A 57,671-nucleotide genomic window follows, 5' to 3' on the forward strand; every position below is an offset into this window, starting at 1 on the left:
TGGTTGGTTGGTTGGTTGGTTGGTTGGTTGGTTGGTTGGTTGGTTGGTTGGTTGGTTGGTTGGTTGGTTGGTTGGTTCCTCAAACTACCTCTCCAGCCGACCACCGAGCTACGTTGCACTTTGTACACTCTAATCGGCTTTTAACTAATCATGCCCTTGCTACGCTGCAGTTTCTGCAACAGAAGAGAGCTTCGCAGCCCAAATCTCGCCCACACGCGTGATTCTGTTGTACTTTTTGCAACGTAGCCCGGCAAATCACCTTTTGTATGAGGTTTTATTGCAAAAAGTGCAGCATAACCCACTTTTATATGCTAGCAGCCACTTATATATTCGTTTAACGTAAGCGACACGAGAGAGGAGCGGCATTCCATGTCCAAAACAATTCTGGTTTTTGCTGAAAGCCGGGACGGCGCGCTGCGCCGAGTCGCATTCGAGGCGCTCGGCGCAGCGCGGCTGCTCGCAGGCAAGGACGGCGCCGTGCATGCCGTCCTTGCCTGCTCTGGCAGCGCGGCGGATGAAGCCGCCGCGCTAATTGCGCGGGGAGCGGACGTCGTGCATATCGCCGACGATCCTGCCCTCCGCGCCTTCGCGCCCGAGGCGTACATCGCCGCCCTCGGCGCAGCCATAGCTGCGGTGCAGCCGGACGCGCTATTGCTCGGCCACACCGCTATGGGGCGCGAGCTCGCGCCCCGTGTGGCCGCAGCAGTCGGCGCCGGCCACATTGCTGACGTCACCGCCATCGAAGCATCTATCGATGGCGGTGACGCCTTATTCATTCGCCCGCTCTACGCCGGCAAGGCGTTCGAGCGGCGCAGCTTTGTGCCGGGCCAGCCGTGGGTCATCACGGTGCGCCCGAATAACTTGCCGGCGGCGGAACCGCTCGACGCCGGTAACATCACCGGCACCGTGGCGGAGCTTCCGTTCACGGTGCCTAAGCTCTACACCGCCGTGCGCAGCCTTGTGCGCCGCGCTGGCGGACAGCTCGACCTCGCCGAAGCCGACATCGTCGTTTCCGGCGGTAGAGGTGTTCGCAGCGCGGACGGCTTCGCCCCGCTGCACGCGATGGCAACAGCGCTCGGCGGCGCTGTCGGCGCGTCGCGCGGTGCCTGCGACGCCGGATATTGCGATTATGCGCTGCAAATCGGCCAGACGGGTAAAGTTGTTACACCACAGCTTTACATTGCCTGCGGCATAAGCGGCGCTATCCAGCATTTAGCTGGCATGAGCCAGTCCCGCGTAATAGTTGCCATTAACAAAGACGCCGACGCGCCTATTTTCGGCGTCGCTGATTATGGCATCGTCGGTGATTTATTCGAGGTTGTACCCCTTTTGACTACCGAGCTTCAGCTAGCACGTTCCTAGATCCAGCCTTACTTATTTCACAAATCGCAGCTTTCCGGGATAATCAAAGCTAAGCTAAATTAACCAATCTAAAATACCTTTCCCCTCCTATCCTGCACAGCTGTATTAACTTGGCTCATTTTGACCCGTCGCAACAAGCTATCCTGTACGCTTGCACTAACTTCGCCCTTTTTCAGACGCCAAAACGCCAAAAATAGAGGCTATCCTGCGCCTGTGCAGGATAGCCTCCATTTCATGCCGATTATGTGCTCCTATCCTGCAAGCGTGCAGGATAAGCCAACCCACCCAGCAATACTCAAAATCCCCCCAAACAATTTCCCCTCAAAAAAACTCAAGCAAAATCAGGTCGAATTTCCCGAATGCAATCCGGTGATTCAAACAGGTCATCATGCACCGCGTTCGTAACCGGATACGCTCGCATCAAATACGAATCCATCGCCTCCAGATGCTTACGAAGCCCGCTAAACTCGGTAATACGAGGATTCAACCAATCCTCTATGCCTTCCTCATCGAGTATAATCGGTACGCGCGGCTGCCATACCGACATCGACCCAGTCGAGGCTGCGGTAATCATCGTAAACGCACGAACCTCTTTGCCGCTCACATTCGTCCAGCAGTCGTAAATGCCCGCAATACCAAGCAGCGATTGGCTCGGAACGACGATATGCATCGCTCTTGGGTCACGCTCATTGCCCACCTGCTTCTGCCCAAAAAAACCGCTGCAAGGCAGCACACATCTTTGCCTCCGAAGCATGCGCCCGAGAAAAGGCTTCTCGGACAGCGTCTGATGATCAGCATTCACAGCATCCTTGGCCCAAAAAGGGAACAAGCCCCACCTTGACTCCTGCATCGTCCTTTGATCGAATCGGTCATTCATGACGATCGACACCGTCTGAGTCGGCGCTACATTAAACCGGTTCGTATGCCCCTTGATCACCTTCCCCACCTGAAACCGATCTACTATTTCACTCAAATCTGCTGTTAGCGAAAACCGTTCAATCATCACAACCACCCTTTTCACATTGTTTGAATCCAGTTTTTGTTAAAGGGTATGTAATTATGCAACCATTGCATGAAATAATAAAAGGACAGGAAACGGTTGACCAGCAACCGTTTCCTGTCCTCGACTTTACTATCCTATTTTACCCATATCTATTGTTACTGTAGCTGAGAAACATCCGAATTCCCTACATTGTAAACCGCTTGCGGAACTTCAGCGGCGGCATCCCTGTATGCGTTGCGAACAGCCTTGAGAAGTGAGGCGTCTGCCGGAAACCCGTTTCCTCGGCTACCCGGGCGATGGTCCAATCGGTTTTGATCAGAAGCAGCTTGGCTTGATCCAGCCTATAATAGAGCAAATATTGCTGCGGCGTGCAGTCGAATACCTCGGTCATGCAGCGCGTGATGTAATTTGTATGCAGCTGAAGCACATCGCTAAGCATCGTGTTGCTGATTGGACTGCGATAATTGAGCTTGAGATAAGCCGCTGCCCGCTCCGCAACCGATACCGCCGCTTTGGCGGCATCCGAACGCCAGCCCTCATCGAGCATTTGCAGCAAATGCAGGAAACGCTGCTGCCGATCCCAGAACGCGCCATGAGACGAACTTTTGGCCGCTTCATGCAGCTGGGAGAAGATGAGCTTCGCTTCGTCTGGATAGGTCAGCTTCATTTTTTTGGGCAAACGGATCGCATAGGTGTAATAATCGCCGCGCAGCGAGCCGCTTTGATTGCCGACCGTCTCCTCCCAAGCTCCAACGGTCTGGAAATGAATCCAGTCGAACACAGTTTCCTCTTCGCAAGGGCGAGTGGAATAATGCCAGCGGTCTGGTCTAAGGATGAGAACATCACCGGGGCCAAGTGTCCACTCACGGTTGTCCTCAGCTACATGCAGCGCACCCTGATTAACGAACAACAAATCAAACACGCCAAGATTCGTCCGATTCGGATGCTCTTCTCCAGCGTGATAGGTTAAACGGTTGGATTCTATGAAAAATGGCAATGGCGGCGAACGAAATGTGAGTAATAGCTCATCTGACAACCTAATCTCTCCTTATAAAAGCTTCACACAGCAAGTAATACCCCTGTGCAAATGTGCAAAAAACGACTACTGCCCATGTTACTTGAAAACCGTTTCATTTGTCTACAACAAAACAAAACCTCCAGCCCTTCTGATTAGAAAAGGGATCGAGGTTGATCTGTCATACTATGTTTGCCGCACATTTGCTACATAACGAATTGAAACGATGAGCCTGGATTGACCTTGAAGACGTCAGCCTCCGGCAGCAGGCTTTTGATCAAATACATATAATCGTAGGAACCCTCTAGTGACTCCTCATCGGGAACATAGACCACTTTTTTGCCGCTAAGTAAAGATAACACCTCAATACGGGTCGGGAGCTTCTCGAACGCACTCATGCAAAATACCGAAGTCATATGGAACAACAAGCCCAGCGCATCCTCATCAACATCCACAGCCAGCTTCTGAACGATATAGTCGTCTGCCCCGCCATCCGGATCTGCAGCAACCAAATGAAAGATCTGTGAGAGCTCAAGGTCAAGCTCTTCCACATAGGCAGTCAATTGTTCATAAAAGATAATCGGCGTACGCGGGCATGCTCCGCCAAGCAGAAAGCTTGACAGCTGCTCCTTAACCGTCTGCTTCATTTGCAAAAAATGCTCATCCGAATGAAATTTATAATTTCGATTCGTCCACCAATGCTCAACAGAAGCTTCTATCGCATCCTGCGTACGTCCACCTTCAGGCAGTCCATAGAAATCATTTACGCAGTGGCTTGCCGCGAATTGAACCATCTGCCTCCAATTCACGTCACTCTTTTGTTTGCGGCCCGATTTGCTTTTGGCGAAATGCTCGGGGCAACGCAGCAGCTCTTCCAGCTTATAATCTTCAACTCTTAATACAACCGGTATTTGATCCATCATCACTGCTGCCCCTCTCGCCTTATTATCCTGCTACCGCTACAAGTCCGGCGATTTGGCGCCCTAAGCTCCGGCCAAGCTCCTTCTCGTCCTCTGATGCATTATATTCAAACTTAATAGATTCTGCCGATATCTTTGCGCCAAGCTCCTTAAGCTTAGCCTCAATCATATCAACAGCAGCGCAATAGATCGGATACGAAGTATCTCCTGATCCGAATGCAGCTGCGATTTTACCACTCAAATCAAGTGAATTCATCTCTTCGTAGAAATCAATAAATTCATCCGGCAATTCGCCGTCACCCCATGTATAGGCTCCCATTATGATAGCATCATAATCGTTAAGCTCTGCTGGACTAGCGTCGAAAGCTTCTTTCAGCACGACCTCCGCGCCTGCTTCCTTAACGCCCTCTGCAATGGCCTCTGCCATTTCTTCCGTATTTCCTGTCATGCTTGCATAAACGACCAGTACTTTCGACATCCGTCATTCCTCCTCTAAACTTCTATGTGATTTACTTATTCAATGTCTGGATGCCCTGAAAAAGAGTAGCCATATATAAGTTGCCGTCCTGCATATCAATGTCCGTAACCGGGCATCCGAGCTTGATAGACAGCAGCGTTACTTGATTGCAAATGTAAGCAAGCTGGAATAATCCGCGGTCTGTGCAGGCGTATACCTCGTTGCCTTTGGAGAGCACTGAGAATACAAACGGCTTGCCGAACTTGATCCGGTCGAATCTTCCCTTCTTGTCACCAACAAGAAGCTCGCCTTTATCGCTCGTTCCGATTAGATGGCCTTTGAATACAGCCAAACTCGTCACACTGGTTCCCAACTCGAAATGTGCCCAGTCGTCCATGAAACGATCATAGAGGGAAACGCCGCTTTCATGCGCGATAATTAAATATTGCGGCAAATTTATGAAGTCAAAAACTTTCTTATTCTCGCATGCAATCTGCTCCCAGCGATTGCTGGCTTTGGACCATAATCCATATTCAGTAGCTGCATAGCTGCTTCCGCCGATTTTGCGATATTGATAGCATGGAATGGTTAAGCCGTCGTTCTCCCACGCTTCGCCGTTCCATTCATACAAGCCGCTGCTTGTGCATGCATGCAGTAGTTCATGCTGCAGCTGAAGCCGATTCACATGTGCACTGCTATCCATGCCATGCTCAAGCTTCTCGTAGCTTCCTTCTGCATCAATCTGATATATACCGTGCCCGACTGAAGCCGCAAACAAGCAATCAGAGCCTGCTTTAACCGATGAGAAAGGAAAGAGCAGCCAATTCCAAGGTCTGCTTGTTTCTGTTTGCATGTATTTCGCTCCTTTGATCCATTTGGATTTCATATGTCGATTGCTGTATACGCTGCTCTATGTGTGTGCTCGTGTGCTCGAGCCTATTTGGACTTATATGGTGCGTTGAATGCTGTCTCCTTATGGTGATAATGATTATCACTTTCGTATACATGATAACTATTCTCAGTGTCGATGTCAATGAAATTATTCATGTAAGCTTCATCTCATACCTATCCATTCTCATACGATGAAGCCGGGCTAATCTCTAGCAGACATTCGTACAATTCCGCAAATATAGTTGAAGGTCTATGTCTCTACCTGATACTTACCCAATCAATAGGTAGAGTATGAACGTAGGATAAGGCATCAAACAAGGAGGTGCTTTCAACTGAGTTATTATAATCACAAGAGACGCTGTGTCAGAAAGCCGGCATCAGGTTGTAGTCCAAGAAGAAAACATCATGGAGATAAAGTAATCGTCGTTAAGAAAAAGCTTGTCGTCAATGCCCCGTCTGGCCGCAGAGGTCCTCAAGGTCCTGCCGGCCCAGCGGGAGCGGCAGGTGCAGCAGGTGCAGCGGGCGCTGCCGGTGCTACCGGCGCTACAGGCTTTGGCAGCACTGGCGCAACAGGCGCTACGGGTGCAGTTGGACCTACTGGTCCGGGCGTTGGCACGACTGGGGCTACAGGAGCGACCGGAGCTACAGGTGCTACTGGCGAAACCGGAACTACGGGCGGTACTGGCGCTACTGGAGGCACTGGAGCTACGGGCGGCACTGGAGCTACAGGCGGCACTGGAGCTACAGGCGGTACTGGGGCTACAGGTTGGACGGGATGGACCGGAGAAACTGGAGCTACGGGTTGGACCGGATGGACAGGTGCAACAGGTTGGACGGGCGACACGGGAGCCACTGGCGCAACTGGCTTGACAGGTGCTACCGGTTTCGGTTTGACGGGCGTAACAGGGCCTACTGGAGCAACAGGCTCGGGAGCTATCATTCCATTTGCTTCAGGACTTCCGGTAGCCCTAACTACAATATTAGGCGGCTTAGTCGGAACATCCAGCATGGTTGGGTTTGGCTCTTCGGCTACTGGTGTCAGCATTGTCGGTGGAATTATTGACCTTACAGGTGCAGCAGGAACCCTTCTCAACTTTGCGTTCTCTGTACCACGCGATGGTACCATCACTTCCATTGCCGCATTCTTCAGTACTACTGTGGCACTTTCGCTTGTAGGCTCTACTATTGAAATTACTGCTCAGTTGTACAGCTCGCCGACACCTAACAACTCCTTTACCGCGGTTCCTGGCGCAGTCGTAACACTGGCACCGCCACTTACTAATATCCTGGCGATCGGCGAAATAAGCAACGGCATTTCGTCAGGTCTCGCTATTCCTGTAACAGCCGGTACCCGCCTTCTACTTCTATTCTCCGCTACAGCAACGGGGATCAGTCTTATAAATACCGTTGCCGGTTATGCAAGCGCAGGCTTAACGATCGACTAACTTTAATGATTTCGAATCCAGCGGTACAGGAGCATTTCCTGTACCGCTATTTTTCTATTGCCTTCCTTCTCACTCCAAATCGACATGCTAAAGTGAAAACTGCAGCTTGAATCCGATTCGAATTCGTTCCTGTTCGAACTGAACATCACCTATAGTGACAACATCATAAGCAGGCAGGTCTAGTGGAATTATAATCGTATCCAGCATGGACAACGGCAAACGGCTCTTTTTCAAAAACAATGATTGAGGTCGAAGCACAATATTCGGCGGTTGCCATTCCAGTGCGTATACCGCTTCTAATGCAGCTGGCAGCCGTTCTTTATAAGTGACATTCAAATGTGCCACAAGCCTATTTTCTTCCAGCTCGAAGCGCGCTCCGTCCAAGCGTACATCCTCCCTCAGCATGATTGCTGATGAATTTGCATCTCCGATTCCATAATCGTTCTTCAAGTTCTGTTTGATTAGATGATCAAGATCTGTTTCCGTAAGTACGAGCTCCGGCTTTAAGTTTTTGACCATATCCAGCGCTTTTCCCTTAACGTCGATCGGAGCGTAGCTGAGATCCAGCTGTTCGTCCGGTGCGACATAGGATACAAGCCACCAAAGCGCTCCGCCCAGCAGCAGTAGGATAACGACAAGAAGGAGCATCAGCCTTTTCAATATTTTACCCAATAAACTTCCCTCCCTCTCACAAAAAATAGCGACCCCTCTTCCATTTAGCTATGCTGGTAGTGCTATAATGAATCCAATCATTTATGCTGTTGAGCTAATAGAGCTGAGAGGATGGTCAAATATGAACACGAATAATGCCCCACTGTACCGCATCGGGCTTGAAGAAATCGTTCAAGCACAAATGCATCTGAAGGATGTTATTACGCGTACGCCGCTTCAATATAACCGTGTGTTATCCGAGCGTTTCAACTGTCATGTGCTCTTGAAGCGAGAGGATTTGCAAATCGTTCGCTCGTTCAAGATCCGCGGCGCTTACCATTTGATGCGTTCACTAAGCCAGGAGACGCTATCCAAAGGCGTTGTATGCGCCAGCGCAGGCAACCATGCTCAAGGTGTGGCTTACTCCTGTCAAACACTCGGCATTCCAGGAAAAATTTATATGCCTAGCACGACGCCACGCCAGAAGGTATCACAGGTCAGTTTCTTCGGCGGTGCTCAGGTCGAGGTCATTCTAACAGGCGATACCTTTGACGATGCCTATGCAGAAGCACTCGCCGAGAGCAATCGCAGCGGCATGGCCTTTATCCACCCGTTCGATGATGCTAAGATCATTGCAGGCAATGGAACCGTCGGTCAAGAGCTGATGGAAGCTGCTGAATCCGTACCTGATTTCATATTCCTCACCGTTGGGGGCGGCGGACTTGCAGCAGGTGTTTCCTCCTATGTCAAAATCATCTCACCAGAAACGAAAATTATCGGCGTCGAGCCCGAAGGCGCACAATCGCTGAGAGCCTCTCTCGATGCAGGCATAGTGACGCCGCTTGACCAAATCGATAAATTTGTCGACGGCGCTGCCGTTAAGCGAATCGGCGATTTGACATTCGAGATTTGCCGAGAGCTGCTAGATGATGTCATTGCTGTGCCAGAAGGCAAGGTGTGTACAACGATGCTGGATTTGTACAATGAGAACGCGATCGTTGCGGAGCCCGCAGGCGCGCTTCCCATTGCCGCGCTTGAAGCCTACCGCGAGCAAATCGCGGGCAAGACCGTTGTCTGTATCGTAAGTGGAGGCAACAATGATGTCGATCGTATGCAGGAGATCAAGGAGCGCTCCCTCATCTACGAGGGCTACAAGCACTATTTCATGGTCAGCTTTCCACAGCGCGCAGGAGCGCTTAGGGAATTTCTAGACCGAGTACTCGGACCTAATGATGACATCACACGCTTCGAATATACTAAAAAATCAAACAAGGACAATGGTCCGGCTCTCGTTGGCATCGAGCTCAAGCACAGAGAGGACTATGAACCGCTTGTTGAACGGATGACCTCGAAGGGTTTCCAGTTTCTTGAGCTGAACAAGGACCCGGTTTTATTCAACCTTTTAATTTGACAATATGAGAATACGCCTAACCACATAGAGAGATGAATTTCTCTACTCGCAGGATTACATACTCCCGCGCGAGACTGATCGCTAAGCAAACACGCCCCGATTCCATTAACGGAATCGGGGCGCTTGTATTACCAGGCGTAAGCGCGCGGTGCATCCCCGCCAGGGCCGGGAAATATTTCATCAATCCGTTTCAGTGATGATTCGTCCAGTGAAATTTCCACAGCTCGGAGTGAACGCTCGAACTGATCCAATGTACGCACTCCGATAATCGGTGCCGATACAGCTGGATTGGCAAGCAGCCACGCTAGTGATACGAGATCCTCTGGCTCACCAAGCTCATCACAGAATGCTGCATAAGCATCCAATTGCTCCCGGTGCTGCTCCAGTCGCTTCGAGTCGCCGCTGCGGCGTCCGCCATCCTTGCGGCGATGGTTGCCTGCAAGCAGCCCGCCGTCAAGCGGACTCCACGGAATAACGCCAAGGCCAAGCTCCTTAGAAGCTGGCAGCACTTCCAGTTCTGGCAATCGGCAGAGCAAATTGTACTTATGCTGCTCGGACACGAGACCAATCGAGCCTCTTGCCTTTGCTTCGCCTTGTGCCACTGCAATATCCCAGCCTGCAAAGTTGCTCGAGCCTATGTAACCCGCTTTGCCTTGCGAGATTGCGGTTTCGAAAGCTCCCCACAGCTCGCTCCAATGGACACTGCGGTCAACGTGATGCATCTGATACAGCTCGATATGATCGGTTTGCAGACGTTTCAGCGATGCATCTAGATGTCTGCGTATTTTGTAGGCCGACAGACCGGCTTCCCGGTTCGGACCATCATGGTTATCATGCATATCGCCATATACTTTCGTAGCGAGTACGGTGCGCTCGCGACGTCCACCGCCCTGAGCGAACCATTTGCCAATAATTTCTTCCGTTCGACCAGCATTCTCACCCCAGCCATAAATATTGGCGGTGTCGATAAAGTTAATGCCCGCATCCAGCGCTGCATCAAGAATACGAAATGATTCCTTCTCGTCGGTATCTACTCCGAAATTCATCGTCCCTAGACATAACCGGCTTACCCTAAGACCTGATTTTCCTAATTTCGTATACTGCACTCTAATCATCGCTCCTTCAAATGTGAAATAGGATGGATTGCTTATTCATTATACAAAAATGATACAAACTAACCAAATCTCGTTCACATCTTCGTTATTTGTAAACGAACCGTCTGAGACAGAAAAAGACACAATTGCTCCTTAGAACAATTGTGCCTTTTGGATACTAGAACGGTATCTTTACATTTTAGAAAGAAACCTGAGACAGAATGTAATTACTGCTGCCATAGGCATTTGCCGAGAATTTGAAGTAGAGGTAGATTGCGCTAAAAGCATCCCAACCTTGAGGCTGATAGCTGTAACTAAACGTTTGATCATATTCATCTTTTGTAGTCACATTAAAAACTTTAATATCAGACACTGTCACTTTAGCAATAGCACTACTAAAACTATCCATCGTTTCCTTGGAGTTAGCCTCTATATTTGAAGCTAAATACGACCCATATTGTTCCTTATAGTACTCTTTTGCAAGACCCATGGGTGAACCAGCGATCGCACCTGATACGTAATTATCGAAGTAAGCATTCATAACTGTCGGCTTACCCGATTTCAAATCTGCACTTAGCGCTTTAATGACTGCAACAGCCTCTTTTTTCATTTTTTCAGTCATTTGAGCTTCTGTTCCCGTTAGCTTAATAATACCAACAGCAGTAGCAGGCGTTGAGGTATTCCCAGAATTGCTGTTATTGTTAGTGTTAGTAGATGGTGTTGTTACATCATTGAACGGTATGCCTGAATTATTACCACTATTCAAAGTAATCAACTGTTTAGCATTGTCGTAGTTGACGCTGGCTCCCAAATCCTCAGCAGTCGCTCTGAGCGGCAAATAGGTAGAACCATTATATACAATGGCGGACATCTTATTTCCGCTCTGATCTTTTGGAGTCCAAGCTGAGCCATCTACCTTAAACCCGATATTGTGATTTAATGCCGCTTGAATTTTTTGGATACCCGTTGCTGCACCAACGCCTACAACTCCGAAAACTAAACTACTAGCTAAAAGTGAGCCAACAAAAACCGATTTCTTGATTTGCATGAAAGAAACCCTACAATAATGTGTTTTATGAGCAAAATTATGTAATATTAATACCCATGATATCCCAAACAAGCAGCTTGTGTAAATAGTTATTATTGCATTCAAAAATCAAAAAATTACAACTTTTATTGTTTTTCTCATCTTTTCACTTCACTATAATTACTCGTAATTTTTCTATTTTATTTTCCCACTGATATAATTTGAATATTTTAACGAATAAATGTTTAATAGAGAGATCTTATCGCACATAAATGGACCCCTGTTAATAAAATCGAGGTGCGTGGATTTGCTAGTTGAATGCTGGATTCGAGTTCTGCATTCTGGTATTGTTTACATTATCGGCCATTCTGCATGGCCTGACCTATTTTACTATTACATCGAAGCAAGGCATTTCTTGTAACCGTTGTAACCTATATCAGCATTAAACATGTAGAACGGAGTTAACGATATGGATGATTGGCGTAATTGGCTGGAATACCTAAAGCATTTGGATCTGGATTCGATACAGTGGACGTTAGAGAGCTATTCGCAGTGGGGCCCCTTTCCAGGAATTCTGCTGCCCATGATTGAATCCTTTCTCCCCTTCCTCCCGCTTATTCTTATTATTGCGGCTAATGCCAACATTTATGGTCTAGGGTTTGGATTTCTGTTCTCATGGATCGGCGTGACTGCCGGTGCTGTAACGGTATTTTGGATTAGTCGCAAGCTCGGCCGCAATGTAAAAGGACGGCTTCAAAAGCGTTTCCCAAAGTCGGAGCGATTTTTCAACTGGGTTGAGCGCAGAGGCTTCACGCCTTTGTTTCTACTGGCTTGCTTTCCATTTACGCCATCTGTCATTATTACGGTCGTTTCTGGTCTCAGCAAGGTTCCGTTCCACACGTTCCTGCTTGCGACACTGCTTGGTAAAGCAGTAATGATCTTCTGCATCTCCTTAATCAGCTTCGATATCGGCAATCTAGTGGACGAACCTTGGCGTATATTTGTCTCCATTACAGCCGTACTGGTCATGTGGTTCGGGGGCAAACGACTCGAATCCCGTTATCAGGTGAATGGATGAGGTGATCTGATTGCAAGCTTCCCTTCCCCCGCTGCTGTTCTCTTTACTCGATGTAGGGATGACGACAGTGGTCATCCTCATTGCCGGCGGGTTTCTCACCGGCATGTTCATGTTTGTGCGAATGGCATCGGATGATTCTGATCGGTATAAGAATCTGAAAGAGATGGTTGAGACCATCTTCGGCACACCTGCACACCTTAGGCCATCCACAGACAGCTCCAGCACAGGCACTGGAGACAAGGACAAGGATAAACCTAACGTAGCCGAACTATCGCCCTTCTCCGAGCCATGTCCCGCTTGCAGTGAAACGATCACAGAACGTGATTTAACCTGCCCCTCCTGTGGTCTACGGCTTTTATAAATTTCACACCATCTTCTCTATAATCCGCGCTCATATATTTCTTCCTTTTGTGGCACACTGTTGAGGATCTTCTTATGAAGAGAAGTGAACGAGTAGGCAGGAACGGACTATGAATAGAGGAAGGTGGGTTGACAACCTATGAGCAATTCTAACCATCATGAGATGAACCCTATGTCAGGTGAGCCCGTTGAGGTGAAGGGTACCTATCGCAACGAATGGGGAGGCGAGGAGCAGCTTGAACGCGGCGATATTTTCCCAGCTGACCCTATGCTTGGCACGACGGAATGGCAGCTTGTTGAGCTCTTCTTCAACAATCACCATGAAGGGCATACCGATCCGCGTCTAGTGCCTCATGACGATGACAAGAACCCTGAGGCACATATGCAGCATCCCCGCCGCCATGAAGGAAGCAACAAAACCGACGATGACCAATAGCCAGTAGCTGTGTTAGCTCTGACATGGAACTGTGCGTCTGCATACCAAAAAAGCAGGACGGAGCGCTCTCAAGCGCAGCTCCGACCTGCTTTTTTCAACTCTAACTTTATGCTTGTACTCATTCTTACCCTAGCTTACGTTCACCGTTCTCCAGCTCCTCAGCTCCGCGCTTCGCGCTCTCTTCGCGCTGCTGCACCTGATCGAGCAGCTTCTCCAAGCGTCTAAGGTGATAGGCGTACTCGAATAGGCCCGAAGCAACGAATATAAGACGCTTGTGCTCATCCGGGTCCTCCATCACATATGCAGTTAAGTCCTTGACGAACCTCGCTTCACGCTCTTCCTCCGGCTCGATCAAAGCGTTAGGCTTCATCTTATCCTCTGCCTTCAGCAGGATTTGCTCATGATACTTCGACAAGTCCTCGATTTGCCGATCGAAACGAAGCGCCCACTCGCCAGCGCTAGGCGAGGCGAAATAATGCTCTTCCACGACATCGAGGAGATCCGCCCCCTTCTGCAGCGTCTTAATCATCTGCTTAGACACCAGCAATTGTCTCGCATGACTTGTTTTCGTACGGGCAAGCACCTTACGTTCTTCTTCGAACACGGTATGGCGCTCTTCCAGCTTGCGCAGAGTGCCATGCAGCTTGTCCTTCTCAACGCGGAACACCTGCTCCTTCATCTCATTGGAAACGGCCGTTCTTAGCAGCAGCGACAGCTGCGTATACGCTTGATGCACCTGCTCTGTGAACTGCTTTCTCGGACGGGGTGGGAAAACAAGAACGTTAACCAAGAAGGAAGAACCGATACCAGTCAACACCATCAATAGTCTCGAAACCGCAACATCCCAGCCTTGGCCGTTCGCTTCCATAATAGCAACGACCGTAACCAGCGTCAGGCTAATCGTGCTCTCCATTTTGAGCCTGATGCTGATGAGAATAACCAATATACAAACGAGCCCAGCCGCAATTGGCGTATGACCGAATAATCGAACCGCCACAATGGCAATAGCTGCGCCAAGCAGATTAGTTTGTACTTGATCCGCTACCCGCTGCCACGAACGATAGATGGACGGTTGAATCGTAAAGATGGCCGCGACCGCCGCAATTAGCGGGGACGCGAAGCCGAACAAGCTGCTCAAGTAGATGGCAAGCGCTACGGCCATTCCGGTTTTTAATACCCTTGCTCCTATCGTCATGACAATGCAGCCTCCGTGACCGCCAGCTCCGCTCGAGCTACCTCTCTCCCGTTCACCCATAACGTTACCAGATGAAGCCCGCTATAATGCTTCCGCGTCGTTAAGTCTGCGAACCGATGTACACGCACACTGTAAGCTTCTGCTCCACCCGCATACTCGCGGTCTGAGAGCAGGAATCGTTTGAGCGAGGTTTTTCCGCTGGACTTTACGAATGCAATACCATACTCAATCCGAAGCTTAGCAGTGTCTCCTTCTCGCAGGCGAACATGGTAGCTCAAGGCCACTTCTCCGCCGATCGCTATCACGCTTGGAGCTGCTATGATCGAAGCGTCAGCCACTAATGGCTGATTGCGTTCCTCCGCACCACCATGCTTGGCATATCCGAACAAAGCCATGATCTCTGGTACGGATTGCTTAATCAACGTGCGGCAGCCATGCCGAACAATCCAGTCCGTCCGCTCATCCTTGCCCCTCCAAGCCTCTGCAAGTGAAATGACCAGCTCAGGATGATCCTTCGCAATATCATTCAAGTTATTCGCAACGCTCTTGCGTACGTATAGAGACGGATCGCACTTCAGCCTCTCCAGAATCGGCACAATCGGTGATGGATCGTGCTTGAATTGCGGCAAAGCCTGCGCCCATGGCAGACGCGGCCTGATCCCTTCACTTGCGAGCCGCCTAACATGCTCATTCGGATGCTCCGCCCAAGCGAGCATAACGGAAGCCATGCGCTCAGGATCGTGCAGAATAAAGGAGCGAATCGCAAACTCTGCTGTTGAGCGTTCGGTAAACCGCATCATCGCCGCCAACGAAAGCTCCCAGTTATGCGGCTCCATTCCGTATTGTTCAACAAAGTCTGAAAAGAAGATATAAGGAAGTCCCGTACATTTCTCATCTATTTGATAGAGTACGGCAAGCGCATCACCATACGATTCAGGCAGCGCCGTACCTAATGCTTCCGTAATTTTGCGACAACGCGCCTTTAGCTCCAACTGCTCCCAATCGCCATCCCGTACATGCTCCACGAATCGCGATTCATCAAACGGGCTCCATGCTGTTTTCACCAAAGCTGCAAATCTCTCTAGAAAAAAGCCATCATACATAGCCTTTAGCGGTTCTGCCACTGTAAATCCCCTCCTCCAGCTATTATACCTAAATTTCATAACTGTTCACGTTTTCTCTATTTTATCACAAGAAAAAAGCTCAGAAGCACTCCCATAGGCGTGTTTCTGAGCTTTGTTTCAAAGCTTACAGCAGTCTAAGCATATCTCGCGAGTATATCAGACAGCTGACGAGCAATATCATTCGGTCCTGCCGCCAGTTGTACATGTGTAAAGCGAGTACGTACAAACGTTTCATCCATATTCATCGCCTCTGCGAAAAAGCTGGACAGCCCGCGTGCGCGGCGATCGATCTGGAGCACCAGCTCAAGCTCGTGATCAGATGGATAGAACATGACTTCCAGTTCATCCAATTGCCCGCGAAACTGCGTCGTCGGTACGAATTCAAGCTCTTGGATAAATGGCATTTTGCCGCCTAATTTAGAGGAATATTCGCATTCCGCCTTCCGTAAGTGGAAGCCAAGCAAATTCAACGCTTCGAGCACCGTATTCATCGGAGCAGTTGGGCTAACTTCGATTCGGTCATTATCGCCAGGGTCCACTCCGCCTCGGACATCCAGCTCTGTCTTCACCCATACCGGCACGTGGCCGATCGTAAGCGGTGTCTGATGAGGAAGCTGGAACGAGAAGGATACCTCCCGCTGTTCATTTGGCTTCAGCGTGAAAGGGGCGCTCACATGGTAACGTCCAACCTCGCCATTTTGCTTAATCTTGTTGTCGTTGCTCTCACGTATATATTGTGTCATAACCGATAGCTGAATGGTTTCAATTCGCTGCTCCACGTTACCGCCCTGAATCTTCACAATACCTCGCACCTCTTCGCCTGGCGAATAACGAGGCTTCTCCAGCAGCGTATCAATCTTCGCAGAACCTATTCCTATGCTTGCCAAAAACCGGTTAAACATCTAAAACGACCTCCATCCTCTAAATGGCCATTCTGAACTTCTAAAGCATATTACGAGGTCCATTTATTTAGGTTTCATATAACCGTTTCAGTTCCCACTTCCTGAATGTCAGGGACTTCCTTGTACGGCAATTGAATAACAAAGGTTGTACCTACGCCTAATTTGCTCTCTGCTGAAATTCGCCCCTGATGGTTGTCGATGATCTTATACGTTACCATTAACCCAAGACCCGTACCTTTATCCTTAGTTGTATAGAAAGGCTGGCCAATCTTGGCAAGCTGCTCATCTGGTATGCCTGAGCCCTCATCCTTAATACGGATAAGTACGCCTTTCTCCTCATCAAGCGACATTGTAATCGTAACAATTCCGCCATTATGCATCGCTTCAATGGCGTTCTTGAGCACATTAATAAATACCTGCTTCAATTGATTCTCTACGCCATGCACCCACAAAGGCCGAAAGTCGGAATGGAATTCAATAATGACGTTATGTAGAATAGCCTGCGTGTCGAGCAAATTCACAGTATCCGCCATAATTTGGCGCGAATCCTTATGAACAAATTCATACACCTGCGGCTTAGAAAGCATAAGCAGCTCGCTGACAATCGATTCGATGCGTACAAGCTCGGACTTCATAATATCGTAGAAGTTACTGCTATTGCCGCGGCCCGATGTAATTAATTGCAGGAAGCCTTTCAGCGAGGTAAGCGGATTGCGGATTTCGTGTGCAATGCCTGCCGCCAGCTGGCCCGCGACATAAAGCTTCTCTGAATTAATGAGGAGCTCTTCGTTTTTCTTCCGTTCGGATATATCACGGATAATGACCTGCTTGATCTGTTTGCCAGAGAAGGTTGAACTGGCACTGACCATCTCTGTATGGAGCAGTGTTCCGCGCATCGACAGCCATTGCAGTTCAAGCGGCTTGGCTGTCGTATGGTCATGTTCTTGACCCGCCGCAAGCCACACGCGCATCTCCTTATGATAGGACTCACTTAGCAGACTGTACACGCTTTGACCGATCAGCTCGCGCTCCGATTGCACCTCGAACATGCATAAGCCCGCGCGGTTCATAAATTCCCATTTGCCATCGCTTATTAAAGCGATCGTATCCATAGAGTTCTCGACGAGCAGCTTATAGCGCTCATCAATCTGTCTGTACTTGTTGGATGCAAGCCATGTCGTGAGACTGAAGCTTAGAATAATTAAGGTCGACAGTCCAAGCAAAAACGCAAGCAGGAGCAAATACTCATTCAACAGATCTGTAGATAATACATTATCGTATTCTACTTTAAGTGCATGCATGCCAACTTGGTGAATAGCCATATTGGATAATCCAAGGGATAGACAGCTTTTTAATTTATAATAAGGGGATTTGGATTCGAGCCAGCAGAAAGCCAAATAAGCCCCAACAAAGCCGACACCAAAGGACAGCCAATAGAGCAGCCAATTTATCTGGAGAATGACTACCGACTCGGACAACATGGATATGTATTGCAGCATGGTAGCTCCCAGCGCCATTAATAGGGAACTGATGAAATATCGGACTCGCTTAAGCTGCTGGTTCTTAAGCACAAGCAGCGAGGAATAGACGATAATCGCGCAGACTACTAAGACGAGCAGCATACTCCAATCCATCACCATCCGGTAATCCGAAGCAAGCAGAGATACGACATGCATCGTCCATAAGCCTAGTCCGAAGACAGAGGCTCCGCCAATCATCCAATTGAATCCATACATCTTTTCCTTAGGCTGCGGCTGCTCAATCATATTGAGCATCGTGTAGGAGGCAAAACACATAATAATGATCGATAAAACGAGATAATAGGGGTTTCCAGTAATCATCGCCTCAGCCATAGGACTCCTTAAATATACTTAAATTTACCTGCAAATAGTAAAATTCGACAATCCCCCTAAAAACCCTCTGTTATATTCGTAGAATCTTGTAATATTTTGCAGTAAAGTAAGCGGCTATTTCTCTTCTTCCAAACTTCCGCTATTATGATAGGATGACTCTATTAGAAACAGGCCATACTAGAAGAATCGATGATTGCGGGCATGCTCTTTTTGCCTAATCTCTCATTGGAATCTTGCCTCAATCACACTACGGCGTCATCACACTTATGTAGGAGGAACAGAAATGAAGATCGTCAAAGAATTTAAAGAATTTGCAATGAAGGGCAATGTCATCGACCTTGCAGTCGGGGTCATTATCGGCGGAGCTTTCGGCAAAATCGTCACATCGCTCGTCAACGATATTATTATGCCGCCGATTGGTAGAATTTTAGGAGAAGTGGATTTCAAAGATTTGAAGCTTTACCTTGTCAATACAAACGGAATGACAGACGAGAAGATCGCTGCCGCTCCAGCTATCGCTTATGGACAATTCATTAACGTGATGCTCGACTTTGTTATCGTTGCATTCTGTATTTTCATGCTGGTCAAAGTCATTAACGTACTTCGCCGCAACGAGAAGAAGGACGCTGCGCCAGTGGAAGTAACCGAGAAGGACTGCCCGTACTGTTTGTCCAAGGTTCCTGTAAAAGCTACTCGCTGCAAGCACTGCACGTCTCAGCTTGAGGCTGCTGCTCATGGCTGATGAGCTGTTCGACATCTATGACGAGCAGCTTCGGCCGCTTGGCACAGCGACGCGTGCGGAGACGCATGCTCGCGGCTATTGGCATCGCACGTTCCACTGCTGGCTGACTCGCCGCGAAGGCGACCGCCGATTCGCGCGGTTCCAGCTGCGGCAGGCCAGCAAGGATACCAATCCCGGCTGCTATGATACTACCGCTGCCGGCCATCTTGCCGCTGGCGAGACGATTCGTGAAGCCATGCGAGAGCTTGAGGAAGAGCTTGGCATAACAGCATCGTTCGAGCAGCTCATTCCGCTGGGACAAATTCGCGAGGATGCCAGCGGTGAAGTACACGGCAAGCCGTTCATCGACCGGGAGGTCAGCGACGTCTTCGGCCTCGTATGCGAGGTGCCTTTGACGGAGCTGAAGCTCCAGCAAGAAGAAGTGGCTGGTGTTTACGAGGCAGATCTTGATGAGTTGATCGCATTGTTTGAAGGCTCTTTATCTGAGACTGCAGCTCACGGCGTTGAGGTCGCCGAATCTGGCGCTCCAATGACTGTGGTGCGGCGCTCTGTGCGGGCGGATCAATTCGTCCCTCGCGACTTCGCTTATTACGTGAACGTACTGCAGGCACTCCGTGGTTGTACGTAATCCGTTTCTCGCTTAGGCCGGAATGTCCGCGAATACCCCACGCCCGCTCCCAATTGGTATACCATTGATCAATCAAACCGTGAATATGATAAAATTCCGTATGACGCGGGGCGAGGTCGAAATCATTCAGTTCAGGCTGATTGAAGAGACGCGCCCCCATTTCATGAAAACAGCCATGAAGGTTAGTCTCAATAAAACTCCCCAGCTCATCCAGCGTTGCAAAAGACCGCGGGTTAAATTGTACCCTCTGCTCAGCCCTTGCATCATAGCAGGGAGAACGGCGAATACCCTCCGGAACCTCGTTCCACGCAGCAATCCATCTCCTGTCATAACCCCTTGCATCATGCCAGCTGTAGACACGGTTAATATAATCCCGATGAAAACGCAGGAATCGCTCGCCGTATCCTGGCGGCGGCACCGTTCCCGGCACCAAATGATACGTATGATGCCAAATTCGATGCTCATCTAACAGCGCTTGTGGGAAATTAGGAATTTGCGGCATCTTGCTCCCCTCCTTACAGGCTAGTTCGTTTGCTATGCATTAACTCCTCTATTCTATGCCATCAAGGCTGACCCAGTGATTTTCATCCCTCCACCATCGCAAAAAAAGGACTGCCCATAGCTAAGGGCAGCCATTAACTTCGATTTTAACTTCGACGATTAGAACCACGTATTGCGGCGGCATTCATTTTGAACTCTTTTCACACAAATATCAAACGACACGGATACATCATGATTTCTGCCGAAGGAGCAGCAAATTCTTACACAGTCTTTTTCATGCGTACAGAAGAAATTAACGACGCGGCAATGACAATCAAGCAAGCATTGAATAGCTCTGGCGTCACGGCAACGGATTGCTCTAACAAATTTCGCTGCTGTTTGCTCGTCTTTCAATTGCTTGAAGAAATCGCTCAGCTCGCTGCCAGCAACTTGCATAGCTTCGACTGCGGGTTCAGTACGGCGCTTGCAGCCGCAGCTCTTGTGTTGATCCTTGCACTTGCAGCTTTTGTGTTGGTCTTTGCAATTGCAGCTAGTTGATATATGGGCACGGGTAGTGGATTTGCGAGTGGATTTGACATTGCGGACTTTTACGTTTAATTTGGCGGACATTTCTATCCCCCCTTCCTCTCGAACTTACTCTATTCTATGCAAGTTTGAGAGAAAGGTATGGACGAGTGATCCATGACAATCGCGGGGATACTCCTTCGCAATTGTTGTATGACCAGCGTCCCTGCCGCATACCTATATGACATACCATTCGAATGGAGGTCATTGGCTTGGCGGAAAACATGACGAATATGGGCAACATCGGCAATATGGGCAATACGGGGAACCTGCCGAACTTAGGCGGTGCAGGCAGCATGCCTAATATGAACAACATGCCGAACATGCATAATATGCACAATGTCGGAGGCGCTGGCAGTATGCCGAACACGGGAAATATGTCTCATGTAGGAAGCATGGGGAGTATGCCGAACATGCCCAACACAGGCGGTGTTGGCAATATGGTGAATATGGGTCATATGCCCAGCACAGGCGGCGCTGGCAGTATGCCCAATATGGGTCATATGGGCAGTATGGGCGCTATGGAGAACACCTCTCCGGTTCTCTATCAGGCGGAGCCGAAGCATACGGAGATGGTTATGCAGGTAAGGGATCGCGTCATGGGCATGTGCGGCGGCCATATGCATAAATACGTCCGGGTTCAGACAATCGATGGACATATCTACGAAGGTATGCTCATGCACATGGATCACTGTATTCTATATTTGCAATGCACGATGCGAGACCCTCGCGCTTTCATGAATCCATACAATGCGGTGCTCCCACTCGTATTATACGAGCTGCTAGTCATCACCTTGCTGAACAACTAGGCCGATGTATAGCTCGAAAGATTCGACAATGAGTTGTCCTATCCTGTCACTTAGACGGTCTATGTGCGCGCAAGCATTCATACATTAATATAGACAGAATGGCCAATGAAAAGAGGTGAGCACCCCCCGTGATTGAACGATTTAATAAGCTTCAGGTCGAATTGCCCCCCTCTCCATACGCGGATGCCAACGCCGCTGCTGCGGTACAAGAGCTTCTTGGAGGAAAGTTTGGAGAAATGTCTACATTAAATAATTACATGTACCAGTCCTTTAATTTCCGTGAGAAAAAGAAGCTCAAACCGTTCTATGATCTTGTATCAAGTATAACGGCCGAGGAGTTCGGTCACGTTGAGCTGGTGTCTACCGCTATCAACATGGTGCTTACGGGCACTACAAGCCCCGGCGATCCTAACTCGGCACCACTGAAGCCAGGAATAGATAAACGCAACAGCTATTTCTTTATCAAAACAGCACAAACCTCCCTGCCTGGCGATTCGATGGGCCGCGCTTGGACGGGAGATAACGTGTTCAGCAGTGGAAACTTAGTGCTTGACCTGCTGCATAACTTCTTCTTGGAATGCGGAGCGCGTACACATAAAATGCGTGTTTATGAGATGACAGACCATCCTACTGCACGGGCCATGATTGGTTATTTGCTTGTCCGAGGCGGCGTTCACGTGCTGGCTTATGCCAAAGCGCTCGAAATCGCAACCGGCGTTGACGTGAAGCAGCTCATTCCCATTCCAGACCTTAGCAATAACCGATTCGAGACTGCCCGCAAATACGAAGCGATGGGGCTCGGCAACAAACTATATACGTTCAGCCAAAATGACTACAAAGATATCGTTCTGATTTGGAATGGTCAGAACCCGCTGACCGGAGCTCCGCTCGAGGTTATACAGGGTGCTCCACAAGGTGCCCCAATGCCTGATTTGAGCGAACTGCCTGAGGAGTTTGCACCTGGCATCTCACAAGAGGACTTCCTTCAGATTGCACGTCGTCTGCAGAAAAACGCTGGTCTTTAGCGCCTGATTAAGCGGCGTAACTACTAGCTTCAGCACAAATACCCTTTCGAGACCTCCTCATTCGCGTGATCGCGGCTTGGAGGTCTTCCTGCTCCTATCCTCTCCTCATCCTTATGCTATACTGGATGAAAGTCGAGAGAATGAAGGTGCATAGATGCAATTTCTGGCCATGCTTACGATGCTTATTGATCATATCGGCCTATTATGGTTTCCTGAGAACGCTGTATGGAGAATCGTGGGGCGGCTTGCACTTCCGTTTTATGCCTTCACCATGGTTTTGGGATATTTTCGAACCCGCGATGTGAATCGCTATTTACGAAGGGTGGCATGGATTGCTGTATTATCCCAGTTGCCTTACCAATTTGCCTTTCAACGGCTGGAGGTCAATACCGTAGGGTCCTTATTCGTATGCCTTCTGCTGTTAAGACTGCTTGACAAGTGGAAAGGCAAACCTGTTCTACAGGCACTGACAGCAATATGCTTCGCAGGTGTATTGGAAGCTTTCCCTTTCAGCTATGGTGCATATATCGTAATGCTCGTGCTTATTTATCGCTATGCTCAACTACAATGGTTTACCTTGTTTCACTTCTCCTTGAACGTGGTAAGCTTTTTTATAAAAGGTTGGTTCATTCAAGCCTTTAGCCTGTTCGCTACCGTTCTGATTGTTTTTGTGCCTGATTTCATACGCGGCGCGGACAAAATCAAGGTACCCCGCCTCGTTTGGCGAAGCTTCTACCCGCTCCAGCTTGCACTGCTGGCGATCATCTACCATATAACCAGCAATCAGACCTTTAATGATCTCTTTCGCTCACTATGAAGTTCGTGCGCTTTATTCCGGCAATTCCAGAAGCAGCCGAAGCTCCTACTCGCGTTGTTCAACCGTAGCAAAGCAGGTTCGGCTCCTCTGAAGCAGCCTGCCCACGAACATCTGCACGAGAGCTGTACGCACAAGCTCTTCCTGCCGGCTGCATTCCGCCTGTCCTTCATCATATTCATAACCTGCGTGTATCATGAATAGAAAAAACTGCCCCAGCCCTTTATCGTTTGCATATATTTGAAAACTACCATCGAACAGCTGCTCCCCTCAATAAAACGAGCCAATACGCCGCTTTACAAATTTCGACAAACTCAATTAGGGGGGGCCTGTTTTATGCTCAAGTATTTGCTGAAACGGTTGATGTATGCACTCATGGGACGCAAGCAACATCGTCGTCGCCATTACAGCAACAGCTATAACAACGGGCATTACCGCCCACAAAGCCGCTCTCGCCGAGGTTATCGCTATTATACAAAGAAGCGCAGCAGCTATTCCAGCTAAAAACGCGATTAATGTCGAAAGTGTTAGGAAATTGTAAGTAAAATAAACAAAATCCTGACCACCTTTTCATAAGAGGCTAAAAGGTTTACGTTAGAATGGGGGAAATGAATCGGAGGTGTAATAGGAAATGATGAAAATCGTTACCTTCAAAAGTCGTTCCGTCCCTGTTTACTACCCTAACGAACAATCAGCATCCTTAGAACTGCTTAATCATAAATTGTACGAATTGGAATTGGATTTTGATTTCCGCAAAAAATGGAGAAGAATTAAATCGGTAGAAATGGTGCGCGATGTCGCTATTTTCCAATATAATGACGGAACTAAGCTTTACCTGGAAGTATGTTAAAGCTCACGAGAAAAAAGACCTGATGGCACACTTCAATGTGCTCCTTCAGGTCTTTTTTGTCTTTAGAATGTATAGCCTGGGATATGCTTTCCTATACTTCAAAAAAAAACCTGCAGCACATGGCTGCAGGGACAAGCTGATTTTCGCTTTCTTTAGCTGTATCTCAGCGATTTACTATGCGCGGCGAATCATGGATAAATCAAGCATATCCGGAGCCTGCGGCTTTCCGAGCAGAAACCCCTGAACACTGTTGCAATTCCACTCGCAGAGCAGATCATATTGCTCCTTGTACTCAACACCTTCTGCTATAACCTCTAATCCTAGCTTATGAGCAAGCTTTATAATGCTTTCCACAATAATCCGTTCCGCACTCTGAAGATCGATTTTCTTAATAAATGATTTATCTATCTTCAAGCATTGCACAGGCAAATGCTTCAGATTAACGAGAGAAGAGAAGCCCGTTCCGAAATCATCCAGGACGATCCCAACGCCTTTCGCTCTGAGCCAGCTAAGTGACGTCATAGCCGCATCTGAATGATAGATCAAATCGTTTTCTTTAATTTCAAGCTCCAAATGAGAAGGGGCTAAACCATGCTCCTTCAATACGTGCAGCACCGTCTGGGAGAACGAGGAGTCTCGCAGCTGCTGCGCAGACACGTTAATCGACATCATTAAATTGCATAACCCGTATTTGCTCATACCAGCCAACATTCTACAAGACTCACGAAGCACCAACTCTCCAATCGGTACAATGAGTCCATTATGCTCTGCTATAGGAATGAATTCAGTAGGAGAGATCTCGCCCAGCTCTGGATGGCTCCAGCGGATGAGCGCTTCAAAGCCTCTCAGCTTGCCGTCAGACATCCGATAAATAGGCTGATAGCTTAGTCGGAACTGCCGCAGGTATAAAGCCGGCCTCAGTGCCGTCTCGATATCGATACGTCTATTCAACTTAATCGTATCCTCTGTATTGTAGAATCTCGCTCGATTCCCGCCTTCTTCCTTAGATTGATGTAAGGCTGATTCCGCTCGACAGAAGAGTTGTTCGCTTGTCCGTCCATCCTGCGGGAACAACGTCGCTCCGATGCTTGAAGTTAAGTACATCTCCGTTCCATCTACATCAATTGGCCGTTCCACCGCATTCTTAATGGCCTCCACAGCCTGAATGCTGTGGCTCTCGTCATTCTCGACCGGCATAGCGACTAAAAAACGGTTTCCACCGACCCTACTTACACTCGTTGCAACCATTCTCGCTTCCGCCAAACGTTTTCCTAACATATACAACAACTGATTACCAAACTCCGTCCCTTTGGTTTCATTCACCCGATAGAAGCGATCGATGTCAACCATCGCTACTACCATTCGCTTACCTGCCGCACGTACAACATTTACCGCCACTTCGAGTTGTGCAAAAACTTCCTTGCGGCAAGGTAAACCGGTTAACGCATCCATTATTTTGAACCACCGTCCCAATCCTTTAGTTAAGCTCATTCTCCCATACAAACATTAGAAAAATTAAAGAGCTACATTTAGAAGATTGTTAGATATTTTAATATTGTTCCAGATTCTCCTTACAATTGGGAAATGAGAGCTGCTTCAGTCTCTAAAAATCTTGATTTTCATGAAAAAAAAGAACGACTTCGCCGCCGCGATGTCGTTCTTGAGTGTAAGACGTTAGCCTTTGCTCATACTCGTATGCTGAGCTGTATACTTGTAACCAAATCCCCAAACCGTGCGAATGAGACGAGGCTCCTTCGGGTTCTGTTCAATCTTCTTCCGAAGATTAACAATATGTACGTCGATGGCACGGTCTGTCACGAAGGAATCAAACCCGCGAATCGTGTTTATAAGTTCTTCCCTGCTGAACACCTTGCCTGGATAAGCAAGAAACAGCTTCATTAGCTCATATTCCGAGAATGTCGTCTCGACAAGCTGACCACGCACAAGCAGCAGCCTTCTCTCGAAATCCAGCTGAATCGGATCACCATCATCCTTAACTTCAGCCGCAGCAGCGAACTGCTGAACCGTCTCTGTCTGCACCGAATTCGAACGACGAATAAGCGCCTCAACTCGAGCTGTCATCTCATGCATACTGAATGGCTTGCACATGTAATCATCGGCTCCGGCCTTCAAGGCCTGAACCCGTTCAGACACTTCACTCTTCATCGACAAAATCATAATCGGTACGTTAGAACGTTTCCTAATGAGTGTACAAACCTCCATGCCGTCTAAATCGGGAAGAATTAAATCGAGCAATACCAAATCAGGTACAAACTCAGACGTTAGCTTCAGTCCTTCGTCTGCTCTGTAGGCTTGCATGACGGAATAGCCTTCTTCTGATAAATACATAGACAGCATATCACTCATCATGACGTCATCTTCAATAACTAGAACTTTATACATTGTCGTCACCCTTTTTGAGGATAGGAGATTTCTGTCGAATATTTATTGTATCTCTACTATACAATACCGACATTAAAGCGACAACAACTTGTTAGAAAATTGTTAGGATTTATTGTCGAAATCTTTCTTTGCTTGTCGAAGGCCGCCTAAGAGCTGGTTAAGTGCCACTTCCAGCTGCATAATTGCAGCGTGCAGACTGTCAGTCGCCAGCTCCGGAAGCTTCACAATACGTTCTACCTCGCAGGCTGCGTCTAACAATTCATAAGCAGATAAATATCCAGCCGCTCCCTTGAGCGTATGAGCCATACGCTTCACAATCGTCAGCTCCGATTGCTTCACCATCATTCGAAGCTGATCAGCGAAGAAGTCGTAATCGAGAACGAATTGATCCATCATATGGAGTAGGATGGGCAGCTTGCCATTCACCCTCGCAAGCGCACTTTCAACATCCATGCCTGCAATAGCCGGCAGAAGACTCTCGCTTGCTTCCTCAGGCGCACGGGTTCGCTTCACTTCCTTCTGCGACTCATGAGGTGCATCGGCTTTGGCAAGGAGCATGCATCCCTCTTTCAGCCAATACGAGATGACGGTATGCAAGCGCTCTGAAGAGATTGGCTTCGTGACGACGTCATTCATACCGAGCTTCATATAACGCTCGTGATCGTTTCGAAGCACGTTTGCGGTTACGGCTATAATGGGAATATCATCATACTTTGCTTGCGCTCTAATGAGACGAACAGCCTCTGAGCCATCCATGACTGGCATATGAATATCCATTAGAATCAGATCCCAACGTTCTTGGACGAGCTTCTGGAGCACCTCTTCGCCATTCTCAGCGAGGCCAACCTCATACCCCTGGTCCTTCAATATTTCGATTGCGACCAGTTGATTAATCTTATTGTCCTCCGCAAGCAATATCCGAGTGCTTGTCCTATTCTGCTGTGCCGGTACAGCAGGCGCTTCACGTTCCTGCTCCCTTGCATTTTTACCTTTGTCTTCCAAAACACTTTCAATTGCCCTCAGCATGCCAGATCTCATAATCGGCTTGATCAGCAGTGTAACAGGTCTTTGCTCAGCCGAAAGCTGCATCATCTCATCTCGACCGTACGAGGTTGTCATTGCAATGGTCTTGACGCCTGCAAGCTCAGCATCCCGATGAAACTCAAGCCAGGTTTCTGCTCCGTACATATCCGGCATCTCCATATCAAGAACGATCAGCTTAGGCAGTGCCCCTGCTCCGATACGGCGCAGTCGATCTCTAGCCATCTTCCAAGATTGAAACGGAATGGGGGTCAATCCATAATTTTCAATTAAATCGCTCCAATGTCCCCGCATCTCATCATCATCCTCAACGATCCAGACAGGCTGCTCCAGCAAGTCCTGACGAGCCTGCCAACGCGGCTCCGCATACTTATGGGTAACCGTAAACGGAAGCGTGAAATAGAACTGGCTTCCAACGTAAGCCTCACTCAACACCTCAAGCCTGCCGCCCATAAGCTCCACTAATGATTTGGATATAACAAGCCCTAAACCCGTGCCTCCGAACTTTCTAGTCGTAGACCCGTCAGCCTGTGTGAACGGCTTAAACAGCTTGTCCACCTGCTGCTGGCTCATGCCGATTCCCGTATCCGAGATCGTAAAGCGCAGACTTATTGCATGGTCGGTTTCATGAACCAGGTCAAGCTGCAGCCTTACTCTGCCTCGATTCGTAAATTTAATCGCATTCATACAGATGTTCAGAAGCACCTGCTCTAAGCGCATCGCATCGCCGATAATCGTCTGTGGCAGCCCTTCCGGCGTATCTATAATGAACTCGAATTGCTCCTTGCCGCCCATAAACACACTGAGCTGATCAGTGATACGGTTCATCACCTCATTGAGCTGGAATGGGAGCCGTTCAATATCGACTTTACCTGCCTCAATTTTGGAGAAATCCAAAATATCATTTATGAGTCTAAGCAAAGTCTCAGATGAAGTATTCATTTTGTCCATATAATCCTTTTGGGAAGCAGATAGACCTGTTTTGCGCATGAGCTGAGTTAAGCCGATAATACCATTCAGCGGTGTGCGGATCTCATGGCTCATTAGCGCTAGAAACCGGCTCTTCGCCTGATTGGCTTCCTCCGCCTCGAGTGTCGCTCGAACCAGCTCCTCTTGAACCATTTTCTGCTCCGATATATCTCTTGCTATGCAGGAGAAAAAGACCTCCCCGGTGTCTTTATCCTCATGTGCTACAACAACCATGGATACGTGAATCTGCTCGCCATTCGTCTTCAGAAGCTGTGCTCCGCTCTCCCAATACCCGAATTCTTTAGCCATTACCGCGCCTTTCACCAGCTCTTTATACATTTCCGGCTCGGCATACTGTTCAACGGAATACTCGCTGCTTGCAGCATTCGCCAAACCCAGCATCTCTCTACCTGCGCGATTTATATATACAAGCTTGCCGCTCATACTGACCGATGCGATCAAATCCTTGGCTGACTCCACGATATTTAGCAAACGATTACGCGTCTTCTCCATTTGCTTACGGTCCGAGATATCCAGCACCATGCCTACGACGCCAGAGAATCGCCCATTGCGATCCCGCAGTCCATTAGAACTGTGAAGGGTCGGAATCCGCGTCCCGTCCTTATGAATAAAAGTCCATTCCCGCTCGTAAGAGAAGCGCTCGCTGCGCAGTTCCTTGAATACTTCAAGACCAGGCTGTACCTCTCTCCCCAAGCTGATCGTCAGCTTCTCTGCCTCCGCGCTTATTTCATCCAAATCCATAAATAACAACGGTGTCGCTGCGCCTGCCAGCTCCTCTGACTTATAGCCGAGCATGTCCTCTGCCGTTTTGTTGAGATAGGTTATTTTATAATTTTCATCAAGCACGATGAACGCATATTGGTTCTGATTAATAATCGCTTCGAGCCGATCGAACATCTCCTGCAGATGCTCCATCATCCCATTAACAGAGTGGCCCAGCTGTCCAATCTCATCATGAGGCTCAACCTCCAAATGCTCAGCCTCGAATTTGCCAGCTGCTGCTTGCTCTGTAACGCCGAGTATGCGTTCAAGCCGCTTAACCATACGTTCGAAATATAGAAAGAAAAATACAGCAATAATGAATTCAGCAATCGCAATCATACTAAAGATGCGCCAGAAGATCGGCTTTATTTTCTCTTTAAGTATGGACTCCGGCTCCTGAAGGGCGATCCTCCAAGGTGTTTCACTCACTTTCGTATGAAAAACGGCATAGGGCACACCTGCAATGCTAATGTCCGAGACTCCTTGGTAAGATCTGATCATATCATCGGCAATCGGCCGCAGTGGTGATTCCTTGTCGAATAAGCTCGCCTTGACTAACACATCGGATTCGGAGCTATAGATAAGACCACCTTCATCGTTAAACAAACGGACAACAGAATGCTCGCCCGCGAACTCTATGAATGGACGCAACGTCGAGAATACGATAGAAGCGTACACGATGCCCTTCAGCTCATTCGTAGCCCCATATACAGGTACTAAAATGAGAGACTGCTTAACATCCGAGAACCCGGGCACGAAAGGATCTGTGATCACCACTTGCCCCTCGGCCGCCTTCTGGAAAAAAGCTTCCCTGCGCATATCTGTTATGGGCCCGTCCGTTCGCAAGGCCATGCCTTTCTCTTCAATATAACCGAGCGCATGATACATAAAGCCGCCTCGCACGAGCTCTCTTCCGAAGTAATGAAGGCGCTCCTCATCCGAGCCGAACCTCACTACTTCCGTACGACTCATGACAACAACCTCTGCCTTGCGGATTGCCATCCATGCAGCCAGATCATTCGCTAGATTATCCTGTTTGCTGCTAGTCTTCTCAACCTCCGATTGCATCATCGCCTTCTTCACTACGGAGTAGTTGCCCATACCGGCCAGTAACAGCGGGAATAAAGAAATAAGCAAAATATATAGTAATCCTTTTGTCCGCAACGACATTTTTTTCAAGCCGGTTTCCCCTTCCGCTGTCCATTTTTCCGAAGCTGTCGAACTTTGACACTATTATACCTCTTTTATCCATCATTGGGAGCAAAAAAAAGCTAGAGCTTGCATGCCGCAATACTGCGACATGCTGCTCCAGCTCTTTCATTAAGAACTTCAAATAACGGTGCTTCTATTCAGCACGTAGAATCGATTCAATACGGCCAAGCTCCTCATCGCTGAAATCAAGTCGGCTGAGCGCTGCGACGTTGTCATCAATCTGCTCCACACGGCTTGCACCTATCAATGCCGAGGTTACTCTTCCGCCCCGCAGCACCCACGCCAAGGACATCTGAGCAAGCGATTGACCACGTTCCCCAGCAAGCTCATTGAGCTGCTTGATCTGGCTTAACTTGGCGTCTGTAATCTGATCCGCTTTCAGAAACACGCTAGGACCTCCCGCACGCGAGTCGGCAGGAACGCCGTTCAAGTAGCGATTAGTCAGCAAGCCTCCGGCCAGCGGGGAGAATACGATAGAGCCAACGCCTTCCTGCTCTAGTACATCCTGCAGTCCGTTCTCAATCCATCGATTGAACATCGAGTAGGATGGCTGATGAATAAGAAACGGCGTACCCAACTGTTTCAGTATGGCTGCTGCTTGAGCACTCTGCTCCGCGCTGTAGTTAGAAACGCCAACATAAAGTGCTTTGCCGCTGCGAACGATATGATCAAGTGCTCCCATTGTTTCTTCAAGAGGTGTATTCGGATCTGGACGGTGGTGGTAGAAAATGTCCACGTAATCCATATTCATTCGTTTCAAACTTTGATCCAAGCTCGAGATTAAATACTTGCGTGAGCCCCAATCTCCATAAGGACCCTCCCACATATAATAGCCAGCTTTAGTTGAAATAATAAGCTCATCACGGTATGCCGCCAGATCCTGCTTCAGAATTTGACCGAACATTTCCTCTGCGGAACCAGCTGGTGGTCCGTAGTTGTTCGCAAGGTCGAAATGGGTAATACCTAGATCGAACGCACGGTGCACCATAGCCCGTCCATTCTCGATGCGGTCAACGCCGCCAAAATTATGCCAAAGACCTAAGGATATGGCAGGCAGTTTCAGGCCGCTCCGCCCGACGCGATTATACTTCATGCTCTCATACCGATTATTAGCCGCTAAATAAGTCATGTTCGATATCCTCCAAGCTGTTATTTAGTTGTGCTCCCAGCCGATATGCAGGCATACGAGCACAATCACTTTCTATTGTACTGCTCTTGCTTGCAAATGGGAAACTCCGCTACCTAACATTGACATACTTCTTATCCAACTTCAAATGCGGGCTGTTCTTTATCGTTTCCTCAAAGAACAGCGGCTGCTCCTGCACGAGCCGCTCCCACGCATCGACGCAATACGGATCGAAGTGCTTCCCGCGCTCCTTCAGAATAATCTCCATTGCCGCTTCATGCGTCATAGCCTTGCGGTAAGAACGCGAGGAAGTAAGCGCATCGTACACATCAGCGATGGCAGTCACTCGTGCGAGAAGCGGAATCTCCTCTCCCGCGAGCTGATCGGGATAGCCGCTGCCGTCCCACTTCTCATGATGCGAACGAACAACGGATAGCTCCTCCGGCATAAAGCCCAGTCTTTTGCATAAATCGTAGCCCGATACGGGATGTACTTCTATGATGAGGCGCTCCTCCGGCGTAAGCTTGCCGGGCTTGTTAAGAATCGTATCGGGAATACGCAGCTTCCCAACGTCATGAACGAGACCGCCCTGCGCGATGGCCCGCAGCTCCTCTGAGCATAAGCTAAGCTCCTCACCCAGCTTCAGTGCGTAAAGCGCCACGCGGTAGTTATGGCCAGCTGTGTACGAATCACGCGCTTCCGTTGTCATGACCAACTCACGGACACTCGTTGACATATAGGTATTGATCCAATCGCTCGGATTCGACCGAAACATAAGCTTAATCGAAGATGTAATGGATTTGGAACTGACATACTGGTTAACAATACCCGTAACCATAATGAGAACAGAAGCGAGCAGCAGAAAGTGGTACAGCCACCAGCTTACATTCCATGTTTCCCCCGTAACGATAATGATCTGTGCAACTATCATCCAGCCCGCACCGTAGACAATCGCCAGCTGCAATGGAAAGCGCGTGGATATATAGGTCATCAAATAACGATAGATGGTCCAACCGTTCATTGCGATAATAAACAGCGTAGCCGCCCACATCATCGGTACTTCCTTCAGCTGGAAAAACATAATGGTATCCGGAAAAAACCACAAAAAGAAACAGAAGCCAAACAAGAGAACGCTCCAGACTGGAAGCAAATATCGCTGCCATTCCGTGAACCACTTGATGATCGGCTGATCCACTGAAAGCGATGAGAGCCACAGCCAAACAACAGCAAGCAATACGCTTAGCTGGGCCGCGCTGCCTGCTATTCCGGAGTGATGCATGATGAAGCCTGGTGTAGACAAGCCGTGCAGAACAAACATCGCGGTTAACGATACATAAGATAGGGAAAGAAAACTAATCTTAATATTGCGGAGGGAAATGGCAACGAAGCCGACCGCTATGGCAAGTCCAAGCGATAGCAGTGCAACAAGGCTGACGATGTAGAAATGCTCATGTGGCGCATTGATGATTTTGTCGAAAGTGGTGCCTCTAACTAATAAATAAGCGGCAAGCGGCAAGAGCATGGCTGCTGCAAATCGTATGAATATCGCCGTATTTTTACTCAAGCTGCTTCCTCCTACATGTCGTTCAATAATATATATAATAACCTTGTCGCCAAAGCGTCGTTACAAATATGCGGTTTTGAAAGAAAGCGCGAAATTTGTAGGATAATGTTGGATAATATTCTTTCATCTATCATAACATCAAGAAAGCCTCGTATAAATAGTGAAGTTCAGCCGATTCTGAATATTTATGCATACGGCAAACTATATTTTTATTTTAGATTAAGGTTTTTTTAGGCTTGTTTTGATATAGTAATTGAAGATGGGCAAATCGAAGGGAGTTTATGGAATGGATAACAAAGAGTCGCAGTCAAAAAAAGACGCAGAAAAAGAATTGACTGCGAAAGAAGAACGTTTCACGCTTGATAAAAACGAAGAGCAGCTAGGCGAGCTTTCTGAACAGGATGCCGCGATCGAAGAAGAGCTCCAGCAGGAAACGATTGAAGAGAATGAAGAAGCTGTACGCGAAGAACTTCGCGCAACTTCACTAAGCGGCGAGAGCAATCAGCAACCGCCTCAAGGCGGCAGCGGCAAGATATGGGCAATTATTTCGGCTGTCCTGGCGATTGCGCTTATCATCGTATTGATTAAGCCGCCATTCGGTGGATCTAGTGACGAAACGGTTGCTACGGTCAATGGCGTCAACATAAAACAAGACAGACTATACGATGCCCTCGTAACAGCAGGCGGGAAAGCTACGCTTGATAACATCATTACAGAAGAGCTGATCAATCAGGAAGCCAAAGCAAGCAACATTGAGGTAACAGATGCAGACATCGATGCCGAAATCGATCTGATCAAAAAAAGCTTTGAGTCGGATGAGCAATTCGAATCCACGCTTGCTCAATACCAAATGACGCTGGAGAGCTTGAAGAAGGATACGAAGATCAATCTGACGATCCGCAAAATTCTAGAGCCGAAAACAGACGTAACGGACGACGAAATAAAGCAGTTCTATGATACCAACAAAGATACGCTTGGCACACCAGAAGAAATTCAAGCTTCGCACATCTTGGTTGCAACCAAAGAAGAAGCTGATGCTATTCTGGCTGAAATCAAGCAAGGCGGCGACTTTGCAGCCATCGCGAAGGAGAAATCCATCGACACAGGCTCGAAGGATAATGGCGGCGACCTCGGCTTCTTCGGCAAAGGCGCAATGGTTCCTGAATTCGAAGCGGCTGCGTTCGCATTGAAGATTAATGAAATCAGTGCTGTCGTACAATCCGAGCACGGTTTCCACATTATTAAGAAAACGGCTGAGAAAGCGGCTGTTATTCCTACTTTCGAAGAGAAGAAGGAAGAGATCAAGCGACAGTTGGTTGCTACCGAAGCGAACGAGCTATCCGAAGCTTGGATGACGGAAATTCGTGCGAAAGCGAAGATTACGAATACGCTATCCCCTGAAGCTTCAGCTGATCCAGCAGCAACGGAAGCGCCTGCTGCTCAATAATCAAATACCAGAAGCTAACAGTGTGACTTAGGTGTTTCAATGCCTCTGTCACGCTGTTTTTTTGTAAATATGAATAGATCAAGCTACTTCGGCGTCCTTTAAGACGCTGAAGGCGCTTGAAGGTGAAATATAAGCCCTTTATAAGCTAACAAACTTATACATTCTTATATTTTAAGAAGGGACGCATGAAAGTATCCTTTCTATAAAAAAAGCCCCCAGTCACCTGGAGGGATAGGCTTAGGGGGGCTTGGCTGCAGATGACGCAAGCTTGCGAGTACCGTTAGTCGTTAAGCTTGGTTAATAGAGGATAGAAATCAGTTCGTTTCGGCAATATGAACGGCTGCGTTGTATGCTCGACTTTCGTATTGCGACTGCTTGATGTGCTTACGCTTCTCTTTAGCTAATACATACTATTCAATTCTCCTGAACTCGGAGTAGATGATTGTTTTACTAGATTCGGCCATTTTGAAAACTGCAGATTCTGGCTGTACAGTGGACTTCCGTTTGCCCGGTAAGGCGATATGACGTCATAGGCGGAAATCAGCAAGCGGGATATGATATGATGAGACCAGAGGACATTTACCTACTATTGGAGGGAACTACGTGAGCAACTATGAGGTTCGCAGCTATACGGATACCTATACTTTGTATGAACTAACGGAGGAGAGCTCACAATCACGCGTTATCGTATGCCCCGAGCGCGGCGGCATCGTAATTGGCTGCCAGCTTCACGGGCTAGAGCTCTTCTACTTGGACAAGTCAACCTTCGAGCACCCTACAGCTAATATTCGGGGCGGCAATCCAATTCTCTTCCCTATATGCGGACAGCTTGAGCAGCAGTCCTATACGTGGAACGGTGAAACCTACCCGATGGCTAACCACGGTGTCGCACGTACCGCAGTATGGGAAGTGGTCGGCACCGGCATAGACGGAGAAGCCTCTATTACCATTCGCCTTCGCAGCAATGAGGAAACGCTGCGCTCTTACCCGTTCGAATTTGAGCTGCAGTTTACATACGCGCTACAGAATGGAGAGCTGCACATTAGGCAGACCTACCGCAACCTTAGCGAAGCAGACACAATGCCTTTCTATGCTGGCTTCCATCCTTACTTCGCGATCGATTCGGGCAAGCAGATCGCTTACGATATTGATGCAACGCAATACCTCGATTACAACGATAATAAAGAAAAACCATTCAATGGCGTTATTGATTTGGAAGACCTTGTCGAGTCTGTCACCTTGCTTGATGTTAAAAAAAGCGAGATTTCGTTCCCTGTTTTGCAAGGAGCACGCGTTCGCTTAAAGTATGACGATATATTCAAATACATGGTGCTCTGGTCTGTGAAGGACCGTCCATTCGTATGCGTGGAACCTTGGATGGCTAAGACTAGCGAGCTTAACCGCCAAGAAGAGCTTGTTATGCTCGATGCCGGCGAAGAGTTGCATGCCAATCTGACAATCAGCTGCGTGCGCTAAGCAGGTTATGTAGACAAAAAAGGGACTGCTCGGCTTCCGCTGCGAATGATCACAGCGAGTTGAGCAGCCCCGTTTCATATTAGTTGATTTAGTAGCCTTCGCCTTGACCGCCTGTCACAATAGCGATGCCTGAGCTTGCGCCAATGCGCGTTGCGCCGGCAGCGATCATCTGTAGCGCCGTTTCACGATCGCGAACGCCTCCCGAAGCTTTCACGCCAATGTCAGGGCCAACCGTACGGCGCATCAAAGCGATGTCTTCAACCGTCGCTCCGCCTTTGCCGAAACCCGTTGACGTCTTCACGAAATCGGCGCCTGCATCTTTGCAAATCGCACTTGCAACGGCTTTCTCCTCATCAGTCAGCAGTCCCGTTTCAAGAATAACCTTCAAGATAGCCTGTCCCTTAACAGCCGCAGCAACACCCTCTACATCACGCTGCACACCTTCCAGGTCACCTGATTTGAGCAAACCAATATTCAGCACCATATCAATTTCTGTAGCTCCATCCACAATGGCAAACTTAGCCTCAGCTGCCTTGGACGCCGTAGTCGTCGCTCCAAGCGGGAAACCAACCACCGTCGTGATGCCAACACCCGAGCCCGCGAGCTCCTCCGCCGCAGTTGTTACCCAGCCTGCATTCACACAAACCGTTGCGAACTGATATTGCTTCGCCTCGCGGCAAATTTGGAGCACCTCATCTTTTGTTGCATCTGCTTTTAGTATCGTATGATCGATCATCGCCCCAAGCTCTGCTGGCGTGTAATTTGTTCTGCTGCTCATTATTTATTCCTCCAATTTCATTCGTTGCGTTTATGCTAGGCAGGCAAACGTGCTGCCTATGCGCCTCGTATCTATTCGAATAGATAATCGAGCACGCAGGTTACGTTTTATTATACGAAGCTTTACTCCAAACAACAACAAGCTCTTGCTGCTCAGGCTCTTTGGTTTACTTTATCACATGCGGTACGCTATGATTGTTATGCTCATCGAACCGACTAAGGCAGGTATAGAAGCCCATGCTGTTCGTGATCAAACAATAGGAGGTCATTCTCTCATGGAAAATATGCTGATCAAAATAAATGAAGCTGCAGCTTATATTCGGCAGCAACTGCAGGTACAGCCGCAAATTGGACTTATATTGGGATCAGGACTAGGCGTTATGGCTGATGAAGTAACGGATCCCGTCGTCATTCCATACGGTCAAATTCCACACTTTCCTGTTTCTACAGTAGAAGGCCATTCTGGCGAGCTTGTCATCGGACAATTGGAAGGAAAAACCGTTCTCGTCATGAAGGGCCGCTTTCATTATTATGAGGGCTACTCGATGAAAGAGGTTGTATTCCCGGTTTATGTCATGAAGCAGCTTGGCATTCAAACTTTGCTGGTAACGAACGCTGCCGGCGGAATGAACCGCGCTTTCGCTGCTGGCGATCTCATGCTGATCACCGACCATATTAACAACACCGGCAGCAACCCGCTCTTGGGCGCTAATATCCCCGAACTCGGACCGCGCTTCCCCGATATGTCGCAAGCCTATAACCGTGAGCTCCGCGGTATTGTGGCAAGCAAAGCGGAAGAGCTTGCGATCAAGCTGCAGCAAGGCGTATACGTAAGCATCTCTGGTCCTGCTTATTGTACCCCGGCTGAGCTTTCGATGATGGCAGGCTGGGGTGCTGATGCCGTCGGTATGTCAACTGCCCCAGAGGTTATGGCAGCTAACTATACAGGCATTAACGTTGTCGGTATTACTTGTATTACCGATATGGCCATTGGCGACGAGCTTGAGCCGCTTACGCATGAACAGGTCGTACGAGTGGCCGAGCAAGCAAGGCCGAAATTCATCGCTTTGGTGAAAGCATCAGTAGGTGCGTTCAGCGTATAAATATTACAATATTAGCAGCTGTTAGCAGGTCAATGACTTGTAGACAGCTGCTTTTTTTCGGCAAAGAGCGTTAGGACCCATGCCCTTTTACCCCATTCTAACCCTTACTAATCCAGCATGTGGACAAACGTCAGGTTGTGAACTATTCTTTACTATATAGCAACATTCATATCCAGTATGGACAACAGGAGAGGTGCGGAGCTTGACCTTGATTTCAAAACCTAATCGTGAAGCCGATTTATTCACCAGCGCTTTCCATTACGCTTCAATTGGAATGGCTTTAGTTGATTTAGACGGTCGAATTATGGTAGCCAATCCCTCTGCTCATGCGATGCTGGGTTATGAGGATAGCGAGCTATCTGGGCTGACTTATGCCCAAATTACTCACCCCGACGATCTTGAACAGGATGACCGCTACGTTAAGCAATTATTAGACGGATTCATCGATACCTATCAGATGCAGAAACGTTATAAAACCAAATCTGGCGGCATAGCAACAGCCTTGTTATCTGTATCGCTTGTATATGACGAACAAGACAATCCAAGACATTTCATATCGCAAATGATGGACATATCGGAGAAGACCAGAGCCGTATCGGAAGTCAAACAGCTGACAAAACAAATATCTACCATCCTGGAGAGCATATCCGATGCCTTCATTTCACTTGACCATAACTTTCGGTTCATCTATACCAATATAGCTGCACAGAAGCTATTCAAGCGCAGCAATGAAGAGCTGATTAATCAGCCCATATGGGATGTATTTCCATGGCTAGTCGGCTCCATCAGCTACTATGAATGTAAACTTGCACTTGAGCATAGTGAGTCGCGGGTCTACGAGCAATTCATTCCAAAACTTAATCATTGGCTTGAGGCTAACGTGTATCCGTCAGATTTCGGCTTATCCATACATTTCCGTCAGATTACGGAGAGGAAGCAGATCGCAGACAAGCTGGCCGAAAGTGAGAAGAGCTTCAGAATGCTTGCCGAGAACTCAAGCGATGTCATCTCCAAGCATGACAGTGAAGGTATCTTGACCTATATTTCTCCTGCCTGTTATTCTCTGCTTGGCTACAGAGATGATGAATTGATTGGACAATCCCCCTTTGATTATATCCATCCTGACGATAGGCAGCGTATAAAGGAGCATCGAGAACTCGACTACCAACAACTGGGCGATTATGCGATTACGTACCGATTGCAGCACAAGAATGGTGCTTACCGATGGTTCGAGACAACAACGAGCGTCGTCTTTCTTGAGGGCGACCGGTCTCATACCATGGTCGCGGTCTCCCGAGATGTAACGCCGCGCAAAGAGATTGAGCTGCAGTTGCTTGAGCAGTACCAACTGCTGCATGCACTCTCACACGTTGACGAGCTGACTAAGATCGCCAATCGGCGCTCCTTCGATGAAGTATGGAACAATGAGTGGGAGGAAGCGCAGAAGCATCACATGCCGCTCACGCTGATGATCGGCGACATCGATAATTTCAAAGCGTACAACGATAATTTCGGGCATCAGAAAGGCGACGATTGTCTAAGACAAATCGCCGCCGCCCTGCGCAGCACGTTGAAGCGCCCTCTCGATATCGTCGCCAGATATGGGGGCGAGGAGTTCGGCATTATTTTGCCGCAGACGAGTGAGGTTCGTGCTGCTACGATTGCCGTTGCTCTTCTGAAGGCTGTACGCGAGCTGCAGATTCCCCACGCCGAAACGTCAGGATGTACCCATGTTACCATCAGCCTCGGCTCTGCGACCTGGAATCCGAATTCCAGCATCACCCAAGATGAGTTGTTCACATGGGCAGATAGTGCTCTCTACCAAGCCAAACGTGAAGGCAAGGATCGATATATATCCAAATAGAACGGGATAAAGCCGCTGCATATAGCAGCGGCTTTATTCCGTTCTTACCCCTCTGCCTTAGTAAGCTTGAGCTTCTTCTCGTACATGAAATAGACCACCAAATAAATGACAAAAAACAAACTTGAAACCAAATACATCGTTGCATAATTGCTCCAAGTAGCAACAAGGCCGAGCAGCATCGCTCCACTTCCGATTCCGATATCGAAGGCATTATAGAAGGTGGCTGTTGCCACACCTCTGCGCGCAGGCTCGACGCGATCAATAACCCACGCCTGCAAGCCTGGGAATATAGCGCCGAAGCCCGCACCATAGAACACCGCTGCCAGCAGAAGTATACCGGTCGATTGGGTCATATACAGAATGACACAACCGACGATACAGGACACAGCCGCCGGGAATAGCACCCAGAACCTGCCTCTCGTATCGAATATTTTACCGCTGATGAATCGAATAAGGAATTCGCTTAATGCGAGCACCAAGAAGAAAAACCCAATATTCTGAACACCTGTCTCTTTGCCGAACAGTGTAATGAAGCTAATGACACCGCCAAGCGACAAGCCCACGAGCAGGCCAAGCAGAGAAGGCATCAGTGCCTTCGGCTCTACGAACCTGAGCATGAGCGATGTGTGTTCAGCAGCAGCTTGCACCTTAACCCGCTCCGCCTTCGAATCCCCCTTCACGAAAGCTGTGAACACGATGGCAAGCAGCAGAATACAAGCTCCGACGATGAACAAAACAGAGAAGCCAAACTCCTCCATGAGCCATATCCCCAGAAAGGGACCTAACGATATCGCTACCGCATTGCCCGTTCCGAAGAACCCCATACCCTCGCCTCTACGCGTAGCAGGAATAATGTCAGAGGCTACTGTGCCGTATAGCGTCGTCGAGATGCCGAACCCTACTCCATGAACAATGCGGAGCATGAGCATCATCGTAATCGTAACCGCTGCATAATAGCTGGCTGTGCCGATTAAACAGATTGCAACGCCTACCAGCAATAGCAGCTTCTTGCCGAACTTATCAGAGGCCATCCCGACAAAAGGCCGAAGCAGAACAGCCGAGAACGTAAACAAACCAATAATCAGGCCGATTTGCGCGTCCGTTCCGCCCTTTTCCGCCGCGAACATCGGCAGCGTTGGCAGCAGCATCTCCAAGGATAGAAACAGAAATAAATTAGATAAAATCAGTAGAACAAAAGGTTTCGTCCAGAGTGTTTCTTTCACAGCATTATTTCCCTTCATTATTAAGCTATCGTTTAATCATTTTTTATCTATTATAGCTAATATACAATTTTAAAATGACGATTTATACTATAGATACTGTGAACGATCGAATTTGCAATTGCGGAAATGAGGTCTCATCTTATGCCATTACAGAACAAGCTTGAACAAGCTGGAGGCCATCTCTACACCTCTTTCCTTACGCAGCTCCTTCGCAATTATTTATTCGGCTCTACGGTTGCCGTTGTTGGCGTTGGAGGTGTTGTCGTATTCTCTACGTTATCCATACCGCCCGGCGAACGTATCGTAATGGGAGCCATTATGGGCATCTCCCTTATTATTATGATCATCTGCGAGCTGTTTGTTTTCTATAGACATTTGAGACCGATTCAAATCATCTTCAAACTTCCTCAGCCCACATCAGAGCAGTTGAAAACCGCCTATATGCAGACGCATAAATTCCCCTTGCTGTCGGTGATTCGCACCTTTGGTCCCCATTTTCTCGGACTGTTGCTTCCCGCTGTCGTTATGGCGTTCATCTTCATTAAGCTTGGCATGCTGAAGGTGCCTTATTTCTACATCACTATCGCTGCAGCCGTCGCTTTCATGATAGCCAGCATGCATGCGATGATCGAGTTTTTCCTCACGACGAAAGCCATCAGGCCAGTCATTACTCATATTCGCGCCAGACATGTCGAGTTATTCAAGCAGGATATAACGCTAAAAGGGCAAGTACTTGTATCTATTCGCACCAAATTCAGGCTCAGCGCCTTCCTCATTGGTACGCTGCCCCTGCTGCTTTTCGGATTAGCCTCACAAATCAGACTCGACAGCATACAGTTGGAAGGCAGCCTAGCTTACTGGCAATGGGCAGGCGTTATACTCGTTATCGGCATTATATACTCACTCTTAGGAGCGTCACTGCTCTCTCGCAACATCGAGGATCCTATATATACGATTCAAAAAGGGATGAGCAGCGTGGAAGCAGGAAACTTCGATGCGAGCGCAGCAGATGTCTATTCGGATGAATTCTCTAAGCTTATAGCCGGCTTCAACCATATGGTGAACGGTCTAAAGGAACGCGAGCAGCGCAATAATCAATTGCTCCAAAGCTATTTCATGACGCTTGCAGCCGCACTTGATGCACGCGATACATACACGGCGGGACATTCAACAAGAGTCGCGCGCTTCTCCGTTCAGATCGGGCGACTGGCTAACTGGCCCGAAAGCCAAATCGACATTTTACATAAAACGGCCCTACTCCATGACATAGGCAAAATTGGAGTACGCGACGCTGTACTGCTCAAAGAAGGTCGGCTTACCGACGAGGAGTTCGATCAAATCAAGCTCCATCCAATCCTTGGCGAAAATATATTGAAACAAATAGAGCCTGCCGATGCGATGGCTGATCTGCTGCCAGGAGTGCGTTCGCATCATGAGCGTTATGATGGCAAAGGTTATCCCGATGGATTGGTCGGCACGGATATTCCACTGTTTGGACGCGCTATTGCCATCGCCGATGCATTCGACGCGATGACCTCAGACCGTCCCTATCGAAAAGGAATGACCTATGAACGTGCCCTCTCCATTCTGGAGGAAGGCAAAGGGACGCAGTGGGACCCTCATCTCACACAACTGTTCGTGGATGCGTTGCGCGACATATAAGAAGACACGCCTTACGGCATCCATACTATAGACGCCATCGTTTCAGCGAAACGTATAGAGAAAGGATGAGCAAACTCATATTCTTTCCTATACGTGGACAAAGAGAAGAAGATACCTCCTAATAACAGACAAGAGCCATCCGGAGGAATATTCCTTCCGGATGGCTCTTGTCCCATTCTGAATCGGAACGATCTTATCGTTTGATCAACGAGAAATCATCATAATGGAAGCCTGGAGCAACTACACAAGAAACGAGTACCGGCTCATTGCCTAGTACGCGGGTCATCTGCCATTCGTTAGCAGGGACAAGCGCCTGCGGCTGGTGACCTGCTTGCACATCTGGCCCGACGATAATTTCTGTTCTTGTCTCCGGGTCCGCTTCAGTGCCGCCAAGGCTAAGCACGATGGGACTACCTGAATGCCATAGCCACAGCTCGTCCGAATAAACCTTATGCCAATCGGAGAACTCCTCAGGATGCAGCAGAAAATATATAGATGATGCCGCAAAACGTGGTCCTGAATAGGGAGCGCCGAGCACCTCCTGAGGTATTTCAAAGCTAGCCTTCCAAATCTCCTTATACCATCCGCCCTCTACATGCGGCTTCAAGCCAAGCTGCTCCACAAGCGGCGACAGCTGTTGCACCGATACTCCCATCCATTTCAACCTTCTTTCTCTCTATTGCGTGCATATCATTTATAAATACGTTATTCATTTTATAACGCGTAGGGTATATCGTCAATGAATGCACACCTATAACAGGAGTGCCTTCTGAGGGGGTTGACGTAGCCGCTAAGTACAAGCTGGCTTACAAAAAAATCTATACTTATCGAATGGGAAACATTCCATCGACATTAATTTGAGGAAGCGGCTTTGTAATTTCCGATTTATAAGTTATACTTATATTAATAAGACGTTGGGAGGTAAACAGATGAACAAAGATGTATATGAATTTGGACACATCAGCCGCAAGCGTATAATGAACTTGCTCATTATTGTTCCGCTGCTGCTAGCAGCGCTGTTTGCCTACCAAGCAGGCAATATGTTCGAGCAGACTGCAGGAGCGAGTCGCATAATTGCGGGAGCAAGATACGCAGCCTCTGTCAGCGTTGGCAAGAAGAATGGCACAACCAAAAGCTTTTTGCCCGAGAATCAATTGCTCGTCTCTTACCTGAGTGCGCTAATGCGCATATTTAGGCATTCTGTTTCCCGGTTTGAGCTCCGTACGACTATTCCGCAGCGATTGCGGGATTTGCTTATGAACCCCATCAAGTTCACTTCTCACTTTGTTGGTTAATGCTCTCATTTTGTTCGTATACTAATACAAATGAGGAGGCATACACAATGAACATCAGAGAATCCGATCTGCCCGGCATTGGGCGCAAATACCAAATTATGACGAGAAGCGGTGACAAGTTTGTCATTATCATTCACGATGATGGACGCCGCGAGATGTACCACTTTGATTACGAAGACCCGGATGACAGCATTTCTATGGTTAGCCTTGAAGACGAGGAAGCACGCCAGGTAGCTGCTATCGTTGGCGGAATGACCTATAAACCGAAAGCACTTGAAACCATCGAAGTCGCACTAGACGACTTGACGATTGAATGGTACAAAATTGAGCCAAATGCAGCATGCATTGGCAGAACGATTGGCGATGCCAACATTCGCCAAACAACTGGAGCGACTATTATCGCTGCTGTTGAGAAGGAAGCAAAGCATATTAATCCAGGCCCCGACTATGTCTTCAAAACGGATACCACACTTATTGTCGCAGGTGAACGCCAGCATCTAAAGCTTCTTAAGCTGATGCTGCAAAATGGGAGCCGTTAATTATGGATCACATGGTGCTGGAGATCGGTCTTGCCGTTATTCTTATTGCCTTAGTCGGGCTATTAGCTGCAAAAATTCGGTTTTCCGTCATCCCGTTTTACATTTTGATCGGCATGGCCGTAGGTCCGCATGCGCCACACGTAGGCATATTGGACTTTAGGTTTATTCATAGTGCGGAACTAATTGAATTCATGGGGCGGCTTGGTGTGCTGTTCCTCCTGTTCTATTTAGGTCTGGAGTTTTCTGTGGGTCGATTAATGAAATCGGGTCGCTCTATTGCGATAGGCGGAACTATTTATATTCTAATTAACTTCTCACTTGGCTTGTTATTCGGCTGGATCAATGATTTCCCTGTCGCGGAAACGATGGTCATTGCGGGTATTACAACGATATCCTCCAGCGCGATTGTGGCGAAGGTTCTTGTTGATTTGAAGCGGACGGCGAATCCGGAGACAGAGATGATCCTTGGAATCATCATGTTCGAGGATATTTTCCTAGCCGTCTACATTTCCGTATTGTCAGGACTTGTACTCAGTGATTCTTCATCGCTTGGAGGCGTGCTTCTGTCCGCTTCTTACGCACTCGGCTTTATGCTTCTCTTCTTGATTATTGGCCGAAAAGCAGCACCGCTGCTAAATAAGCTGCTCAACATACGCTCTAACGAGCTGTTCCTGCTTCTCGTATTCGGAATCCTGTTCCTCGTAGCAGGCTTCTCGGAAACGATTCATGTAGCAGAAGCGATCGGTGCTCTACTTGTCGGTCTAGTCCTTGCGGAGACGGTTCATATGAAAAGGATCGAGCATATGATTCTACCCTTCCGAGATTTCTTCGGAGCTTTGTTCTTTTTCAGCTTCGGCTTGACGATTGACCCATTTGCACTTGGCGGCGCAGTTTGGTTGTCACTTGGGGCAGTTGCCGTTACGTTGTTTGGTAACTTCTTAGCAGGTATGCTTGCAGGCAAAAGCTCCGGTCTATCGCCCAAAGCATCGGCCAATATCGGCCTGACCATCGTGTCACGCGGCGAATTCTCCATTATTATGGCGAACCTCGGCAAAGCAGGCGGCTTACTTGAGATGCTTCAGCCTTTCGCCGCATTATACGTGCTCATCCTAGCGATATTAGGACCCCTTCTTACGAAGGAATCCAAGCTCGTCTTCAAAGGCTTAAACAGCATCTTCCGATGGGAAAAAGCCAAGAAACCAAAAGAAAAGACACCTGCCAAAGAACCTTCGGGCGGCAGTTGATCCATGAACCATTGAAAGGTCTGATGAGGGTAACCTCATCAGACCTTTTTTTGTTAGAAACACTGACCGTAATGGTGTTTACCTCTAAATAAAGAGATAAAGCAACTTGCAGAGCAACGTATATGGCTTTATTCTGCTCTTATGTATAAGCTAGAAGAACAATGATAAGCCTGACAGCCGCTTGCTGAATCATCGTTATGCAGCAGAAAGCCATCTTACATATGAGAGGAAGCCTTTACCTATGACTGCATCTATTCTATATATCGAGGATGATCTCGAAATCGGACGTTTTGTTAATGAGCATCTGCAAGCGCAAGGCTACACGGTCAATTGGCAGAGAACCGGTGAAGGCGCGCTCACAGCAGCAGAAGGCTGCAGGCTTGTCATTCTCGATGTCATGCTGCCGGGGCTTGATGGCTTCACGATCGGACAACGGTTGAAAAAAGCAATGCCGGACGTTCTGATTCTGATGCTGTCGGCTCGCACGTCGATTGATGACAAGCTGCAGGGCTTGCAATTTGCTGACGATTATTTGACAAAGCCCTTTCACCCTGACGAGCTGACCGCTCGTATTGAAGTACTGCTTCGCCGCTCTGGCGCACGCTTAGCCGAGCCCCTCGCCATCAAGCATCTGCTCGTGTATGAGCAGCAGAACCGAATTGAAAACCGGGACAGCGGCGCAGAGATTATGCTGACCGGCAAGCAATTTCATATTTTCAGCTATTTGCTTCGCCATTTGGGGCAAATCCTAACGAAGGAGCAAATTTATGAGGCCATATGGGGTGAAGCATACATGGACGGGGATAAAACACTAATGGTCCATATCCGCTATCTAAGAGAGAAAATCGAGCGTGATCCGGCCTCGCCGAAAATTATCGAAACGGTGCGCGGCATCGGCTATCGGGTACGTCCATGAAGACGCCGAAGGAGCGCCTAAATAGGCTGCGGTTTCGCCAAACATTATTATCTCGCTATTTGCTCATTATTTTATTCGCTTTTTTGTTCATTCCGATCGTTCTCCCCATCGCCACATTCGCTTACGTCATCGTTCAAGAAAATGTTAAGCGTGCCGATGATAGCTACCTGAAATATGGCAGCAGCAGCGAGATCACCGCCATGTGGCATGAGCAGGCCGCACTGCTCGGGCAAGCGGATGCTGCAAGTGTTGATCGTAAACTTGAGGAGCTCAGACTTAAGTATACAGAGGCCTCCTTGTTCTGGGTCGATTCCTCGGGCACGACGATGCTCCAGCTTCCGCCGCAGGAGAGGCTCCCTATTCACTGGTCACCTGCTGACGCGGTGCAGTTCATGAAAAACAGCATCGACAGTGACCCGTTTACGATCGTTTCTTTTCTAGGGGCGGAGCATGAGGGGCCAGCCTTCATGGTTATGCAGATACCGCGCTCTATTATTCAACTGGATCGGCCAATTGGTTCCGGCACGCCTTTCTATGTCGCCATCCTGCTCATCATGATTGGCCTATTTTTCCTGCTTTCTTTGCTTTTCTTCCGCCAAATTCGAAAGCGTCTGATTGGATTGCAAGCAGCGATGAGTTTGCAAGGGAACCAAAGCCTGCCGCAGCCAATTGTGATAAGCAGGCATGATGAGATTGGCCAGTTGGAGACGGCCTTCAACCTTATGGTCGAGCAGCTAAGAGAAAGCAAGGAGCGTGAGCTCGCGGAGGAGAAGCTCCGCAAACAGCTGATTGCCAATCTGTCGCATGATTTGAGAACACCTCTGACTGTGATGAACAGCCAGCTTTATTCCTTGAGTAGGGAGCCCTTAAGCGTGAACGGGCAAACAGTGATTAAGCAGATGGAACTGAAGATCGGCAGTCTGGATAATCTCATTGAAAACCTGCTATCTTACACACTCATGACGAGCGGAAGGTATCCGATCAAGCTGGAGCAGCAGGATTTGCTTCGGATCGTACGGGAGAGTGCTGCTTCCTGGTACCCTTTGTGGGAGCAAGAGGGGATTGCTGCCGACATCGACCTGCCTGATGAAGCCATGCTGCTTGAAGTGGATAAAGCCGGCTTCCGCCGCGTGCTTGATAATGTATTCCAAAACGTTATAAGACATGCAAAGAGCGGCAGCTATATTGGAATCAAGGTTGAGACTTATGAAGGACGACTCGCACTTGTTATCCGTGATCACGGCAATGGCCTCGATGCTCATACATCAAGCAAGGGAGCTGGCCTTGGGCTTGCGATTGTGAACTATTTGCTGCATGAAATGAGGCTTGATTGGCATATGGCGAGCAGCTCGGACGGAATGACTATCTACATTTTTGAGCAATAAGGTCGCTGGCTCTTCTAGCTTTCAGCTTGACATTCAACAGACGGAGGTATTCAGCATGATTATTTATCCTTATTTAGAAGACGGAGCAACCATAAGCGTTACTGCGCCTTCATCCGGTCTGCAGGCTGAGCTTCACGAGCTAATGCACAGCGCCATAGCACGGATGCGCAGCAGAGGCTTTCAAATCAAACGGGGCATATGCCGAAGTTAACGCTCGCGGGGGAAAAGGTACGATCACGCAATATTTCCGACCATAAAATTTAAACTAATTTTAAACTTATGGAGCTCTTCGTTTAAACTTCAGCCGTTACAGTTACCTATGAGGTGATTAACGTGAAGGAATGGATAATCGAAACAAAAGGGCTCAGCAAGCGTTACAAAGGACGCTATGCGGTTTCAAATCTGAATTTGAAGATCGAAAAAGGAGACATATACGGCTTTCTCGGCCCGAACGGCGCTGGAAAAACGACAACGATCCGCATGCTTCTCGGCTTGATTAAGCCATCGAACGGGTCTGTGCATATTTTCGGCCAACCGTTAAATAAGGACAAACTCTCCATTCTAAGGCGGATTGGCTCACTAGTCGAATACCCTTCTTACTACGGTCATTTGAGTGCCACTGATAACCTTGAGGCTATTCGGCGTATTCTGGGTGCTCCCGTTGCCAGAATTGCTGAGGTTCTGGATATTGTCGGTTTGTCCAAAGAAGCGCGCCGCCCGGTCAAGGGATTCTCCCTAGGCATGAAGCAACGGCTCGGCATCGCAAGCGCGCTACTCGGCAATCCGGAGCTGCTGCTGCTCGATGAACCTACCAACGGACTTGATCCTTCGGGCATTTTAGAGATACGCGAGCTGATCAAACAAATGCCTAAGCAGCACGGCATTACTGTTCTCATATCCAGCCATTTGCTCAGCGAAGTTGAGCTGACAGCCGGCACGGTGGGGATTATACGACAGGGTGAGCTCGTCTTTCAAGACACGATTGCCCATCTGCACCAGCAGGCGCAAGGCAGCATGTCGCTTGTTGTCTCCGAGCCCGAGCAGGCGCTTGCTATACTGCGGTCGCACGGTGCCCAGGCTGCGCAAAGTGGTTCTGCCCTTCTGCTTGAGAACACGGGGGATCATACGATTGCCAGAATTGTCAAAAGTCTAGTGGAGCATAACCATGCGATCTACCGGGTAGAAGAGAAACGAAAATCGCTTGAGGAGCTTTTCCTCCAGATCGTCGGGGAGGGCAAGCTATCATGATGCACAAGGCGTTGTCAGCCGATTTTTTGAAAATACGAGGCAAAGGGCTGTGGCTTCTAATCTTTAGCGGCCCAGTTGGCTTAATTGCCATGCAGGCGCTCAACTATGGACTTCGTTACGATTATTTAATGCAAAAATATACCGGAAGACGATGGGAAGCGCTGCTGGCGGATATTCAAATGTTCGTGCCAATCTCGCTTTTTCTAGGAGTAACCCTTATTCCTTCTCTGCTATCTCATATCGAGCACAGCACGAACGCATGGAAGCAGCTGCTCGCGCTGCCGATTTCTAGAGGCACCGTATTCCGCTCCAAATTCGCGCTAAGCATTATTTTGCTGACGGCATCCTGTACGGTGCTGGCAGTGGGCATCGTTCTGCTTGGCTTCTCTTTGCGGTTCGAGCTTGGCGACATGCCGGTTGGACAAATACTTAAGCTTTGCTTCCTTCCTTTCTTCGCCTCGCTCCCTGCAATGGCTCTATTCTTATGGCTGTGCATCAACATGAAGAACCAAGCCATCCCAATTACGCTTGGCGTGCTGATTGCAATCAGCTCGGTGTTCACCGGCTTTATTCCGGGTACCTTGTCCAAAATATTGCCAGTCAACTGGCCGATGTTAAGCATCGCCGGACCAAAGCAGGAACTATTCGTCGGTACAGGTTTCCTGCTCAGTATGGCCATCTGCCTGCTCGGCACCTTTCATTTCATTCGAAAGGACGTGATCTAAGATGGCCACCTTCTTCCGACTAGTCGCAGCGGAACGCCTTAAGCTGTCTAAGTCTTATATATGGGTGCTCGCCTTGCTAAGTCCGCTGCTTTCGCTTGCTATCGGTATCCTGCTGTCGCCCGACTCAATCGGCGTATCCAGCGTGCAAGAGAAATATATGCTGCTCGCGTCTTCGATGGCATCCTTTCACGCTATGCTGTTTTTGCCGATTCTGACTGGCATTCTCTCTGCATTCGTCTGCCGATACGAGCATGTTGGCGGAGGCTGGAAACAGCTGCTGACGCTTCCGGTGTCTCGAAATCATCTTTACTTTGCCAAGTTCAGCATCGTGGCTGCAGTCCTTGCACTATCACAGCTTTTATTCCTCGCTGCCGTTTATGCTGCCGCTGCCTATCATGGATTTGCCAGCGATCTGCCTTGGTCCACACTGCTGACAGGTGTTGGCAGCGGCTGGCTGGCTTGCCTGCCACTCGCTGCATTGCAGCTGCTCGTTTCCGTAAGCTGGAGCAGCTTCGCCGCTCCGCTTGTTATCAACGTGATGCTTACCATTCCGAATATGCTCATCGTAAATTCCGAGCATATCGGGCCATTTTATCCATGGGCGCAGCCAATGCTGGCCATGCTTAGCTTCAGCGTGCAAGACTCCGGCGCGTTCGCACTGCCGCTTGAGAACATCCTTATTACCGTGCTGGGCAGCTTCGCCTTGTTTCTCGCTGCCGGTCTGCTCTATTTCAACCGTAAAGAGATTTAGCCTCACCACCTATCAGCGATTCAGCTAAGCGCGCGTCCGCACTAGAGCTGCGATTCGATGCAATCCACCAAACTCCTCATAATCCGCTGGCTTGTCCTGACCTTATTGTCAGGATGCCAGCGGGCACTGCTTTCCTCGTACAAAACATTCAAAATGCCTACCTCATTTTAGCTGATACGCACAAAACTGACTTTACACCCTCTCTCATTCATGTTAACTTTACTAACATGAAAAGAAAGGTGGCGGTAACCATGCTGCTTATTGAATTGCTTAAATCTCCTATTTTTGCTAAAGCCGAAATTATTGCAGGCCACGCTGGCCTATCTGTTAAGGATGTATCGTCTATTAATATTATGGATGCACCGGACATCGTAACCTTTCTCAAGCAAGGCGACCTGCTGCTTACAAACGGCTATATATTGAAAGACCGTCAAGAAAATATGATCGATTTCATCGTCGGGATGCACAGCAAAGGCTGCGCAGGTCTTGCCATTAAGACAAAGCGCTTCTCTATGAGCATTCCGCAGGAAGTGCTTGAGGAAGCCGACCGCCTCCAATTCCCAATCATTGAGCTCTCACTGGTGGAGACAACGCTCGGCGAGCTGTTCCAGCAATCTATCAGCCTCATGCTCGAGAACAAAACACATGAGCTCCACTACGCATTGACGATTCATAAGCAATTCTCCGACATGATTATGCAGGGCAACGGCTTGGAGCGAATCGTGGACAAGCTGGCCGACATTATGGGGGCGCCTGTTCTCTTGTTTAATGTGAAGCATCAGGTCACAGCGATGTCCGAGCATTTCACAAATGAGCCCCTTGCGAAGCTGCCTTCCCTCGCTGCCGATGCGATGACTGCGATGCCTACACGCACAACCGCGGTTTCCTTGTGTCTGCCCCATATATCCATGCCCACACATCGCCATATCGAGCTTTTCCCTATTCATACGTACCGCCATGACGGCTGCTTGCTTGTTTTCTCAGCTAGCTATCCATTGTCTAGTCTCACCTCGCTTGCTCTAGAGCAAGCCGCTCATGTTATTGGCCTTGAGATGACCAAGAAGCAGGCCGTCAAGGAGCGCTCCAGACGATACAAAAACGAGTTTTTCTCTGACTTAATTGAGGGCTACATCAGCACGGAGCAAGAGGTGCTTCATCGCGGCGGCAAGTATGGCCTTCATGCCGAAGCAACCTCCCTGCTCATTATCGCGAAGCCGGATTCCCTCTTGGAAGAGCGGCGAATGAGCGAGCCTTCCGCGGAGGAACGCTTGAACGCTGAGCGTGATGCCAGGTATGAGCTGCTGAAAGCGGAGTTTGCGAAGCTGGACGTTCCTTTTGTCATTTTTGCCAAAAATGATGTATTCGGCTTGCTTGTCCGGCAGCCTATGGAAGGCTGGAACGAATCTGCCTTCATCAAGCAGTTGGAACGATCGGCAGAGCGGCTCTACGCAAGCGATATGATCAGCTTCTCATTCGGAATCGGCAATCCGTTCACGAGCATGCTGGATATGGGCTTATCGTACAAAGAAGCACAGAAAGCGCTGCAGTCCGGCTACCAATTGAACAAGCGCCGCTTCGTGCAATCGTACCAGACACTAGATATTAGCCGCCTGTTGCGTATGCTCCCACACGAGGAGCTTAGACTATTTTACGATGAAGCATTCAAGGATTTGTTCAATAAAGAGGACAACGATCAGAATGAGCTCCTGCGGACGCTGCGTGCCTTCTACGATAACCATTGCCAGATTATCGACACAGCCAAAGCGCTGTTCGTTCATCGCAATACCGTGATCTACCGCTTGGATAAGTGTGAGAAACTGACGGGGCGCAAGCTGAAGGACCCGCTCGAGAGTTTCCGATTCCGGGTAGCGTTCGCGATTGAGCCCATGCTCAAGCCATCTGCCGTTCAAGAAAAACGTGAAACCATCTGATATCTTCCGAATCTTTAGTCAAAAGTGCTAAATCCATATTTCTTTTCTAGCGGATTCAACCAATGACAGCAGACAAAGAAATCATTATGATAGAAACATAAGATCGATGTAAGGAAACCTAACATTTAATTCATTCACATAGGGAGAAGGGAGTCGGTACCCATGAGCAGCGTTGCATATGAGATCACCACCGAGAAGCCTGCCATTCAAGTACAAGATATTACCAAAACATTCTTGAGTGCAGAGGGGGATGACATTCACGTACTAGCAGGGATAACAATGGATATTCCGCAGAAAGAGTTCGTCAGCATCGTCGGCCCGAGCGGCTGCGGAAAAAGTACGATATTCAACATTATCGCAGGCTTGCTTGAGCCTACAACTGGCAATGTACTGGTCGGCGGGGATGATATCGAACGCAAGACCGGCCATGTCGGATACATGATGCAGCGGGATCTGCTCTTGCCTTGGCGCTCTATTCTAGATAATGTTACGCTCGGCCTCGAGGTGAAGGGGCTGTCCAAGAAGGAACGCAACGAGCTTGCCATGACTTATCTCGCCAGATACGGACTTGATTCCTTCGCCAAGTCATACCCGTCTACGTTATCCGGCGGAATGCGGCAGCGGGTTGCTCTCATACGGACACTCGTTACTCAGCCTGACATCATCCTGCTCGATGAGCCGTTCTCGGCGCTGGACTATCAGACCCGGCTAGTGCTGGAGGATGAGATTTTATCCATTCTCAAAAACGAAGGCAAAACCGGCGTCCTCATCACCCATGATATCGAAGAAGCGATCTCGGTTTCCGACCGAATCTTCGTCATGAGCAAGCGACCTACTTATGTGAAGCAAACCTATGAGGTCGGGCTCGCAGCTGAGCATGGCTCCGCAATGAAGGCGCGTACGGACGCAAGGTTCAAGCAATATTTTGAAACGATCTGGTCGGAGCTGGATATTCAAATGGGGAGGTCAAGCTAATGGAGAATGCATCTCGCACGATAAAGCTTCAAGATTCGAAGACAAGCTCACCGAGCAAGCGGCGGCTCTTGAAGCCGCATAAAGCAGCCTCACTGAGGGAGTGGGCCGTTGCGATGGCATGGCGTATCGTGATCATCGCCGTCCTCATTGCCGCTTGGGAAACAGTCGTCAGAATGGAGCTCGTCAACGCATTCCTGCTTGGCTCTCCCTCCGCCATTCTTGATTCGGCAATCGCTATGCTGCAATCCGGCCAACTGCTGACTGACGCGCTGGCAACGGTGAACGCTACCGTCATCGGCTTCGTAGTTGGGAGTCTGCTGGGCTCCATGATCGGACTGCTGCTCTGGTTCTCCAGCAAGCTGTCGCGAGTTATCGACCCGTTTGTCGTCGCCTTGAACGGTGTACCCAAAATCGCGCTTGCGCCGATGATTATCATTTGGTTCGGTTCGGGCATTTTTTCCAAAATCGCACTAGCTTCGGTCGCGACCTTTATCGTCGCCCTGCTATCGGCGTATCAAGCAACGCATCAAATCGATCAATCACAGATTCATCTCATGAAATCATTCGGTGCCAAGCGATTGCAAATGTTCACAAAAATTATCGTGCCATCATCGCTCCCATGGATCATTTCGGCTTTCCGCATAAATATCGGGCTTGCACTGGTATCGGTCGTAGGCGGCGAATTCATCTCCTCCAACAAAGGACTTGGGCATATGATCTTCGTCGAAGGCAACTTGTTCAACCTTCCGGCCGTTTGGGTCGGCGTATTCACACTCATGCTCGTCGCAACCTGCCTCTACACCTGTGTCAGCTTCATTGAAAAACGAATGCTGCCTTGGAATGAAAATACACAGCAATCCAACAAATCAGCCGGCGTCTAGACTGCTGGCAGCTCAAATCCAAACCTAAAGGAGACTCATTATGATGAAGAAAACAGCAGCGAAGCTACTTGGACTTATACTTACCAGCACCCTATTCCTCAGCGCATGCGGCAATCAAGCGAATACACCTGAGACAACAGCAGTACCGGCTGCAGAAACCAAGAAGGATGTCATCATGGTTTCAGAGGTTTTTCATAACTTGCTCTATCTACCGCTATATGTAGCGAAAGAGAAAGGCTTCCTGGAGCAAAATCGAATCGAGCTCTCCGCCATTAATGCAGCCGGCAGCGGCCCAACCGCGTTAGCATCCGTTATATCTGGCGAGTCGACCTTCTCATTCCACGGCCCTGAGCATGTAGCCTTCGCCAAAGCAAAGGGCGGCGATGCTCGCTCGCTCAGCATCTTATCAGGCAGCGCTCCAGTCTGGGCTGTCGCCAAAACGGGTTCATCCATCTCTTCACCGGAAGACTTCAAAGGCAAAACAATCGTAACCGGCTTAGCACCAACCAGCTCGAACAGCCTTCTGCGCAAACTGTTCGCGGATCATAATATCGATCTTGAGAAGGATGTCACCATCACTGAGGTTCAGAACGGCTCTGAGCTTGGGACGCTGCTCGCAGGCAAAGCAGATATCGCTGTCGTCTATGAGCCGCAGCTCGACCAAGGCTTATTGCAAGGACTGGAAATCGTATATGACTTCACGAAGGATTACCCTGACTTTGCCTTTGCAACCTTGAATACCTCATCCAAAGTAATCAAAGAAAATCCAGATCTCGTGAAACGAATGGTAAGCTCCCTTGAGCTTGCGCTGGATTATATCCACTCCGATCCCGAAGGTACGAAGGAAGTAGCCAAAAAAGAATTTCCTAACCTCGATGCCGCGATTGTGGAAAATGCCGTTCAACGCATGATTGACAGCAAGGTGTATCCGGAAGACGGAACACTGACGGAGACAGCTTTCCAAACCGCTATCGACATGCAGAAGTTTATCGGCAACCTTAAGACCGATGTGAAATACGAAGACATGGTGGATACAAGTTTCATGCCATAAACGAAAGGAGTCTATGAACGATGGATGCAAAGCAGCAAGAGGAATATACCGCTTTTATCACGCAGGAAAAACGGAAATATAGCTGCGGTCATGTAACGGACGAGGAAAGAACCAGCTTTGAGCAGGAGCGGCTGCTGCTGCGCTCGTTCCATATCCCGAGTGACATCGGACCAATCTCAGCCGCCCGAGGAGTGCTTTCATGATGATATCGACACAGCTGCATCAGCTGACACTAGCAGAGGCCGGCCATCTGATCCGAACCAAAAGCGTGTCTCCCGTTGAACTAACACAAGCGTATATTGATCGAATTCACGCGACCAATGACCGTGTACAGGCTTGGGCAACATTAACCGCTGATGCTGCGCTTGCGTCAGCTGCGGAAGCCGAACGGCAAATCTCTAGCGGACAATACAAAGGACTACTGCACGGCATCCCTTATGGTGCGAAGGATATTATCAGTACCGCGGGCATCCGAACTGCGGCAGGCTCGCTTGTAAACAGCGATTATATACCTGAAGCGAATGCCGCCGTCATTGAACGGCTGGAGTCGGGCGGTGCGATTCTACTTGGCAAAACAACCACCACCGAATATGCGTATCAAGGCGGCGAAGCCCCAACTCGTAATCCGTGGAATCTAGCCCACACGCCAGGCGGCTCCAGCTCTGGCTCCGCTGCTGCTGTAGCAGCAGGAATGGCAGCCTTCACCTTAGGCACACAAACCTTCGGCTCTCTCATTAGGCCGGCAGCTTATAACGGACTCACTTGCATGAAACCAACCTTCGGCCGCATTAGTCGCTACGGCGTGTTCTACGCCAGTTGGTCGCTCGACCATATTGGTGCCTTTACTCGAACGGTTGAGGATACAGCAATTGCGCTTGAAGGACTTGCGGGGCAAGACAGCCGTGACCCCGCTTCGATTCAAGGAAGCTCACCACCATTCACCGAGGCGCTGAACAGAGATATTAGAGGTATGATTATCGGTATTCCAGATTCATTCTTTATTGCGGAGGACCCTGCCATCTCAGCAGCTGTCGAAGCGGCAATTGAGGTGCTGCGCAGCCTTGGCGTTCGTATCAAAAAGGTGAAGCTGCCCGCCTGCATCGAAGAGGCTGTAGCGGCACATCGCATGACCATGCGGGCTGAAGGCGCAGCCTTCCACATGGAGATGTATAAGACGAGAGCCGAATATTACGGACCCGCCATGCGGGAGCAGCTTGAGCTTGGATATGAGCTAAGTGCCGTTGACTATTTACATGCACAGCGGGTACGCACCCTATTCCGCAACGAAATGATGCACCTATTCGACGAAGTAGATGTTCTGCTGACTCCCTCGACGCCGACGCTCGCATTACCAGGCTACAAGACGGGAAGCCCGATGTTCAACGGCCCCTTAACTAATACAGGGCTTCCGGCGATGACCATTCCTATTGGCTTAGAAGCATCGCGGCAGCTTCCAATCGGTATGCAGCTAGCCGGCCCCTTAATGGGCGAGGATCGGCTGCTAGCGATCGGGCATCAATTCCAGCAAGCGACCAAGTGGCATCAATTAACCGCCACATTAGAAGAAAAGGCAAATTAACAGATTAGGCAGCTCACTTAGATGCAGAGCTGCCTAGCTGAACAGAAAGTAGGGAATAACGATGACAACGATTATAACATCCGAGCTGGCGCCTAAGTTCCCCCTCCCCTTCTCACATGCCGTACGAGCAGGAGATTTCGTATATGTAGCAGGGCAGGTCGGTGTAGATCCGCAGACACTAGAGCCAATTGGCGGGATTCGTGAGCAAACAGCACAGTGCATTCGCAATATCGAGGTGATTCTGAAGGAGGCAGGCTTGTCGCTTGAGCATATCGTCAAAGTGACGACGCATCTTAGCCGCACAGAGGATCAAGCTGCTTATAACGAGGTGTACGCAGAGCTGA

At 48.8% G+C, this 57,671-nt stretch carries 56 protein-coding genes and 1 pseudogene (1 of these 57 running past the window's edge); 35 read left to right on the forward strand and 22 right to left on the reverse strand.

The window, feature by feature from the left end; genetic code table 11:
• The first annotated feature begins 369 nt into the window (after positions 1-369).
• The gene (locus FGT79_RS21410; RefSeq protein ID WP_138754885.1) at positions 370-1,362 is read left to right on the forward strand and encodes an electron transfer flavoprotein subunit alpha/FixB family protein; all 993 of its coding nucleotides are present in this window, start codon (positions 370-372) and stop codon (positions 1,360-1,362) included.
• Between the two features lie 331 nt (positions 1,363-1,693).
• On the opposite strand, the gene FGT79_RS21415 is transcribed toward FGT79_RS21410, so the two are convergent.
• The 5 genes from FGT79_RS21415 to FGT79_RS21435 form a co-directional block, all read right to left on the reverse strand.
• On the reverse strand, positions 1,694-2,365 hold the full coding sequence (locus FGT79_RS21415) for an SOS response-associated peptidase (protein WP_138754886.1): 672 nt from the start codon (positions 2,363-2,365) through the stop codon (positions 1,694-1,696).
• 184 nt (positions 2,366-2,549) lie between these two features.
• Positions 2,550-3,401, reverse strand: coding sequence for an AraC family transcriptional regulator (locus FGT79_RS21420; RefSeq protein WP_138754887.1), 852 nt, complete (start codon positions 3,399-3,401; stop codon positions 2,550-2,552).
• A gap of 185 nt (positions 3,402-3,586) precedes the next feature.
• Complete coding sequence (locus FGT79_RS21425) at positions 3,587-4,303, reverse strand: hypothetical protein (protein WP_138754888.1); 717 nt, start codon at positions 4,301-4,303, stop codon at positions 3,587-3,589.
• Between the two features lie 22 nt (positions 4,304-4,325).
• Positions 4,326-4,778: a flavodoxin gene (locus tag FGT79_RS21430; RefSeq protein WP_138754889.1), complete on the reverse strand. Its 453-nt coding sequence runs from the start codon at positions 4,776-4,778 to the stop codon at positions 4,326-4,328.
• 31 nt (positions 4,779-4,809) lie between these two features.
• Positions 4,810-5,610 carry a hypothetical protein gene (locus FGT79_RS21435; RefSeq protein ID WP_138754890.1) on the reverse strand — a complete coding sequence of 267 codons (801 nt, stop codon included), beginning with the start codon at positions 5,608-5,610 and terminating at the stop codon, positions 4,810-4,812.
• Between the two features lie 493 nt (positions 5,611-6,103).
• Between FGT79_RS21435 and FGT79_RS21440 the strand changes: the two are divergent.
• Positions 6,104-7,093 (forward strand): annotated as a pseudogene (locus FGT79_RS21440) (exosporium glycoprotein BclB-related protein); the annotation flags it as partial.
• Positions 7,094-7,180: 87 nt separating this feature from the next.
• Here the strand turns inward: FGT79_RS21440 and FGT79_RS21445 are convergent.
• A complete protein-coding gene (locus FGT79_RS21445; RefSeq protein WP_138754892.1) occupies positions 7,181-7,765 on the reverse strand; it encodes a hypothetical protein in 585 nt (194 codons plus the stop codon).
• A 121-nt stretch (positions 7,766-7,886) separates the two neighbouring features.
• Between FGT79_RS21445 and ilvA the strand changes: the two genes are divergently transcribed.
• Positions 7,887-9,155 carry a threonine ammonia-lyase IlvA gene (ilvA, locus tag FGT79_RS21450; protein ID WP_138754893.1) on the forward strand — a complete coding sequence of 423 codons (1,269 nt, stop codon included), beginning with the start codon at positions 7,887-7,889 and terminating at the stop codon, positions 9,153-9,155.
• A gap of 128 nt (positions 9,156-9,283) precedes the next feature.
• Here the strand turns inward: ilvA and FGT79_RS21455 are convergent, their stop codons facing one another.
• Both FGT79_RS21455 and FGT79_RS21460 read right to left on the reverse strand, forming a co-directional pair.
• Entirely contained in the window at positions 9,284-10,261 is a 978-nt protein-coding gene (locus FGT79_RS21455; protein ID WP_138754894.1) for an aldo/keto reductase, read from the reverse strand.
• 187 nt (positions 10,262-10,448) lie between these two features.
• The gene (locus tag FGT79_RS21460; protein WP_138754895.1) at positions 10,449-11,297 is read right to left on the reverse strand and encodes a stalk domain-containing protein; all 849 of its coding nucleotides are present in this window, start codon (positions 11,295-11,297) and stop codon (positions 10,449-10,451) included.
• A 448-nt stretch (positions 11,298-11,745) separates the two neighbouring features.
• Here FGT79_RS21460 and FGT79_RS21465 point away from each other — a divergent pair, with 448 nt between their 5' ends.
• The 3 genes from FGT79_RS21465 to FGT79_RS21475 all read left to right on the forward strand — a co-directional run bounded on the left by FGT79_RS21465 (position 11,746) and on the right by FGT79_RS21475 (position 13,150).
• The gene (locus FGT79_RS21465) at positions 11,746-12,354 is read left to right on the forward strand and encodes a TVP38/TMEM64 family protein (protein ID WP_138754896.1); all 609 of its coding nucleotides are present in this window, start codon (positions 11,746-11,748) and stop codon (positions 12,352-12,354) included.
• A gap of 10 nt (positions 12,355-12,364) precedes the next feature.
• Positions 12,365-12,715: a zinc ribbon domain-containing protein gene (locus FGT79_RS21470; RefSeq protein ID WP_138754897.1), complete on the forward strand. Its 351-nt coding sequence runs from the start codon at positions 12,365-12,367 to the stop codon at positions 12,713-12,715.
• Between the two features lie 138 nt (positions 12,716-12,853).
• The gene (locus FGT79_RS21475) at positions 12,854-13,150 is read left to right on the forward strand and encodes a transposase (RefSeq protein ID WP_138754898.1); all 297 of its coding nucleotides are present in this window, start codon (positions 12,854-12,856) and stop codon (positions 13,148-13,150) included.
• A gap of 124 nt (positions 13,151-13,274) precedes the next feature.
• On the opposite strand, the gene FGT79_RS21480 is transcribed toward FGT79_RS21475, so the two are convergent.
• From FGT79_RS21480 to FGT79_RS21495, 4 genes are all read right to left on the reverse strand, one after another.
• Complete coding sequence (locus tag FGT79_RS21480; protein ID WP_138754899.1) at positions 13,275-14,345, reverse strand: FUSC family protein; 1,071 nt, start codon at positions 14,343-14,345, stop codon at positions 13,275-13,277.
• Positions 14,342-15,469 (reverse strand): DNA alkylation repair protein, encoded by a 1,128-nt coding sequence (locus FGT79_RS21485; RefSeq protein WP_138754900.1) that lies wholly within the window; start codon positions 15,467-15,469, stop codon positions 14,342-14,344. Before FGT79_RS21485 ends, FGT79_RS21480 begins: the two co-directional genes overlap by 4 nt.
• 134 nt (positions 15,470-15,603) lie before the next feature.
• A complete protein-coding gene (locus tag FGT79_RS21490) occupies positions 15,604-16,371 on the reverse strand; it encodes a sporulation protein (RefSeq protein WP_138754901.1) in 768 nt (255 codons plus the stop codon).
• Positions 16,372-16,445: 74 nt separating this feature from the next.
• Entirely contained in the window at positions 16,446-18,224 is a 1,779-nt protein-coding gene (locus FGT79_RS21495; RefSeq protein ID WP_138754902.1) for an ATP-binding protein, read from the reverse strand.
• A gap of 283 nt (positions 18,225-18,507) precedes the next feature.
• On the opposite strand from FGT79_RS21495, the gene mscL reads away from it, so the two are divergent.
• Both mscL and FGT79_RS21505 read left to right on the forward strand, forming a co-directional pair.
• Positions 18,508-18,966, forward strand: coding sequence for a large-conductance mechanosensitive channel protein MscL (gene mscL / locus FGT79_RS21500; protein WP_138754903.1), 459 nt, complete (start codon positions 18,508-18,510; stop codon positions 18,964-18,966).
• Positions 18,959-19,594, forward strand: coding sequence for an NUDIX hydrolase (locus FGT79_RS21505; RefSeq protein WP_138754904.1), 636 nt, complete (start codon positions 18,959-18,961; stop codon positions 19,592-19,594). The genes mscL and FGT79_RS21505 overlap by 8 nt, the downstream gene beginning before the upstream one ends.
• A 126-nt stretch (positions 19,595-19,720) precedes the next feature.
• Here FGT79_RS21505 and FGT79_RS21510 read toward each other — a convergent pair whose 3' ends face one another.
• Complete coding sequence (locus tag FGT79_RS21510) at positions 19,721-20,059, reverse strand: hypothetical protein (RefSeq protein WP_138754905.1); 339 nt, start codon at positions 20,057-20,059, stop codon at positions 19,721-19,723.
• Between the two features lie 225 nt (positions 20,060-20,284).
• Here FGT79_RS21510 and FGT79_RS21515 point away from each other — a divergent pair, with 225 nt between their 5' ends.
• The 4 genes from FGT79_RS21515 (at position 20,285) to FGT79_RS21530 (ending at position 23,310) form a co-directional block, all read left to right on the forward strand.
• Entirely contained in the window at positions 20,285-20,632 is a 348-nt protein-coding gene (locus tag FGT79_RS21515; protein ID WP_138754906.1) for a hypothetical protein, read from the forward strand.
• Positions 20,633-20,871: 239 nt separating this feature from the next.
• On the forward strand, positions 20,872-21,468 hold the full coding sequence (locus FGT79_RS31985; RefSeq protein ID WP_246096542.1) for a hypothetical protein: 597 nt from the start codon (positions 20,872-20,874) through the stop codon (positions 21,466-21,468).
• A gap of 128 nt (positions 21,469-21,596) precedes the next feature.
• On the forward strand, positions 21,597-22,493 hold the full coding sequence (locus FGT79_RS21525) for a manganese catalase family protein (protein WP_138754907.1): 897 nt from the start codon (positions 21,597-21,599) through the stop codon (positions 22,491-22,493).
• A gap of 154 nt (positions 22,494-22,647) precedes the next feature.
• Positions 22,648-23,310 (forward strand): TraX family protein, encoded by a 663-nt coding sequence (locus tag FGT79_RS21530; protein WP_138754908.1) that lies wholly within the window; start codon positions 22,648-22,650, stop codon positions 23,308-23,310.
• A gap of 45 nt (positions 23,311-23,355) precedes the next feature.
• On the opposite strand, the gene FGT79_RS31295 is transcribed toward FGT79_RS21530, so the two are convergent.
• Positions 23,356-23,505 (reverse strand): hypothetical protein, encoded by a 150-nt coding sequence (locus tag FGT79_RS31295; RefSeq protein ID WP_171056363.1) that lies wholly within the window; start codon positions 23,503-23,505, stop codon positions 23,356-23,358.
• A gap of 138 nt (positions 23,506-23,643) precedes the next feature.
• On the opposite strand from FGT79_RS31295, the gene FGT79_RS31300 reads away from it, so the two are divergent.
• Together FGT79_RS31300 and FGT79_RS21535 are read left to right on the forward strand one after the other, a co-directional pair.
• On the forward strand, positions 23,644-23,811 hold the full coding sequence (locus FGT79_RS31300; RefSeq protein WP_171056364.1) for a hypothetical protein: 168 nt from the start codon (positions 23,644-23,646) through the stop codon (positions 23,809-23,811).
• 127 nt (positions 23,812-23,938) lie between these two features.
• Positions 23,939-24,157, forward strand: a complete 219-nt coding sequence (locus FGT79_RS21535; protein ID WP_076337062.1) for a hypothetical protein — start codon at positions 23,939-23,941, stop codon at positions 24,155-24,157.
• A gap of 174 nt (positions 24,158-24,331) precedes the next feature.
• Here the strand turns inward: FGT79_RS21535 and FGT79_RS21540 are convergent, their stop codons facing one another.
• The 5 genes from FGT79_RS21540 to FGT79_RS21560 all read right to left on the reverse strand — a co-directional run bounded on the left by FGT79_RS21540 (position 24,332) and on the right by FGT79_RS21560 (position 33,255).
• Positions 24,332-25,648, reverse strand: a complete 1,317-nt coding sequence (locus FGT79_RS21540) for a putative bifunctional diguanylate cyclase/phosphodiesterase (RefSeq protein ID WP_138754909.1) — start codon at positions 25,646-25,648, stop codon at positions 24,332-24,334.
• Positions 25,649-25,831: 183 nt separating this feature from the next.
• The gene (locus FGT79_RS21545) at positions 25,832-26,560 is read right to left on the reverse strand and encodes a response regulator transcription factor (protein WP_138754910.1); all 729 of its coding nucleotides are present in this window, start codon (positions 26,558-26,560) and stop codon (positions 25,832-25,834) included.
• Between the two features lie 102 nt (positions 26,561-26,662).
• Entirely contained in the window at positions 26,663-30,523 is a 3,861-nt protein-coding gene (locus FGT79_RS21550; RefSeq protein WP_246096556.1) for a response regulator, read from the reverse strand.
• Between the two features lie 175 nt (positions 30,524-30,698).
• A complete protein-coding gene (mgrA, locus tag FGT79_RS21555; protein ID WP_138754912.1) occupies positions 30,699-31,694 on the reverse strand; it encodes an L-glyceraldehyde 3-phosphate reductase in 996 nt (331 codons plus the stop codon).
• 109 nt (positions 31,695-31,803) lie between these two features.
• Positions 31,804-33,255, reverse strand: a complete 1,452-nt coding sequence (locus FGT79_RS21560; RefSeq protein ID WP_246096543.1) for an HD-GYP domain-containing protein — start codon at positions 33,253-33,255, stop codon at positions 31,804-31,806.
• Positions 33,256-33,541: 286 nt separating this feature from the next.
• On the opposite strand from FGT79_RS21560, the gene FGT79_RS21565 reads away from it, so the two are divergent.
• Together FGT79_RS21565 and FGT79_RS21570 are read left to right on the forward strand one after the other, a co-directional pair.
• Positions 33,542-34,702 carry a foldase protein PrsA gene (locus FGT79_RS21565; protein ID WP_138754913.1) on the forward strand — a complete coding sequence of 387 codons (1,161 nt, stop codon included), beginning with the start codon at positions 33,542-33,544 and terminating at the stop codon, positions 34,700-34,702.
• A 603-nt stretch (positions 34,703-35,305) separates the two neighbouring features.
• Positions 35,306-36,178 carry an aldose epimerase family protein gene (locus FGT79_RS21570; RefSeq protein WP_138754914.1) on the forward strand — a complete coding sequence of 291 codons (873 nt, stop codon included), beginning with the start codon at positions 35,306-35,308 and terminating at the stop codon, positions 36,176-36,178.
• An 88-nt stretch (positions 36,179-36,266) separates the two neighbouring features.
• Here the strand turns inward: FGT79_RS21570 and deoC are convergent, their stop codons facing one another.
• Positions 36,267-36,956, reverse strand: a complete 690-nt coding sequence (gene deoC, locus FGT79_RS21575; RefSeq protein ID WP_138754915.1) for a deoxyribose-phosphate aldolase — start codon at positions 36,954-36,956, stop codon at positions 36,267-36,269.
• A gap of 274 nt (positions 36,957-37,230) precedes the next feature.
• On the opposite strand from deoC, the gene FGT79_RS21580 reads away from it, so the two are divergent.
• Together FGT79_RS21580 and FGT79_RS21585 are read left to right on the forward strand one after the other, a co-directional pair.
• Entirely contained in the window at positions 37,231-38,058 is an 828-nt protein-coding gene (locus FGT79_RS21580; protein WP_138754916.1) for a purine-nucleoside phosphorylase, read from the forward strand.
• Positions 38,059-38,260: 202 nt separating this feature from the next.
• Positions 38,261-39,922, forward strand: coding sequence for a PAS domain S-box protein (locus FGT79_RS21585; RefSeq protein WP_138754917.1), 1,662 nt, complete (start codon positions 38,261-38,263; stop codon positions 39,920-39,922).
• 44 nt (positions 39,923-39,966) lie between these two features.
• Here FGT79_RS21585 and FGT79_RS21590 read toward each other — a convergent pair whose 3' ends face one another.
• Positions 39,967-41,145 (reverse strand): MFS transporter, encoded by a 1,179-nt coding sequence (locus FGT79_RS21590; protein ID WP_171056365.1) that lies wholly within the window; start codon positions 41,143-41,145, stop codon positions 39,967-39,969.
• A gap of 141 nt (positions 41,146-41,286) precedes the next feature.
• On the opposite strand from FGT79_RS21590, the gene FGT79_RS21595 reads away from it, so the two are divergent.
• Positions 41,287-42,807, forward strand: coding sequence for an HD-GYP domain-containing protein (locus tag FGT79_RS21595; protein WP_138754919.1), 1,521 nt, complete (start codon positions 41,287-41,289; stop codon positions 42,805-42,807).
• Between the two features lie 193 nt (positions 42,808-43,000).
• On the opposite strand, the gene FGT79_RS21600 is transcribed toward FGT79_RS21595, so the two are convergent.
• The gene (locus FGT79_RS21600; protein WP_138754920.1) at positions 43,001-43,462 is read right to left on the reverse strand and encodes a cupin domain-containing protein; all 462 of its coding nucleotides are present in this window, start codon (positions 43,460-43,462) and stop codon (positions 43,001-43,003) included.
• Between the two features lie 274 nt (positions 43,463-43,736).
• On the opposite strand from FGT79_RS21600, the gene FGT79_RS21605 reads away from it, so the two are divergent.
• From FGT79_RS21605 to FGT79_RS21675, 16 genes are all read left to right on the forward strand, one after another.
• Entirely contained in the window at positions 43,737-44,102 is a 366-nt protein-coding gene (locus FGT79_RS21605; RefSeq protein WP_138754921.1) for a hypothetical protein, read from the forward strand.
• 47 nt (positions 44,103-44,149) lie between these two features.
• Entirely contained in the window at positions 44,150-44,641 is a 492-nt protein-coding gene (locus FGT79_RS21610; RefSeq protein WP_138754922.1) for a cation:proton antiporter regulatory subunit, read from the forward strand.
• Between the two features lie 2 nt (positions 44,642-44,643).
• The gene (locus FGT79_RS21615; protein ID WP_138754923.1) at positions 44,644-45,885 is read left to right on the forward strand and encodes a cation:proton antiporter; all 1,242 of its coding nucleotides are present in this window, start codon (positions 44,644-44,646) and stop codon (positions 45,883-45,885) included.
• A 241-nt stretch (positions 45,886-46,126) separates the two neighbouring features.
• A complete protein-coding gene (locus tag FGT79_RS21620) occupies positions 46,127-46,801 on the forward strand; it encodes a response regulator transcription factor (RefSeq protein WP_138754924.1) in 675 nt (224 codons plus the stop codon).
• Positions 46,798-48,186, forward strand: coding sequence for a sensor histidine kinase (locus FGT79_RS21625; RefSeq protein WP_138754925.1), 1,389 nt, complete (start codon positions 46,798-46,800; stop codon positions 48,184-48,186). Before FGT79_RS21620 ends, FGT79_RS21625 begins: the two co-directional genes overlap by 4 nt.
• Positions 48,187-48,241: 55 nt before the next feature.
• Entirely contained in the window at positions 48,242-48,397 is a 156-nt protein-coding gene (locus FGT79_RS31305; RefSeq protein WP_171056366.1) for a hypothetical protein, read from the forward strand.
• 122 nt (positions 48,398-48,519) lie between these two features.
• Positions 48,520-49,434 (forward strand): ATP-binding cassette domain-containing protein, encoded by a 915-nt coding sequence (locus tag FGT79_RS21630; RefSeq protein ID WP_138754926.1) that lies wholly within the window; start codon positions 48,520-48,522, stop codon positions 49,432-49,434.
• On the forward strand, positions 49,431-50,159 hold the full coding sequence (locus tag FGT79_RS21635) for an ABC transporter permease (protein ID WP_246096544.1): 729 nt from the start codon (positions 49,431-49,433) through the stop codon (positions 50,157-50,159). Before FGT79_RS21630 ends, FGT79_RS21635 begins: the two co-directional genes overlap by 4 nt.
• Before the next feature lies 1 nt (position 50,160).
• Positions 50,161-50,910 carry an ABC transporter permease gene (locus FGT79_RS21640; protein ID WP_138754927.1) on the forward strand — a complete coding sequence of 250 codons (750 nt, stop codon included), beginning with the start codon at positions 50,161-50,163 and terminating at the stop codon, positions 50,908-50,910.
• Between the two features lie 251 nt (positions 50,911-51,161).
• Entirely contained in the window at positions 51,162-52,841 is a 1,680-nt protein-coding gene (locus FGT79_RS21645) for a PucR family transcriptional regulator (protein ID WP_171056367.1), read from the forward strand.
• A 162-nt stretch (positions 52,842-53,003) separates the two neighbouring features.
• A complete protein-coding gene (locus FGT79_RS21650) occupies positions 53,004-53,816 on the forward strand; it encodes an ABC transporter ATP-binding protein (protein ID WP_138754929.1) in 813 nt (270 codons plus the stop codon).
• A complete protein-coding gene (locus FGT79_RS21655) occupies positions 53,816-54,697 on the forward strand; it encodes an ABC transporter permease (RefSeq protein ID WP_138754930.1) in 882 nt (293 codons plus the stop codon). The genes FGT79_RS21650 and FGT79_RS21655 overlap by 1 nt, the downstream gene beginning before the upstream one ends.
• A gap of 40 nt (positions 54,698-54,737) precedes the next feature.
• A complete protein-coding gene (locus tag FGT79_RS21660) occupies positions 54,738-55,748 on the forward strand; it encodes an ABC transporter substrate-binding protein (RefSeq protein WP_138754931.1) in 1,011 nt (336 codons plus the stop codon).
• A gap of 20 nt (positions 55,749-55,768) precedes the next feature.
• Positions 55,769-55,951, forward strand: a complete 183-nt coding sequence (locus FGT79_RS21665; protein ID WP_138754932.1) for a hypothetical protein — start codon at positions 55,769-55,771, stop codon at positions 55,949-55,951.
• Positions 55,948-57,327, forward strand: a complete 1,380-nt coding sequence (locus tag FGT79_RS21670) for an amidase (RefSeq protein WP_246096545.1) — start codon at positions 55,948-55,950, stop codon at positions 57,325-57,327. Before FGT79_RS21665 ends, FGT79_RS21670 begins: the two co-directional genes overlap by 4 nt.
• A 61-nt stretch (positions 57,328-57,388) precedes the next feature.
• Positions 57,389-57,671, forward strand: the 5' portion of a protein-coding gene (locus FGT79_RS21675; protein WP_138754933.1) for a RidA family protein. The gene runs 104 nt beyond the window's last position; only the first 283 of its 387 coding nucleotides appear in the window; the start codon lies at positions 57,389-57,391; its stop codon lies beyond the right edge, outside the window.

Origin of the sequence: Paenibacillus sinopodophylli, from assembly GCF_005930355.1 — a bacterium.
Classification (GTDB): Bacteria; Bacillota; Bacilli; order Paenibacillales; family Paenibacillaceae; genus Pristimantibacillus; species Pristimantibacillus sinopodophylli.

Coding starts and splice junctions, on each gene's coding strand:
- mscL (WP_138754903.1), top strand. CDS start 18,508: ATGAAGATCGTCAAAGAATTTAAAGAATTTGCAATGAAGGGCAATGTC.
- FGT79_RS21465 (WP_138754896.1), top strand. CDS start 11,746: ATGGATGATTGGCGTAATTGGCTGGAATACCTAAAGCATTTGGATCTG.
- FGT79_RS21580 (WP_138754916.1), top strand. CDS start 37,231: ATGGAAAATATGCTGATCAAAATAAATGAAGCTGCAGCTTATATTCGG.
- FGT79_RS21425 (WP_138754888.1), bottom strand. CDS start 4,303: ATGATGGATCAAATACCGGTTGTATTAAGAGTTGAAGATTATAAGCTG.
- FGT79_RS31305 (WP_171056366.1), top strand. CDS start 48,242: ATGATTATTTATCCTTATTTAGAAGACGGAGCAACCATAAGCGTTACT.
- FGT79_RS21595 (WP_138754919.1), top strand. CDS start 41,287: ATGCCATTACAGAACAAGCTTGAACAAGCTGGAGGCCATCTCTACACC.
- FGT79_RS21545 (WP_138754910.1), bottom strand. CDS start 26,560: ATGTATAAAGTTCTAGTTATTGAAGATGACGTCATGATGAGTGATATG.
- FGT79_RS21435 (WP_138754890.1), bottom strand. CDS start 5,610: ATGCAAACAGAAACAAGCAGACCTTGGAATTGGCTGCTCTTTCCTTTC.
- FGT79_RS21410 (WP_138754885.1), top strand. CDS start 370: ATGTCCAAAACAATTCTGGTTTTTGCTGAAAGCCGGGACGGCGCGCTG.
- FGT79_RS21415 (WP_138754886.1), bottom strand. CDS start 2,365: ATGATTGAACGGTTTTCGCTAACAGCAGATTTGAGTGAAATAGTAGAT.
- FGT79_RS21615 (WP_138754923.1), top strand. CDS start 44,644: ATGGATCACATGGTGCTGGAGATCGGTCTTGCCGTTATTCTTATTGCC.
- FGT79_RS21645 (WP_171056367.1), top strand. CDS start 51,162: ATGCTGCTTATTGAATTGCTTAAATCTCCTATTTTTGCTAAAGCCGAA.
- FGT79_RS21460 (WP_138754895.1), bottom strand. CDS start 11,297: ATGCAAATCAAGAAATCGGTTTTTGTTGGCTCACTTTTAGCTAGTAGT.
- ilvA (WP_138754893.1), top strand. CDS start 7,887: ATGAACACGAATAATGCCCCACTGTACCGCATCGGGCTTGAAGAAATC.
- FGT79_RS21550 (WP_246096556.1), bottom strand. CDS start 30,523: ATGTCGTTGCGGACAAAAGGATTACTATATATTTTGCTTATTTCTTTA.
- FGT79_RS21510 (WP_138754905.1), bottom strand. CDS start 20,059: ATGAGCATCGAATTTGGCATCATACGTATCATTTGGTGCCGGGAACGG.
- FGT79_RS31295 (WP_171056363.1), bottom strand. CDS start 23,505: ATGATACACGCAGGTTATGAATATGATGAAGGACAGGCGGAATGCAGC.
- deoC (WP_138754915.1), bottom strand. CDS start 36,956: ATGAGCAGCAGAACAAATTACACGCCAGCAGAGCTTGGGGCGATGATC.
- mgrA (WP_138754912.1), bottom strand. CDS start 31,694: ATGACTTATTTAGCGGCTAATAATCGGTATGAGAGCATGAAGTATAAT.
- FGT79_RS21535 (WP_076337062.1), top strand. CDS start 23,939: ATGATGAAAATCGTTACCTTCAAAAGTCGTTCCGTCCCTGTTTACTAC.
- FGT79_RS21635 (WP_246096544.1), top strand. CDS start 49,431: ATGATGCACAAGGCGTTGTCAGCCGATTTTTTGAAAATACGAGGCAAA.
- FGT79_RS21640 (WP_138754927.1), top strand. CDS start 50,161: ATGGCCACCTTCTTCCGACTAGTCGCAGCGGAACGCCTTAAGCTGTCT.
- FGT79_RS21670 (WP_246096545.1), top strand. CDS start 55,948: ATGATGATATCGACACAGCTGCATCAGCTGACACTAGCAGAGGCCGGC.
- FGT79_RS21430 (WP_138754889.1), bottom strand. CDS start 4,778: ATGTCGAAAGTACTGGTCGTTTATGCAAGCATGACAGGAAATACGGAA.
- FGT79_RS31300 (WP_171056364.1), top strand. CDS start 23,644: ATGCTCAAGTATTTGCTGAAACGGTTGATGTATGCACTCATGGGACGC.
- FGT79_RS21565 (WP_138754913.1), top strand. CDS start 33,542: ATGGATAACAAAGAGTCGCAGTCAAAAAAAGACGCAGAAAAAGAATTG.
- FGT79_RS21530 (WP_138754908.1), top strand. CDS start 22,648: ATGCAATTTCTGGCCATGCTTACGATGCTTATTGATCATATCGGCCTA.
- FGT79_RS21495 (WP_138754902.1), bottom strand. CDS start 18,224: ATGGCTGAGGCGATGATTACTGGAAACCCCTATTATCTCGTTTTATCG.
- FGT79_RS21600 (WP_138754920.1), bottom strand. CDS start 43,462: ATGGGAGTATCGGTGCAACAGCTGTCGCCGCTTGTGGAGCAGCTTGGC.
- FGT79_RS21620 (WP_138754924.1), top strand. CDS start 46,127: ATGACTGCATCTATTCTATATATCGAGGATGATCTCGAAATCGGACGT.
- FGT79_RS21660 (WP_138754931.1), top strand. CDS start 54,738: ATGATGAAGAAAACAGCAGCGAAGCTACTTGGACTTATACTTACCAGC.
- FGT79_RS21505 (WP_138754904.1), top strand. CDS start 18,959: ATGGCTGATGAGCTGTTCGACATCTATGACGAGCAGCTTCGGCCGCTT.
- FGT79_RS21655 (WP_138754930.1), top strand. CDS start 53,816: ATGGAGAATGCATCTCGCACGATAAAGCTTCAAGATTCGAAGACAAGC.
- FGT79_RS21480 (WP_138754899.1), bottom strand. CDS start 14,345: ATGACGATAGGAGCAAGGGTATTAAAAACCGGAATGGCCGTAGCGCTT.
- FGT79_RS21540 (WP_138754909.1), bottom strand. CDS start 25,648: ATGAGCTTAACTAAAGGATTGGGACGGTGGTTCAAAATAATGGATGCG.
- FGT79_RS21475 (WP_138754898.1), top strand. CDS start 12,854: ATGAGCAATTCTAACCATCATGAGATGAACCCTATGTCAGGTGAGCCC.
- FGT79_RS21490 (WP_138754901.1), bottom strand. CDS start 16,371: ATGTTTAACCGGTTTTTGGCAAGCATAGGAATAGGTTCTGCGAAGATT.
- FGT79_RS21610 (WP_138754922.1), top strand. CDS start 44,150: ATGAACATCAGAGAATCCGATCTGCCCGGCATTGGGCGCAAATACCAA.
- FGT79_RS21665 (WP_138754932.1), top strand. CDS start 55,769: ATGGATGCAAAGCAGCAAGAGGAATATACCGCTTTTATCACGCAGGAA.
- FGT79_RS21605 (WP_138754921.1), top strand. CDS start 43,737: ATGAACAAAGATGTATATGAATTTGGACACATCAGCCGCAAGCGTATA.
- FGT79_RS21625 (WP_138754925.1), top strand. CDS start 46,798: ATGAAGACGCCGAAGGAGCGCCTAAATAGGCTGCGGTTTCGCCAAACA.
- FGT79_RS21650 (WP_138754929.1), top strand. CDS start 53,004: ATGAGCAGCGTTGCATATGAGATCACCACCGAGAAGCCTGCCATTCAA.